Genomic DNA, 53423 nt, shown 5'->3' on the forward strand with positions numbered 1-53423 from the left:
GATGTCCAATCTGCTCCCAAACTTGCAGACTGGACGAGTTAATGTGACAACACCTGTAATAGGTGTCTTTGTTCTGCGTGATATGGCGGCTCAAATAGAGCACAGGAATGTCGAGCAACTCGGTTCTCGCCAGATATAGAACGTTCAGGATCCGCCCAAGCCTGCCGTTGCCGTCCGGAAATGGATGAATGCTCTCAAACTGGTGATGGATAAGCGCCATGCGGATAAGCGGGTCCAACCCATCGCCGTCCTCAGCATTGATGTAGCGCTCTAGGTCGGCCATCAAGTTGACGATCTCACGTGCATCCTGCGGCGGCACGAAGACGATTTCACCACTCGTCTCGTTCTTGAGCGCTGTTCCGGGCGTTTGACGAAACCCACCATCGTGTTGCTTCAATAGTTGGAACATCGCGATCAACGTGCTGTTGGTGATCAACCCCTTTGTCTCATTAAGTCGATTAAACCCAAGCTTCAGCGCATCGCGATAAAGCGCCACTTCCTTTGCGGCGGCACTTCCGGGACCTTCGGGGAAAAGGTCGGCCTGAAACAGATCATCCTGCGTGGTGACAATATTCTCGATTTCCGAACTTGCCTTGGCTTCTTGCAGAGCAAGCGTGTCAATCAGGATGCTCTGATTTGGGATGGTCGCTGCGCGCCCCTTCAGCTCAGCCAACGCCCGATTGGCGCGCGCAAGAGCCTTAAGTATAGGAACAGTGTCGAAACTAACACTGGGTGGCAGTGGTTGGATGTCGTAGGTGGGTTTTAACATGACTGGCTCTATATGTTAATTAATTATATTTTTCTTAACACGTGAAGTCGAACATGTCACCCAAACGAGCATTTTTAAACATGACGGTAAAATAGGTTGTTGCAGCCTCGCATGATTTTACTAACCATTCGAAAGTGATGGACGCAGCCTCTAGGTTGATTTTGGACATCATGGGTGAATCTGGTCGTCACATAAGAACGGCAGTAGGTGTTGCTAGTCTGCCAAATGGGGGAATGGTCGAGATCGAGATGGTCTTCAAACTTCGGATGTAAGGCCACAGGCAGAGCACATCAAATAAGAGTATTGATTTCAAAGGCAGCCATTTCCCGAGATATGATCTTGTACGCCATATTTTTCTACGTTCGCTAAGCCGTCTCCTATCGGAATCTGGAGGAGATATTGGCAAAACGCGGCGTTCAGATTGTCCATGCCACCATGAACAGACGGGTCGTAGACTATTCACCTGACATGGCCGCATAGCAGACCGCAAGAATGACCTTCGAACATGAAGCGGAATTTAGGAATCGCATCGACGGTCGAAAACTTGCCAGCCCGGCCAAATCATTGGTCAAATGTTCAGCTCATTCGTGCATTCTTGATCCATGACACAGAACCATTCCCAACCTCCAGTAGAGGAGGCGACACACTACGGCAAAACTAGATCATTTGAGACTCGTTAGAGTTGTTCCCGTTCATCCCGTAGCTTGAAGACCAGAAGCAATACCATTTATTGAGACTTTCAGCGCTTCGCTTAAAGTTTCATTGGCACCATCTTGTCGCAACCGCGCCAAGAGTTCTATCTGTCCAAAGTGAAGTGGTTCCAGATAGGGACGACGGGATGAGAAATCGGGATCGACATTGTAGGAATGAGCACCAGTGATCTGTTGAATTACTTTTGTTGTTACTTCCCACTCGTCTCTGATTTTTCCCAAAATTTCTTCGCGGATATGTTTGTCTTGAACAAGATCGGCATATGCAGCAGCGATCTCAATATCGGCTTTTACAACAGCCAGTGAAACCGAATTGACCAAAGTGCGAAACATTGACCAACTATGATACATTTCGCGCAATTGGGGAATTGAGCCGCCATTGACCCGCGCAGCGGATCCAAAGCCGTACCAACCCGGCAGATTGTGCCGAGACTGCGACCAGGAAAACACCCATGGGATGGCACGAAGATCGGCTAACGTGCTCAACGAAGATCGCGAAACCGGGCGTGAACCCATATTCAAGGAAGCAATGTAGTCAATGACTGTCGCTTGACGGAAATACGCCAGAAAACCTTTTGACTTTGTAAGGTTTCGATAGGCGTCAAACGCATGTCGCGACATGTCTTCCATGGTGGAGATGAACATTTTTGCCGGTTGACCATTGAACCGCGCGGTTTCGGCCTCTGCGAGGCCCTGGCCCAATTCACAGAACCGCATTGTTGCTTGCTCACGTGTTTCGTAGCGTTTCGAAATCACTTCGCCTTGCTCGGTTAGTCGAAAGCCTCTGGTCATTTGGCCGTGGGGTTGCGCTAGTATTGCGTCGCGCATTGCCCCCCCGCCACGACCAACCGATCCACCCCGACCATGAAAGAAGGACACACCAACCCCGAGTTCATCAAATAACAGGCCTAACGCGGTTTCAGCTTTCCATACTTCCCACCGAGCCGTCAGAATGCCCCCGTCTTTGTTGCTGTCCGAATATCCCAACATGATTTCCGCACCGGTATCGCGTATTGCATTCGCATAGGCTGGAACTTGATAGAGGTCTCGCATGATGGCAACGGACCTGCGAAGATCGTCTATTGTTTCAAAAAGAGGTACTGGAAGAACAGAACCTTCGACCCCGAAACAATTATTAAATTTCAAGAACACCGCGCTTTCAAGAATGTCCGAAGCGGATTCAGTGTTTGAAACGATAGAATAACGCACAAGATCGTGGCCCAAGCGTTTGCGTGCAAGTGCAACAGCACGGAATATCTCCATTTCGCGTGTTGTTTCTTCGCTGAATTCATATTCGGAAAGGTCTGGTAAGTCTTTTTCAAGCAATTCGGTCAGCAAGGCCGTACGACTAGTTTCGCAAAGCGATGCGTAATTTTTACTGACGCCGGTTTGTGAGAGTATCTCAGAAAGGCAGCGTTCATGAATATTCGAGTTCTGCCGCAAATCTATGGTAAAAAAATGGAAACCCGCCATTCGGACTGTTGCCCGAAGCGTCGCGAGACGCCCCGCTGCAATCACGCCTGCACCGGTATCTTGAAGGGCGGTTGCAATCGCCTTTAAGTCCGCTGCGAATGCTTTGGGTTCGTCATATCCGTATTCGGAAAATTGCTCCGTCGCGTCTAGGCGCGCGATGACATGACTGATTGCCCGACGGAAGGGTTCACCCGAACGGTGCGGGTCATCATTCTGAGGTTGGGATGTCGACAAACGCGCAAGGTCCGGTGACATCGCCACATAGCGGTCCGTCAATGGAAGTTCCAAGAAAAGAGCCCGCAATGACTGGCGGTAATGGGCGAAAATTGCACGTTGCTGTTCTGTGACCGCAGTTTCAAAAACATCGCGGGTCACATTTGGGTTCCCATCGCGATCACCGCCAATCCATGTACCAAGAGTAAACATCGGTTCGGGCGTCGCTGGATCATTTCCAAAGAATTCATCGACGGTGCCTTGTACGGCGATCATGGCCGGCAAAATAGAGCGCGACGCGATGGAAACGCCGTTTTTTATCTCGCTATGAACACGCAGTTTTTCACGGCGCGCTAAATCTGTAAGCCAGAGTGTGAGGATCTCGCGTCTAAGCGCACATTGGTCCGAAATTGTCCCATCTCTCGCCATGAGAACCGATATTCGCCCTTCAATGTCGATAATTGATTGACGACGGATTTCCGTTGGGTGTGCGGTCAAAACGATACCGACCGCAAGGCATTTGCATGAAGCTTGGTCCAGCTGAGATAAGGATGTTCTAAGCCGTCTTTGAGCGCCCGCGGAATCCGCATTTATAACGCTTTGAGCTAAGTTTGCGAGGTGGAGGTATAATGTGAAAGCACGCATCGCAGTCGCTAGATCTTGCGGGTTACTGTAGCAAATAAGGTTTCGAAGTTCTGAACGTAATTCAATCAGGTCGGAGCGGTAGAAACCTATCGCGCGACGGCGCAGCGTTTCAATAAGCGTGAAGACTTCGTCGCCCTCATGATCTCGAATGATCTCTCCCAATGCATCACCGAGATTGGTGATCAAACGGTGCAGGGCTTCGTCGCGTTTAGGAAGAGCGGATAACACATTCATCGGCAGTCTTTCTGGAGTCGGATATGAGATTTGCATTCGCACCATGGCTTTTATCGAGAGGATAATGGCGCATATTCTGACGCGTTCCTTGGACCGCTGTATACGTCGCGATCCGCGCGTTTGTTGCCTTGGGATGCTGCGTCAGCCTGGTGAGGTGGCGATAAGAATAGCCCTGAAATCATTGACGTTGGTTTGCGTCGGGCCGGTCACAAAAAGGTCCCCCGACGCAGAAAATGCGGTCCATGCATCATTGTTGGCGAGCGCGTTCTCGGGATCGACACCTGCGGACTGGATTCTGTAGATGGTGGTACCATCGCAAAACGCGCCTGCATTGTCCTGTGATCCATCGATACCGTCTGTATCCGCAGCCAACGCGTGAATATCTTTTTGGCCCTGAATCCCTTGGGCCAGGGACAAAAGAAATTCCGTGTTTCGGCCGCCTTTGCCTTTTTGTCGGAGCGTTACGGTTGTTTCACCCCCCGACAGCAAGACGCAGGGCGGTGTGAATGGTTGAGCATGCTTGTTGATCTGATTGATGATGCCGACATGTGCTTTTGCAATTTCGCGCGCCTCGCCTTCCATACTGTCGGATAGAATATGTGCTGTCACACCCAGCGCGGCAGCCCGATCTGCTGCGGCTTTCAGCGAAGTTTGAGCCGATCCGATCAGGATGACCTCGGCATTTTTAAATTCAGCTATCTCGGGTGTGGGCGCGACGCATTTTTGCGCCTGAATCCAATCTTTTGCGGATTGAGGAAGGTCGATGTCATACCGTTCAATAATTCGTAGAGCTTCTTTCTGGTCCGAGGGGTCTGGGATGGTGGGGCCTGACGCAACTTGATAAAGTTCGTCGCCCGGCACGTCTGAAAGCACCAATGATCTGACCTTCGCGGGCCATGCGGCGACAGTCAGCCTACCACCTTTGATTTGCGAGAAGTGCTTTCGAATACAATTCATCTCGCCGATTGACGCGCCCGACTTTAACAATTCGCGATTGATGTACTGCTTGGTCGCCAATCCGATTTCATCGGGAGGCAACGTCAAAAGCGAAGACCCACCCCCGGAAATCAAGGCGACCAGCTGATCGTCAGGGCCTAGGCTTTTGGCCAATTCGTATACGCGGCGGCCGGCCTGCAACCCGTTTTCGTCTGGAACTGGGTGTCGCGTTTCGACAATGGCAATGTGGTCGCAATGCGCTGCGTAGCCATATTGCGTTACAACCAAACCTTCCAATGCGCCGTGCCCAGCCGCAATCCATTCCTGCTCGAAAGCAGCAGCCAGTGCAGCCGAGGCTTTGCCTGCACCAACAACGACTGTTCGGCCTTTAACGGGGCGAGGGATGTGCCCCGAAAGTATTTTTTTAGGGTCGGCTGCCGAAACGGCTGTTTGAAAAAGCTGTTCTAGAAACGCACGCGGGTTAGCAATTTCTTCCATGGGGCTCAATTCACCCATGGATCGCGTTTGCCGATCTCTATGTGGATCGACTTCACCTCTGTGTATTCTTCCACACCGTAGACACCCGTTTCGCGCCCGGAACCAGATTGTTTGAAGCCACCTATGGGAAGTTCCGGACCACCGGCGATAGTTGTGTTGACCCAAGTCCTGCCGGCTTCGACACGCCGCATGGTCGCGACGGCTTTATCGATATTCTTCGTCCAGATGCTGGCCGCTAATCCAAAGATGTTATCATTTGCGATCTCCATCGCTTCATCCAGTGTCTCGAAGGTGATCATGGCCAGAACCGGTCCAAATATTTCTTCGCGCGCGACAACCATATCATTCGTCACCTTGGTCAGCAGGGTTGGACGAATGAAGCGCCCCCCAGCAATTTCAGCCACTTCGCCGCCGCAAGCCAGTTTAGCGCCTTCTTTGAGGCCAGTATCAACATAGCTAAGGATTTTTGCTTGATGTTCATCGGTCACAATCGCACCAAGCTGCGTGTCCGGTTCAAGCACATCGCCGAGGCGAACTTTGGCGAACTTTTCAACAAGAAGCTTTTCAAATTCTTCGGCGATGGAGCTTTCAACAATCAAGCGACTACCGCTTACGCAACATTGACCTGCGTTAAAGCAGGTTCCGAACACAACACCGTCCGCGGCGTCTTCAAGGTCAGCATCAGCAAAAACGATCTGCGGGTTTTTTCCACCCAATTCCAAACACGTTTTTTTGAAATTACCAGCGGAGGCCAAAAGAACACGCCTGCCGACATCGATGGAGCCGGTAAACGAAAGTACATCGATATTTTCGTGCTCGGCCATCGCTTGACCGATCACCGAACCAAGACCGGTCACTACATTGAAGACACCATTAGGAAGGCCGGCTTGGGTTAGGATTTCGGCCATGATCAACGTCGATGTTGGCGTCACCTCGGCGGGTTTTGCAACAATGGTACAGCCCGCAGCCAACATATATGGAATGCGTTCGGCCAAGATTATGAACGGGAAGTTCCAAGGTGTGATGAGGCCGATCACGCCGATAGGTTGGCGGGTGACCAAACCGATCATCTTGTCGCCTAGGTTGTTGAACGTTTCCCCGTGTAAGGTTCGCGCAACACCTGCCGCATATTCATAGTGACCTGCGGCACCACCGATTTCGTCGCGGCATTGGGATATTGGTTTACCTGTTTCCAGAGTTTCCCAATAGGCGATTTCTTCTAACCGATCGCGGATACCAGCCGCGGCCTTTAACAAGACGTCTGCCCTTTCAGCCCCAGAGATGTTGGACCAAACACCAGACTGAAAGGTGTTCTTTGCGACATTAACCGCGTTGTCCAAGTCTTCTTTTGTGCAGAGCGGCGCGCGCGTTACCGGGACGCCATGACCGGGGCTTTTTCGTTCCGACATCTCTCGATGGCCTTGGCCATGATTTTTTCCGTCGACGTAAAAGCCAAAAACTTTGGGTTGCGTCGGTAATTTTAACGCGTCTTTTCTATCGGTCATCGTCTGCTTCTTCCTGTATTTTTCGTGAACTGCCGCATGTCTAGGGGGCGGAGGTTGGTTTGGATAAAACGAGCCCGCGAAGCAGATCGGCACCCTTTTCGCCGATCATAATCGTGGGGGCGTTGGTGTTTCCGCTGATCAGAACGGGCATGACGGATGAGTCAATAACCCGTAACGCTTCAATGCCGTGGACGCGCAGTTTTGGATCAACAACAGCCTCATCATCGGTTCCCATTTTACAGGTTCCGACAGGATGGTAATCACAACATGCAAAGTCCCGAGCGTAGGCCAATATCTGTTCATCCGTTTGAGCATCCCCACCGGGAAGTCGTTCAAAATCTATCAACGGTGCAATGGCTGGTTGCGCCAATATTTCCCGGATTTTTCGCACAGAGGCGACAGCCATTGCTTGGTCATGGGGGTCATTCAGATAATTTGGATCGACCAAGGGCTCGTCAAACGGGTTGTCCGACCGAAGGGACACGGTGCCTTTTGAGCGAGGTCGAAGAAAAGTTGAATTTACGGTGAACCCGTAACCTTTGATTTGCGTTAGACCACCACGAACAACTGTTGCGGGGGCCACGTGTATTTGCAGATCAGGCCGGGTTTCTGCCTCAGACATGTGGAAACTTGCGCCCTCTACGATGACCGATGCCGCGGGGCCCTTGCGTCGTAGCAGCCAATTTACACCATGCAGCCACGCGCGCGGGAACTTGTCATGGCCATCATAGCTTATCCGTTTTTTGGTCTGTACATGGACATTGGTGTTCACATGGTCCTGAAGGTTTTTACCGACACCTGTTAGATCATGAATGGCTGTGATCCCGACCTTCTTCAGCTCGGTAGCGTCACCAATACCGGACAACATCAAAAGACGAGGGGAATTAATAGCGCCAGCGGAAATGATGACTTCGCGGTCAGCGCGCAAGAATTCCACTGCGTCGCCTTTGGCGATTTCAACACCGGTCGCACGCCGATTTTCCAACCTTATTTTGGTCACCTGTGATCCTGTTTGGATGGTCAGGTTGGCCCGGTTTCGGATCGGGTTAAGGTAAGAAACGGACGCGGATCGTCTACGCCCTTTGCGACACGTGACCTGATAGAAACCGGTACCGTGCATGGTTTCTCCATTGAAATCGTCGTTCGCTGGGAGGCCATTTTCGAGATTTGCCTTCACGAAAGCCCGACTTATTGGATGTGGGTCAATTTGATCGGATACCCAAAGTGGTCCAGCCTTGCCATGATAGGCGTCGTCAAAACGATCATTGTCTTCGGCCTTGATAAAATAAGGTAGGACATCGTTATACGACCAGCCATTATTGCCAAGGTCAGCCCAGTTATCGTAATCTTCTTTTTGGCCACGTATATAGATCATCGCATTGATCGAGCTGGATCCGCCCAAGGTTTTACCTTGCGGGTACCAGACTTCGCGGTTGTTCATGTATTCTTGCGGCACTGTGTGGAAGCGCCAGTTTACACCCGGTCCAAACAGTTTTCCCAAGCCACCCGGAATATGAATAAACGGGTTCCAATCCCGACTGCCTGCTTCCAACAGGAGGACTTTTACCTTCGGGTCTTCACTTAGGCGGTTGGCAAGCACACACCCAGCTGAGCCTGCCCCGACAATAATATAATCCCATGATTGAGCTCGCATTCCGAGTATTTCCCTATTTTCCCGTAAATTTCGGATCACGTTTTTCGACGAAAGCACGCAGGCCTTCCATTCGGTCTTGTGTTGAAAACGCTTCGACAGTCAGGGAGTGTTCAAACGCCAATCCTTCTCTCAAAGGAAATTCAAATGCTGCGTTCACCGCGCGTTTTGCATAAGGGGTGATGGCCACTGATTTGGTTGCGATGTCGGAGGCTATTTCGAGAGCACGTCCCAGCAATTGTTTGTCGGCCACGACTTCGCTGACCAGGCCTTTTCTTTCAGCGGTCTCTGCAGTGACCATCATGCCAGTCAAGATCATTTGCATGGCGAACGATTTACCTACAAGACGTGGTAGTCGCTGTGTTGCTCCGTCACCCGGGAATGAACCAATCTTGATTTCGGGCGTTCCAAATTTTGCCCGTTCTGCAGCGATAATGATGTCGCACAGAAGGCAGAGTTCGAGACCGCCGCCAAGCGCAAAGCCATTTACCGCCGCAATGATGGGTTTCTTGAAGTTTTGAATTCGTTCCCAGGTCTTAAGCCTTTCCGCGTCGGCGTATGATGCTACGCCGCGTTCCAGCATGTCGGAAATGTCCGCGCCGGCCGCAAATGCGCGTCCTTCGCCGGTTAGGATAACACAGCCGACGGATTTGGTTTTTTCAGCGGTTTTCAAGGCCTCCAAGAGTTGCGACAACAATTCCTTGGACAGCGCGTTGAGTTTGTCAGGCCTGTTCAGTTTGAGCAACAAGACGCCCTTGGCAGGCGTCTCGCTTGTCACGAGCTTGGCGTCTTCTATTTTGTTGGTTTTTTGCGACACGGCGCGCCCTTTTTTAGTGAATTTAGTTCGCTGACATTATCAAGGCGCATTGCGATAGACATTGGAAGCTGTAAGCCCAGCATCTGCCATCATCCGTCCAATTTTCTCGATCTCGGATGGTGTTGGCTTCATCAATGGGGGGCGGACATGGGCTTCGTTCATTTTACCCAAAATAACCAATGCCTCTTTCATACGATTGTGCATGTCCAAAAGAGGGGCATCATAAAATGCCCGAACAGTTGGATAGATTCGGTCATTAATTGCACTGGCTGCAGCAAGATCATTGGCCTGCATTGCGCGAAACAGCGCGACTTGTAGATCAGCAATTACACTGCCTGCGCCCGACAAAATCCCTTCAGCACCAAGGGCCAGCGACCCAATAAGCCAAGCACTATGCGTAGTGATCGTTTTGACCGGATTGTCCAACGCTTTGAGTTCGCGGATTTGTTGTTCATGTTGATTTCCATCACCGATCATATCTTTAATGGCGCGGATCTGAGGAAACCGTTCGCAAAGACTGATCAGCGTCGATAGCGGATACGATAGATTTGAAGGTATCGGGAACTGAAACAAGATAATCGGCAGATCGCAAGCGTCGGTGATCCGCTGCAAATGTTGCGTGATCATTTCAGGACGCATATGGCCCCCAAGGGTCATGAAGTTTGGCGGAAAGACAAGCAAACAATCAGCGCCTTCCTTTCGTGCGTAGGCGGCCAATTTTCCGGCTTCTAAGCTGGAATCGGTATGAATGCCTGTGACAGTTGCGACCTTGTCTTGCAGTTCTTCTTTGGTGACGACGACGGCGCGATGTTGTTCTTCAATGGTGAGAGCATGAACTTCGGCAGCATGTCCGTTGATCGCAATACCGGTGATACCCTTCACTGAAAGAAGGTCCTGCAGATGCGCGCGATAGGCAGCTTCATTGACTTTGAAGTCGGCATCAAAAGGCATAAGGCAGGCGGGAATTACGCCTTGCGGGGTATAGGGTTCAGTCTTGCTCATAGCGTCTCTCTATTGTTTGTGGGTTGAAAGCTACCGCGCGGATCAATCCGCGCGGTAACCTCGGGAGGTATGCTTAGAAACCGTGACCAAGCATTTCATCGATGTTGTTGGCATCGACCTGTTTGCCGGGCAGAACAATTTCTGCGTCGACAGCTTCACCAGTCGCAAGTTGATATGCGATCTGGATGCCTTCTGGTGCAACAAACGGATAGGTGAAAGTTGCGGCCAGTTTGCCGTCTCTGATGGCCTCAAACGCAGTTTCCTGTCCGTCGATACCCACGACCTTCACTTCGTCAAGACGACCAGCGGCATCAAGGGCTTGGATGGCACCCAATGCCATTTCATCGTTATGTGCGTAGACCGCCTGAATTTCACCTGGACCAAAGCGTTGCAATTGGTCTTCCATGAATTTCAACGCGTTTTCGCGCAGATAGTCTGCGTTTTGTGTTGCGATGATTTCAAGACCAGAACCCTCAAGCGCCTCGGCAAAACCTTCGTTGCGGTCAACCGTAGCAGATGCCCCAGCAGTGCCCTGAATTTCGATCACATTGCCTTCGCCACTAAGCAAATCAACAAGGAACGCACCTGCCTGTACGCCGATTGGCCTGTTCAGCGCGCCGACATGGACGGTGACCGGAACATTAACCTCGCGGTCCATGGTGACCACTTTGATTCCGGCATCAAGCGCGTCTTGTACTACAGGTGTCAAGGCGTCCGATGTCAAAGGGCTGATCATCAAAACGTCAACACCGCGTGCAATCAGCGATTCAACGTCCGTCACCTGTTTCCCTGAATCATTTTGACCATCCGTGATGAACAACTCGACATTGGGCAGGTTTTCTTCAGCGTAGGTGCGATTACCTTCAACCATGGCAACGCGCCATGGATGGTTCAGCGTACCTTGGCTAAATCCAATGACAACTTTGTCCTGAGCCATAGCGGCGCTGGATAGTGCCGTTAGTGCAACGGCACCAGCCATACCAAAGGCCAATTTTTTCATTTTACGTATCATTTGCGGGTTCCTCCATGTTGTGCAAACGTTTTCTCAAACAGCTGCAAGCATGCAGCGTCTTCGTAGTGACGAAGTTCTTTGTCAGGACGATTTTCTGCGTTTTCGCTGCATCTCGTAGAGCACTGCACCTACGATGATCGCACCTTTGACAATTTGTTGGGTAAATGGCGAAACGCCGACGAGGTTCATGATGTTGGCGAGAACTGCAAGGATGGCCGCACCGATCATGGTTCCGATGATACCGCCTTCCCCCCCAAAGAGACTTGTACCCCCAATGACGGTGATCGCGATGGCTTCAAGTTCGATACCAGTTCCAGCCGTTGGCTCGCCTACCGTTAGTCGGGACACAAAGATCAAAGCCGTCAAGCTCGCGAGCAACCCGCTGATGACATAGACGCTAAAAATGATCCTTTTGACATTGATGCCAGAAAGGCGTGCGGCCTCTTCGTTGGAACCTACAGCGTAAACTTGGCGACCGTAGGACGTGTAGCGCAGAACGAATATTGCAATCAAAGAGACGAGAATAAATATCCAAACCGGCACCGGTAAGCCAAGCCAGAAGCCCCGACCAAGCCACATAAATTCAGCAGATTTTTCTCGAAGGCCAATCGGTTGCCCGTTTGCAATTGTCATCGCAAGCCCGCGTCCCATAACCATCATTCCGAGTGTCATGATGAACGGGGGAACACCGCCAAGAGTAATCCCGAGACCATTAATGGCGCCCATCACCGCGCCGGCGATCAACACCGCAATTATCACAACCGGTATGGGCCAACCGGTGGTTAGCATCAGTGCAGTCGTCACGGCGCACACGCCGAGAATTGAGCCGATCGAAAGGTCAATGCCCTTGGTTAGAATTACGAAGGTCATCCCGACGCTAACAATTCCAAAAAGAGCCACCTGGCGCAGAACATTCGTGATATTGGCGGGATTGAGGAAGGCGCTGGACAGCAAAGCAGCAACAACACAAAGACCCGCCAGAACCCAAATCAAACCGGATCCTTTTGGTAAGAACGACAGCAATCCACGTTTCTTTTCTACAATTTTAGGCGCGACCGCGCTTTCCTTCGTCATCATGTTTTCCTTGATTTGTCTGTCGAAATATTGCTTGCGATGATCCGATCGATCGCATGTGCAACACCTGCATCGTTATTTGTTTTTGTCGTCCAGTCCGCAGCCTGAAGAACAGTTTCTTGAGCATTTCCAACGGCTATTCCAAGCCCTGACCATTTGATCATTTCGAGATCATTCTCTGAATCACCAATTGCAGCTATGTTGTTTCTCTGAACCCCAAGGCGTTCCGCCAACCGGCTGACCGCCGTTCGCTTGGACACACCTTTTTGCGTTATCTCGAACAGGAATGTGTCGGATCTGGTGAAGTCAAAATGCTCATCAAATCCGTCTCTAATACTGTTGATCGCGATGTTATTTAGTTCGTCCTCAAGACAAAGCAATTTCAGAACCGGCTCGTCGAGATGGCTTATTTGCGGCTTGATTATAGGTTTACCGCCCGTGGCACGAATTTCACGTTTTACCAGGGCTCCATCGGATAGGGCGTACCAGTTCGTCGCTGTGAACCAGCACGGATTTAGGCCCAAGGCTTCAGCATCGTCGATCAATTTTATGACATGGGCGGGGTCCATTTCGCTTTGATGGACATGACTTGTATCAGCGCACTCAATGGACCCTGTCCAAGCACCGTTCAGGCACACGCAGGGGGCATCGATACCAAGTTTTCGCACAATTGGAGCAAGTGCCTTCGGGGATCTTGCAGTCGCTGCAACGACGATGATACCAGCACGATTGGCGCGCGCGACAGCGTCTATTACTTCAGGCAACAAGCGATAGTCGTCCGTTAAAGTTGTCCGGTCGACATCGGTGACAATGAGTTTGATGGGAAAATTATACATCATCCCCCCTAATGAAACGTCGCGTGTTTCATGATTTCTTCTTCTGTGGCATCGGCCTTTGCGAGCTCTGCCGTGATTTCGCCCTCGCGCATGACCAGGATGCGATCACACATGCCGATCACCTCCGGAAGCTCGGACGACACCATTAAAATTGCGAGGCCGTTCTTTTCTGTGAGCTCGACGAGCAGCTCATAAATTTCGCGCTTTGCACCGACGTCGACGCCGCGAGTTGGCTCATCAACCAACAGGATGTCGCATTTCGCGTTCAATTGTTTAGCCAACACGCATTTCTGTTGATTGCCGCCAGACAGATTGCCCACTGGGCTGTCTACGGTTGGCGTCTTCACACCAAGTTTGGCTGCATAGTCTTTCACGGCCAGGCGCTCTTGGCGCAGATCAAGTTTAAAGCCCTTTATGTAATCACGGAGTCTTGAAATCGTAATGTTGAAGCTGACTGACTGATCGAGAAACAACCCCTCTGTTTTGCGGTCTTCAGGAGCAAAACCGAGCCCTAACGCAATTGCTTTGCGCGGCGAATTGATCGCTACAGTTTTACCATGGAGTTCAATTTCACATTCATCGTGGGGGTCTGCACCGACGATTGACCGCAAAAGTTCGGATCGCCCTGCCCCGGCTAAACCGCAAACCCCTAAGATTTCACCAGCTTTAAGCGAAAGCGATAGATTGTTAAGAACACCTTCTCGTTTCAAGTTCGAAACTCGAAGGACCTCATCCCCAAATTTTGGATTTCTAGGTGGAAAATAGTCGGTCAACGGTCGCCCGACCATCGATTGGATCAACGTATCTGTTGTCCAGTTTCCAATAGCGTCAGACTTCATAACTTCGCCGTCGCGTAGCACGGTGACACTCTGGCATATCTCAAATACCTCTTTGAGGCGATGTGAGATATAGATAAAGGACACGCCTTCAACTTGGAGCGACTTTATTGTTGAAAACAGTTTCTCAAGTTCTTGGTCGCCGAGAACCGCAGACGGTTCGTCTAGCACGATCAGTTTGGCATCACGCGAGATGGCCCGCGCAATCTCTACCATTTGTCGTTGTGCAACGCTGAGAGAGCTGACTTTTGCCTTCGGATCCATTACGAAACCAAGGCGCTCCATGTATCGAAGTGCCTCACTCGACATTCTTGCCCAGTCAACCATCCCGCCTGAAGTTTTCGGCAGACGGTTCATAAATATGTTTTCGGCGACAGTCAAATGCGGGGCTTGTGCAAATTCTTGATATATTACGGCTATGCCACGGTCGATCATGTAGGACGGTGAGGCATGGGCGGTAATCTTGCCATCGAACCAAATCGCACCATGATCAGACGTGTAAGCCCCTGACAAAATTTTCATCAACGTCGACTTACCAGCACCATTTTCGCCGACAAGCGCGTGGACTTCGCCCCGTTGCACCGAGAAGGTCACGCCTTGCAATGCCTTCACACCCGGAAACGACTTTTCGATTCCAACCATCTTCAGAAGAGTGTTCGGGGCTACTCCGAAATTCTCTGGTTCGAAGGCTGAATTTTTTACATTTTGTTGCATATTAAAGAAATCGTTTTCTCAGTTGTCCAAAAAAAGGGTTCAGGTGTTGGATCAAGGGTCTAAAGGCGGGGTATCTGCATTCCGCCCCCGATGTTGTAGATATCGCCTGTGCTGAACGGCATCGCGCCAATTGCAAGGGTAGCGATGCCGGTGGCTATATCTTCTGGTTGCCCCCAACGGCGCATGGGACAGATTGAACCAGTAGCTACATCGGGCGAATATTTTTCAAAAACATCAGCCGTCATATCGGTCTCTATCAAGCCCGGTCTGATTTCGTGAACTCTAATACCGTCGGCGGCCAGTCGAATTGCGAACTGTTGCGAGGCCATTGAAAGTCCAGCTTTGGAAATACAATAAGGGCCTTTTTCGGGGGACACTAACGCAGCGTTCGCAGATGTGATCGTGATGATAGAGCGCTCTTTATATCCACTCTTCGTACTCACCATCTTGCGCGCCACGGCCTGAGTAAGGAAGAATGTTCCTTTCAGATTGATATCCATCAGTTGGTCAAAAGTTTCTTCAGAAACATCAAGTATGTCGCCGCGCACGGGCACCTGAATTCCTGCATTGTTGACCAAGCAGGTTATTTCGCCGAGCTGGAATTGAACGTTTTCAACAATTTCGTCGTGTTTGTCGGTTTCGGAAATGTCGAGTTGCTGGAAAATGGCACTTTTGCCTGTGGCTTCCACTGCCGAAACCGTCTTCTCAACTTCTTGATCTTCGACAATATCAACCAAAGCGATATCAAAACCGCGCATCGCGAGAGTTGTACAGATAGCACGACCAATACCACGACGTCCGCCTGTGACCAACGCAACGCCGCGACCCACGCTCTTTGGCCCAGCATCCACCGGACCGATAGCTGTAGAATTTTCTGCCTTGTCCAGCATTGCGAAACCTTCCTAAAAAATTATGCCTGAGCTCTCGAAGCGGCCACGACCTTCTGGTCTACTAGGCCATCAATCTGATCTGCCGAGTACTCCAGTTCTCCAAGAATTTCGCGCGTGTGCTCACCGATTTCGAGAGCTAAAATCCGCACATCAGGCACTTGGCCGTCATATCTGTTTGGATGGTTTACCAGATGAATTTTCCTACCCCGGACTTCTACCTCCCTGAATACCTGGGCATGTTGCAGTTGCGGGTCCGCAAGTAGATCGTCGTAGTAATTGATCGGTGCCCACCAAATACCCCGTTCGTCAAATCGACTGGCAAGTTCGATAACACTGAATTTGGCGGTCGCTGTGTTCAGCATTCGTGCATAGGTATCGCGCTCCTTGTAGCGGTCCATTTCAATGTTGGCCTTCAACTCATCGCTATCTACCGCGTCGGCCATCGTTGCCGCATCACAAAGCGAAATGATGACGTGGCCATCGCTCGCCGGGTAAATGCCGTAGGGAGCCGCATGGAACCAAGTTGCCAGATTTCTCTCGCGTTCGAGCACGTTTTTCGTTTTGCCGCCGGCAAAATAATTCACCAGAGCTTCACCTTGAAGATCAATACCGGAGTTGATCAGGCTTGCCTCAACGCGCGTTCCAACGCCATCTCGCATCCGCCTGATGAGCGCCCCAAGAATACCCATCGCCATGAGCGCGCCGCCATGCTGGTCCACAATGGCTGCACCGACGGGGGTCGGACCGTGTTCAGGCGTACCTGTGGCGGCGATTAGACCAGAACGGGCTTGCATTAGAATGTCTTGGCCGGGCTGTAGCGCCATCGGGCCAGTCGAACCAAAACCGCTTGCTGATGCGAAAATCAAGTTTGGATTAATCGCTTTGAGAGTTTCATCGTCAAAGCCAAGCCTTGCAAACACACCCGGTCTGAAGTTTTCCATGACCACATCGGCTTCGGCAATGAGTTTACAAGCGACGTCTTTGCCGGATTGAGATTTAAGGTCGATTGCGATTGAGCGTTTGTTGCGGTTTGCACTTAGGTAAAAGCCGCTCACACCTTCGACGTAGACATCGGCCCCTGACCAATGACGCTCATGTGCGCCACAAACCGGTTCGACCTTAATAACATCTGCGCCCATATCAGCGAGATACTGGGCCGCAGCCGGGCCTTGCAAGAAGTGGCAAAAACTAACCACCTTTGTACCGTTAAGAAGCATGTCAAAATTCCTCCCAGAATTGAGAAAACGTTTTCTCTGATCTCCAGAAGAGAGTCAAGCAAAATAATAAATGACAATGTTTTCCCTTTATTGTAAGGATAGTACGTAGAAAACGATTTCTCAAAGATGGAACAGATTTAGGGTATGAGCGCATTAGAAAACCAACGCGGTGCGAAAATTGTCGATGTTGCAAAGCGGTCAGGTGTATCGATTTCAACGGTCTCTCGGGTATTGAATCAGAACCCAAAAGTTGGCGCAAAAGAGCGCGAGGCTGTCTTGCGAGCAGCAAGTGAATTGAACTACGTCCCAAATGGATCAGCGCGTGCGCTCAGATCAACGCGGTCCAGACTCGTCGGCGCAATAATTCCAACTTTGAACCATGCGATTTACGCAACCATGGCGGATGGTTTGGAAACCCGGCTTGCCGAGAACGGCGTATCGCTAATAATCAATACGTCCGCATATGATATTGAAACAGAATTCAAGCAGGCCCGATTGCTTGTTGAAAGAGGCGTAGAATCCATCATTTTGGTCGGGTCCATGCATAAACCCGAAACTCTGCGAATGCTTGAAGAAAAACGCGTTGGGTACGTCTACACATACACAAATGACCCATCTGAAAAAGGCGCGGCAATCGGGTTTGACAATGAAAAGGCTGGCGGAACCGCGGCGCAGTTCCTAAGCGATCTTGGCCACACTCGATTTGCAATGATTGCTGGAATCACCCAAGATAACGACCGCGCCAAAGGGCGCATCGATGGATATTTGAACAAGCTTAGAATGCTAGGACATGACCCGAAGAACGTCCAAATTGTAGAAGCAGCATATGATGTAGAAAGTGGCAGACAAGCCATGGAATCACTTCTGACAGCGGAAGTGCGTCCCACAGCAGTGTTTTGCGGCAGTGACATTTTAGCTGCTGGTGCGGTCAAGCAATGCCAGAATAACGGAATAAATGTGCCCAAAGACGTTTCGGTGATGGGTTTTGATAATCTTGAGATTGCTGAACTTACAACACCGGATCTGACGACCCTAGAGGTTCCCGCACGCGCCATGGGCGTTCATGCGGCCGACTACGCGCTCGAGTCACTGGTACAACGCAAGTCAATGCGGCAACGAGAACTTCCAATTCGATTGATCGTTCGCGGCAGTACGAGCTCTGCGCCGAAGTAGTTGAGGCAAGACAAACCTCATTCCGCCAGCCCCGCATCAACCAACCCTTCGCGATCTGGCAAATCCCTCAGGCTCTCCATCCCGAACACGACCAAAAACTCCGGCGTCGTCACATAGGTATAGGGCGCCCCTGCCCGCGGACTACGCGGCCCGGTGGTGATCAGCTCCCGCATCCGCAACCGCCCAATCAAATCGCGACTGACGTCCTTGCCAAAGATGTCTTTCAACCCGTCGCGGGTCAGCGGCTGGTGATAGGCCACCGCCGCCAGCACCGCGACCTCAAATTCGTTCAGGTCCACGAGCTGCTCGTTAACATCCGCCGCTACGCGTATCGCTTGAGCAAACTGTACCCGCGTCCGCATCAGCCATCCGTCGGCGACCGCCATCAATTCATAAGGCCGCGCCTTCAGCTCGGCCTTCAAATCCTCAACCAGCAAATCAACAGACACCCCCTGCCCCACAACTCGCGCCAGATCTTCTCGTGACACAGGAGACCCAGACGCAAAGATCACCGCCTCGATCCGACCCATCCATTCCCGCCAGCGTAATTCCGGCGGGAGGTCTTCCAATTCAGTGTCTAACGGTGGGGTTTCCCTGGCCATCTTCACACCCCGTACAGACGGAACGTCGGTCGTCCCGTCAATTCACGCACAACGCCCAGCTCCACCAAACGATCACAAAAGCGCCGCGCGGCCCGATCTGTCATCGGCATCGATGTGCCTACGATCATAGGGCTTAACATCCCCGATGGCGACACAGCATCATGGCTCAAAAACAAGTCTAGGGCTTCATTCGATCCTTTCGCGCGCAGCTTCGGTGCGACGGCACGGAGCTTTTTGGCACGGCGGCTCAAATCGGCCGCACTGCGGATTGCCCCGTCACAGGCAACAACCATCGCTCGATGCGCGCACTGCGCCGGATCAGTCTCATCTTCCGCAATCCCTCGTATATCTTTCCGTGGTAGATGCGCCGCCAACAACGGTATCACCCGATCCCAGCCGATAGCGCGCGCGAGAACCACATCTGCCAACATCAGCGCCGCCGCTTCTTGTCGCAGGAACTGCTGTAGGACGTCCGCCAAAACTTGAGCGGCCTGCGCAACTGGTGTTCCTTCGAGAGAGCCTAACTCTGGCATTGCCTCGGCCACCGGGCCTGGCAGTAATTTCGTTACCCGCTCTTTCCACCCCGATGCGGTCAGATTGATCTGTGCCAGCTTGCGCCAGGCCAAGAATATGTCGCCAGCAGGCCCCAACGCGTCCCCTGCCCGCGCCAAACAGACCGCATCTCGGATATCGGACGTTGTTTCACGCCGGTTTTCTAACTTTAAGCATGCGATAGACGCCTCTACCGCCATGCGGTCCCTCAGCAAAACACTCGGTAATGTGCCGCGGCGATCACGCAACACCACATCAAGCTTTGCGAGCGCCGCGCCGGACGTAAATGCAACAGTATCAGTGTCTTGCCCCTGTGCAGAGGTGACCCACCGCGGTAACAGGTGTATGGTCTGAGTATCGTCTGAGACTGGTTTTTTGGCGGGTTTCATATCGGAACCTTAAACCAACGCGGCGCTTATTCCCAGCACATAGCGTACAAACCGCCCCACCTTACAGCTCTCCACTATGTCCAATAATTTGCATTATCGGACGTAAAAAGATATGCTCTGCGACATGTCAGAAAACCATAAGAAATCGCCCTCAAACCCATCTATCGCGCCCTACCCCAACGAGGACAGCGAGGGAAGAGCGTCCGCGGGCGAGGCTCTAAGCCTCCCCTCTCACGTTGCTGGTTCCGGCACGCTTGATCGATTGGTTGAGACTGCCCGCGACTATGCGAAGCGGGCTGCATCTGAGAACACGCTCAAGGCTTATGCGAGGGATTGGGCGCATTTTTCTCGCTGGTGTCGGTTAAAGGGGACGGACCCCCTGCCCCCCTCGCCCGAGATGATCGGTCTATATCTTGCGGATTTGGCAACACCCACTGGCAAGGCCCCTTCGAAGTCGGCGCCCCGACCCCTGTCTGTCAGCACGATAGATCGTCGCTTGTCTGGCCTCAGCTGGAACTACACCCAACGCGGCTTCACCCTTGATCGCAAGAACCGACACATTGCCACTGTCTTGGCCGGGATTAAACGCAAACACGCCCGACCGCCGGTGCAGAAAGAGGCCATTCTTGCCGAAGAGCTCCTCGAGATGGTTGCGACCCTTGGGTTTGGGCTGAGAGACCTCCGGGATCGGGCCATTCTGCTGATTGGATATGCAGGAGGTCTTCGTCGGTCTGAAATCGTCAGCCTAGATGTTCACAAGGACGACACGCCCGATAGCGACGGCTGGATCGAAATTGAAGAACAAGGCGCCCTGCTCACGCTCAATGCCAAGACCGGCTGGCGCGAAGTTGAAATCGGCCGTGGATCCTCTGATCAGACCTGCCCCGTCCACGCATTGGAGCAATGGCTGCATTTCTCCAAAATCGACTTTGGGCCAGTGTTTCAACGCACAACACGAGACGACATGAGAACGACAGGCGCACGTCTGTCTGACAAACATGTTGCCCGCTTGATCAAACGCACGGTGTTGGACGCGGGGATCCGTGGTGATTTGCCCGAGGCTGAGTGTTCGGCGCTGTTTTCTGGACACTCCTTGCGTGCGGGCCTTGCCAGCTCGGCTGAGGTGGATGAGCGGTATGTGCAGAAACATCTCGGCCACGCCTCGGCCGAGATGACCCGCCGTTACCAGCGCCGCCGTGACCGGTTTCGGATTAATCTGACCAAGGCTGCCGGACTTTAGCTATGAATAAGCCGCTCAAGCGAAGAGATCTGGTTCGAAATTGAAATCCACCATTTGGTCTAGCTAACTTCTTGATGTTCTTTCCACGACCTGACCAAGATTTTCTAACTTTCGCGCACTTGAGATACGAGAAAGTTAGAATCTAGTCTCAAAGACGACTGCCGTTGGAACCTGTTGCGAGTCATTTCCGTCCACAATTTAGCGCTCGTCATAGAAATACCCCGAAGAATCATAACCGAAGGAAAAAATTGCCAGTTGCAGCCGTAGCCTATCCAAAGAGACGCATCTTCGATGGGAAATTCGAGCAAAAGATAATAATACTCATATTTATCAATATATTAAGGATATGCTTATGCGCAGGCTTGATTGGCGCTGTGGATAACTATTGCACTACATATAGATTTTTCTTGCCGGACTCACTCTTTCATGGCATTCCCATTTTGACGACAAAGTGCGTCAGACGTACCTATGGGCGTCAGAAGAGCGAAGAGCCTTAGCAAAGGCCATGACAGGCGGCAGTAGATGAATGAACAGAACACAGGTTATGCGCAAGGGATAGGTTCTTCTGATATCGGAGCCTTTGCAGACAACCTTGCTGAGTCTCTTGACCGGCAGATGAAGATAGCTTTCCAACCCGAAGAGCGAAAGTTCCTCAGGCGCTTTAGCTCAACGGAAGTTGCTGGTTTGCTCCGCGTCAGCACATCCAATCTGCGTAATCGTCACAAAGACGGTAGCTTTCCGGAGGTCTTTACTGATGGTCGTGGCCACAGGTTCTATACCGCCGAAGAAGTCGATGAACTGCGAAATATCTTGGCTCGAACTGGGAAAAATGCCGATTCTTACCTGCCGGGCCGACGCGAAGGTGACCGCCTCCAAGTGATATCAGTCGTGAATTTCAAAGGTGGATCGTCCAAGACAACCGCTACTATCCATCTTGCGCAGCGCTACGCCTTACGTGGCTACCGCGTGCTCGTACTAGATCTGGATCCACAGGCCAGTCTGACAACCTTTTTTGGCTTTCGGCCCGAGCTTGAATTTGCCGAAGGCGGCACGATATACGACGCTTTGCGTTATGAAGATCAGATTCCCCTCAGCCAGGTCATTCAGAAAACTTATTTTCACAAGCTAGACATGGTTCCAGCGGGTCTGATGCTGTCTGAGTACGAAACCGAAACTGCGAATGCACTCGCTCGACGAGTACAGCCGATTTTTGCAGAACGCCTTTCTGCGGCTCTAGAAGAAGTGGAAGCCGACTACGACATCGTACTAATCGATTGCCCTCCGCAATTGGGGTTTCTCACTTTGACGGCCTTAGCCGCATCGACAGGCCTGCTCGTCACTGTTGTCCCAGGTATGCTTGACATCGCATCCATGTCGCAGTTCCTCAAGCTAGCGTCAGAAACAATCAAGGCCGTCGAAGAAGCGATTGGACGAAAAGTCACTTGGGATTTCGTCAAGTTCCTTATCACGCGGTATGAGCCCTCGGACGGGCCACAAACCCAGATGGCCGGATATTTGAGGTCAATTCTTGCAGGGCAAGTCATGACAGAACCGATGTTAAAGTCGACTGCCGTATCAGATGCAGGCATGACCCAGCAAACCGTCTATGAAGTGGACCCCGGTCAGTTCATTCGAAAGACAATCGACCGTGCGCTATCCAGCATCGACAGCGTTAGTGACGAGCTTGAACAGACTATCCAGCTGGCATGGGGGCGCCGCTAATGGCACGCAATATTTTCAACCAACCCCCGGCAGATGATAAAGTCGCAGCCCCTTCCCCTACCCCGGCAAAACCTTCAAAGCTGCCCGGTTCTGTCGGTGGTCTTCGTGACTCTTTGCGTGAAATCACAGCCAATTCCATTCGTGACATTGAGCCTGATCAGATCGACATGGATGGATTGCGTGACCGACTAGTTTTGGAAGACAGCAGCATTGACGAACTCGCCGAGAGCATACGAAAACATGGTCAACAGGTACCAATCATGGTCCGTCCCTCGGATCAACATGATCGCTACCGCATCGTTTATGGTCGGCGTAGGCTTGCGGCAATTCGAAAAATAGGCGGATCAGTGAAGGCAATTGTCCGTACACTGGACGACGATGCCTCATTGATCGCACAAGGCCAAGAGAACAACCTTCGTCTTGACCCTTCGTTTATCGAAAAATCTCTTTTTATCAAAGAGATGCACGAGGCCGGTTACAAACCCAGCATTATTCAGGACGCATTGGGACTGACTCGACAAGGAGTTTCGAACCATCGCGTTGTCATCGAGCAGTTACCTGACGAGCTTGTTCGCATGGTTGGGCCCGCTCACGGAGTTGGTAGGCGACAGTGGGGAGAGTTGGCTGCACTCGCCAATCAGGTGCAACTTATTGATATCGCAAAGGAAACGATCAACGAACTGCCCATCGAGACACCGAGTTCAGAGAAGTTTCAAGCGGTGTACGCTGCCTGCGCCAAAAAGATAAAACCTGCTGTAAAGCCAACTCCTAAGGGTCTGACGACCGTCGTAAAAGATGAGAACGGCAGCCCTCTAGCGACGCTTGCAGTTGATGGCAAATCGATTGCCATCAAAATTGCCCGCAAGGACAACCCGGAATTCGGCCAGTGGCTAGAAGATCGTGCAGAGACAACGCTTCTGCAGCTTTTCGACCAGTGGCAGAGTGAGAGAGACTCGGGATCCTGATCCCAGTCAAAATTAGAAACACGAGCAGAGGAGAAATACGAAGACCAGAAAGAAAAGAGCCCCCCAAAGTTTCCCTCGGAGAGCCCTCATCAGTAGATTTGCACCTTTGATGTAGCAACCTCCAATACAACGGTCAAGAGTCACCGATTCGGTGGACGTCTTTTTATTGCCTTGTTGCGCTTTGAAACGCGGGACAAGACGGGGAAATTGTGGGCCAAACGGTCGTCGTTCATAAATCATGGCATTCACAAAACTCTCAATCAAAAGCACCCCCGCTGGTCCAGCGTCCAGTTTGCAAACACCTCAAGAGACTGATATCTGGGCGATCTTCAGGGCCCTCAGAGACTCTCGTAGCATGTTTGAACTACGCCCCGGACATATCCAAACACTTCAAGCAATGCTCAGTTTCCTTAGACCAGGTCACGGAGATACCGTGTTCGCTTCCAACAACGAAATCTGCCGGCGTGTCGGTGGCATCGATGAAAGAACGCTTCGCAGGCATATCGATCGCTTTGTCGAACTCGGCTTTATGAAGCGCCACGACAGTCCAAACCGGAAACGCTACCGTGTCAGGTCATCAGATGGTCATTCCATCAGTTATGGCCTTTCTCTCACTCCGTTAGTGGAACGCGCCAGCGAGCTGTTGTCCGTCGCTAACGAAATGGAAAACAACCGTCGAGATCGTATTTTCGTTCGCAAGCAAATACTGACAAAACTGGCCTCCTTGGAAGAACACGATCCTAGTAACAGCTTGCTTTTCGAAGCTCGTAAAACACTTCGGAGAAAGCTCACGATTGTAGAATATCGCAATCTATTGACCGAAGTTGACGCCGAATATATCGGTATGTCCACCGCGGTGGACGCTCCGGAAACGATCAAACTGCCCGCCAATGACGGTCAAATTGTCCGGCATCATTCTAGGTCTATAAAAGAACAAAAAGATTTAGAAGGCAAACAAGCTAACGAGCCACTGGCGATTCAAAAACTAATATCGATATGTGATCAGGCAATATCATTCACAACGAACAGGCTCCATAGCTGGGTCGACATCGAAAACCATGCGCGCACCCTTGCTCCAATGATGGGTATTCACTCTAACACATTCGACAAAGCCAAGACCGCCGTAGGCGCAGAAAAAGCATCATGCGCCATCTTCATCATACTTCAGCTAGGAAAACAGATCAGAGACTTCGGGGCCTATTTCCATAGCATAACGCTTGGCAAAAGAGTTCAGCAGTTCAACCCAGCTGTCTTGCTCGACAGGTTGTCCAAAACTGATAGCATAACTGCATAACGTCCACCGCGGTGGACACTTAGAAGGAATGGCGAGATTGAAGTTTTACGTACTCTTTAGTTTCGGACAGTTGTTCAAAATCATTCGCACCATTGGTGAACGGAACAAATCACGTACCGGTGAAAAAGTTTGAGGCCTCCCAAGAATATTGTTTACGCAGAAAGGGCGTGCATTTCTATGACTCCATCTAATTGGGCGTTTCACCGCTGTGCTCTCAATCATCGCGACCTCATAGACCTGCTTGCTGTACGTAGCGTTTGCATGGTCTACGAGACGATCCGGAGGTGGGTAGAGAAATTCGGGGTTCAGGCCGCGAAACAAACGAGAGCGGCCCCCCAGAGACGTTCGGCTAAATGGCGTCTCGACCAAGCCGTGATCAAGATCCGCGGCGTGAAGCACTGGCCACGGCGCAGCTCTGCGCAAATTCATACCGGATGTGGATCTCCGTGCTCTCAAGGACTTGAACAACCGGATCGAAAGTTCGCACAGGCCAACCCGAAAACACTAATCGGGCATACCGAGAACTAGCAGCTCTTTCGCAAAGGCGAGCTGATCAAGCAACATCTTCAAGAACCATTCGGCTGACTACATCCGTGACAGACGATCCTCGTCATCCACAACGGCAAGGCTGCAATCGTCGCTGGCCCAGTTCCACAACACAATGTTGAAGTCTGATATAGACGTGCCCTTCGCAAAACTCCTGATCAGGAGTCCTGCAAATCCATCGGCAATGAGACTTTGAGCGAAATCCTGCGTTGGCACGGGTTGGCCATCAAGCATCCTCAAACGCCACGCAGGGTCAGCAAGCAGGGCTGCGGTCATGCTGTATTGCTTTAGCCCGTCCTCGTCGCGTGTGTCGAAAATCGGGCCAAGGTCAGCGGCGTAGGACACCAAAATTGTGGGCTGCAAGTTTCCGACCTGGTTGGCTTCCCGAAGCGCCGTGGCTGGATCCAGCGCGGTGTAGATGGCAGGGATGCCCTTCGCGTTGAACCTGCCACCATAGAGTTCAGCGCCATGTCCCGAGAGTGGTGCGCGCGCGTAAACGGGGTTTAGGGCGCGATAGAGTGGCCCAGTGTAGCGCCCAGCCTTTAAAGGCATCAGGCGAACACACCAGCATCAACCGCGTCAATGTATTCCAACACCTGCTGCGCTTTGCCTTCCTGCACGAGCTGCATCGCGGTTCGACCATCAAAGCCGGGCAGAGGCTCCGATCGGTACCAAGCATAGGCCATCAGTTCCGACCCAAAGCGGGGTTCAACCTTGTTGAGCACCTCGACCAGTTCGCGCAAGCGCCGCTGTGTTTTGTCTGAACCGATACGGGTTCGCCGTTGCAACGCGTCCTTGCCAAGACCAACCGTCAAGGCGATTTCCTCAGCTGATGTGCGCAACGCCGCAGCAATCTTGCGTGGTTCAAACTGCCCAGCTTCAGCGAAGTTTGTTATATGCATGGCTTACTCTCCAACGGTGATTATGACGGTATATAGCGACATTATCACTGAATTTCAAGTAAGCAGGAAGGTTATCTCGCGTTTTCCATTGATACCCGGGTCTTGGCATCCCGCGTAAGTGTTGATTCCTGGCTCTCAACGTTCTTGGAACCACATGTTTTGCCGATCTCTAAGTAGATTTAAGTGCCTGAAATACCTCCTAAATTATTGACCGCCGCGATGAGTTTGCCGATATGCTCTGCCGATCTGGAGCGGCGGATGGATTTCGGGGCTTGGAAAGCTTTGTAGAGGCCAGAGTAACTACACATGTGTCCATGTGCAGTTTAAAAGTAAAAGTTTCCTTCTTGTTTTGGGACTGCCGGAAGGGGCCTTTGTGAAGTTCCCTTCCGGGTCCGGGTTGGTTTCCAACCTGACTGTTCGGACAGGAACATCCCATGCAAACAGAAGTATTACGCGAGCTGCGCGCGGAAGCTCGGTCGTGGTGGCGACATCGAGAGCTAAGGAAATCCGGTAAGCTTGAGGAGGCACGCCGGCTCGAGCGAATAACCATCCGCCGGGATATTGGATATCTTCGCAAAGCGCTCAGCAACCCAAATGCCTATGTCAGTTGCAGTGGGGGAGGGACGATCCTCCATCTCGGTCTGACGTGGGTATCGCGCTACGCACCGATTGAGCGGTTTCCGTTGGCTAACTTGGCCGTCGAACTTGGAACGCCTCTGATCGACAGTCGACACGTCCACGATGTCATCGCCTTCGCAAACTTGCCGAAGGTCACGATGGAAGGCGCGGTTGATCCAGAACCTTGGACGTCCTCCAGCCGAGTATCGCTCCTGACATATCTCGATGCGGCCGAACGCCTCGGCGCTCGTATCCTCAACGATCCGCGTATCGACCGCGCGACCTAACCCAACTCCCCTATTCAAACCCAACCGAAAGGAAGCCAGCCATGGCCCGTACCCGCACGTCCAAATTCGATGCGTCAGAATCTATCACCAACGAACTTACCCGCATCATCGAGCGCGGGGTTCTACCCTGGCGCAAACCATGGACCGCTGGCGGCAGCGCGCGTCCGTTGCGCCACAACAGCGAGCCCTATCAGGGCGTAAACAACTTCTTGCTGACCATGCGCACGGTGATGGCCGGGTACACCTCACCGTTCTGGATGACCGTGCCGCAAGCGAATTCACTCGATGCCAAGATCCGCAAAGGCGAGAGGTCGTCCGTCGTGGTCTACTATGGACAGAGCAGGTCGCAGGCCGATGATGCCGAAGACACCAGTGCCGGTGATCCCGACGAAGCCCGTGTCTTTCGGTTCCAAAAGTCCTATCGTGTGTTCAATGCGGATCAAATCGACGGGCTGCCAGAGGCATTCCATCCAGCTCCTTGTCCGCCGCCAGATCATCCGCCTGCAGAGCCAATCCCAGATATGCAGGCGTTCTTTGATGCCATCGATATCACTACCGTCTTTTCCGGAACGGAGGCGCGCTACAATCCGCCCATCGACAAGGTGTTCATGCCAAGTATTGAGCGCTTCAAGAACCCGCTGAACTTCTATGGGGTCTGGGCCCATGAACTGGCCCATGCCACCAAGGCGCCCCATCGCTTGAACCGTGATTACGGTCTCAGCCGGTTCGGCAACACGGCCTATTCCCGCGAAGAAATCGTAGCCGAACTGACATCGTGTTTCTTGGGCCAAGAGCTTGGGTTCACTGCACATACGATAGAGCTGAACGCATCATATTTGTATCACTGGCTGCGCGTGCTGCGCTCGGACAAGACGGCGATCTTCAAACACGCAGCGGATGCCCAGAAAGCCTGCGATTACTTGATCGCACGCTCAGAGGCGGGCAGGGCAGGGGCCACAGATCAGGCAGCCTGAGAGGTTTGTCGCTGCCGCTGATGGCGGCTCCCAGAAAAGGGAAAGCAAGCTTTATGTTTTGTGTTTTCAACTTCCTTGAAAGGACAGACCCATGACCACTTCTGCAGCTTCCACAACACACGGTCCTGATCCCACCGTCGTCGCCGCTCACAACGATGCGTTTCGTAAACTCGCATGCCTGGGCGAAACCCCATCCCAGCCCATTCAGGGCCGGATGCACCTCACCAGTTCCTTTGCGATGGCTGAAGACGGCTTGGCCCTTGAGGCCGTGCAAGCCGTCGGCGCGTTCGAGATATTCGAACCGGAGAACGATCCGAGCGGTTGGCACGACTTTGGTGAGGTGGATATCCGTGGCGAGAAGATCTTCTGGAAGATTGACCTGTATGAGGCGGACAGTGATTTCCGCTACGGCGCCGAAGCACCCGACAACCCTGCAACCACCATGCGCGTGCTGACCATCATGATGGCATCTGATTGGTAGGGCAGGGGGGCTTAACCAAACAAACGAAACACAACCTGAAGGCCCGCTGACCCCTCCAAAGGGAAAGCGGGCCTTTTGTCATTTGATCCTCAAAATCGGGGATTGGTCAGGCCGTTTCCGCATGTCGGGACGGCGCAACATCTCAAAAGGATATCACATGACACATGCTCTCAAATCCATCTCCGTTGCCATCGGCGATCTTGTCGCTCATCCCGCCAATGTGCGCAGCAACTCGCCGGAAGAATATGCTTCTGAAAATATCGCCAACCTCAAAGCCAGTATTGGCGTGCTCGGTATTATCCAGCCGCTGCTTGTTCAAAAGATCGATGGCAAGTTCGGCGTGCTGGCCGGCGGTCGACGTCGTGCAGCTCTGATTGAGTTGGTCGCTGACAAGACCGCGAAAGGCTTCACCAACAAAACCAAGATCGAATGCCGCTTGGTGCCCGCCAATTGCGACGTCACCACGGCACTCTCGCTTGCAGAGAACATCACGCAGGCCCCGATGAACGCTATTGACGAGTTTGAGGCCTTTGCGCGCATGATGGAGGTTGACGGTCAATCGCCAGACACCATCGCCAAGACCTTCGGGACAACGATTGCGGTGGTCAAAGGCCGCCTACGCTACGGCCTGATCCATCCTGAGATCCGTGCGGCGGCCCGCGCCAAGACGATCACGCTCGATACGATGAAGGCCTTTGCGGATCATCCAAGCCAAGACGTGCAGCGTGAGGTGTTCGAGGCGCTGACGAAAGACGGCGACAGTTACGTCCAAGCCTATACCGTGCGCCAAGCGCTTAAGACGCGCGGTGTGCAGGTCAGCGATGATATAGGGGCCTTTGTGCGCGAAGACTACGAGGCGCGGGGCGGTCCCATCGCGGCCGATCTGCTCGAAGAGCATTCTGTGCTGGAAGACATCACTTTGGTTGAAACGATCATGGTGGAAAAACTCACTGCCGCGGCTGAAGAGGCGCGTGTGCAGGCGGGGTTTGCATGGGCGGACGCGATGGTGCGCTACGACTACGCCACCATGGCGGAATATGGGCGCGTCTACCCTGGGCTGATTGAACCCGATGCTGCAGGTCAAAAGCGTGTTGATGCGATCACCGAGGAACTGGAGAAACTCCAGCTCGAGATGGAGGACGAAAACCTCGAGACGGATGCCTACAATGCCCTCTACGACCGCGTGGATGCGCTTGAGGAAGAGGCGCGTGATCTTCAAGAAGCTTACAGCGCCGAAGACCTTGAACAGGGGGGGGTCATTGCATCCTGGTCAAACGGCAAGATTACACTGCATGTCGGTTTGGTGCGGCCAGAGGACAGGCCTGAGACCTCTTCTCAGGCTGCTGGTGGGGGCAACGGTACATCAGCCGATGCAACAACGGGCTCTGAAACGGATGGCGTCGTCTATCCCGCCTCGCTGACCCAAGACCTTAAGACTGAGCGTGCCATGGCGCTCGGGGCGGCGATGACATTGCATCCTGAAGCCACGCTTGATCTGACCCTGTTCAAGCTGGTCACGGACGTCTTGGTCGGCATGAGCGCGACCCACGGCATCAAGGTCGAGGCCCGCAAGGAATACCGCAGCCATGCCAAGATGGACGAGATCGACGGCACCTCACTGGAGCAGGTGGCCGAAGCGCATGACGCGCTCGATCTGTCTTGGGCGAATGAGGCCAAATCCCCCGCTGATCAGTTTGCGGCGTTTCGATCGCTTGATGCGGGCGAGAAGGCCAAGCTGGTCACCTATGCCACGGCCAGCACCACGCAATCATGTTTTGCGCGCAGCCGCCAAAGCGACAGCCTGATGCATGACTTCGAGATTGAGGTGATGCCGGACATCCGCGCCCATTGGACGCCGAACGCGGCGCTGTTCAATCGCTTCAAAAAGGCATGGCTGCTCAAGATCCTTGGCGAGGAGTTGGGCCTCGCGCAGGAGGCGGTGACACTGGCTTCCATGAGCAAGAAGGAGATCGTTGCCTTCTGCGACAAGCTCTTTGCCGAGCCGTTTGCGACCCTCACGGAAGCACAGCATGCGGCCGTTGCGGCCTGGTGCCCGCCGATGATGCAAACGACCGGTGGCGCCAGCCTGGTTGTCGAGACGCAAGATGACGCCCTCGGGACCGAGACGGTTCAAGCGAAAGCTGCCTGATCCAGATGGCGACCCGCGCTTGGTTGTTCCCAAGCGCGGGTCCATCCCACTCCCCAACAACTCCCAGAAACATGCGGCTCAGACCGCCGTTTATGAAAGACATCCCCATGGCTATTCTAAAGTTCTCCGCGTCCGCTGTTGCGGCGCAAATCACGCATGCCCGCTCCTGTGAAACTTTCCTTCCCAATTGGAATGGGCCAATCGACAAGCCCGCCCTGATCGTCATCGTCGGTAACGGTGTGCATCTGCGCTCCAACGGCATTGACGGAACAACCACCCGCATTGTGACCACCGAGCACTCCGATCCCAGCTTTGCCTTCGCAAACGGCATCAACCCGTTTCGAGACAGCGATTGGATGGCACAACGTCAAATGGCATTCCGCGATCTGACGGGGCAGTTTTACACCGACATTTTGGATGACGTGCAAACACTCATTGATCGCGGGCAGGGGGCGATCAGGTTGGCGACCGATGGGCATTCCATCCGCGTCTTCGTGCGCCGCGCGTCGGACTTCCTGATTGGCGGGACCTATGAGGTTCCATCCGGTCTCGGTGGGCGATTTCGGGTGATCCTCAAGGACGCCTGCGACACCTTCGCGATCGTTCAGAACTGCGGCAATTGCGAAGATTTTGATGCGATGCAGCCTTACCGTGTCTCGCTCGATGCGCTTATGGAGCTCGAAGACCGGAGGGTGGCATAATGGGCTGGCTCTTCTACACAGACCGGCGGGTTCAGACCTATGCCGATGAGAAGGCGGAGATTACACGTCTTTGCACCTTTGAGACGGATACACGCCGCACCACACTGGTCAAAGCCAGCAAGGTTGGCTCGACATGGTATGCGGCAGCGAAGGTTGGAAGCCTCGATGGCACGTCTTTGGAAGACCGCACCTATATGATAGACGATGATGGCTCTTTCACCTTCGGGGCGGTGTTTCTGACGCGCATGGACGACGGGTGCTGGGGCTACAAGGACATGGAGGAAAGCGCCGGTCCCTGCGAGTCCCGTGCGCCGATGAGCATTCTCAATCTTCTGTCCGCATTGAAAGACCCCGACAGCTACGCCCATGCTTGGCGCCAGCGGTGCCGGGACTGGGCCGCGATCCCCGACTACGCGGAGGGCGACAAGATCAAGCTCGCTTCTCCTGTGACCCTCAGCGATGGCAGCACCTGCCAGATCGTCACAGCGACGCATTACAAGCGCGGGCGGCAAAAACGGCGCTGCTACCGTATTGAGGAAACTGGCTGCCTTGTCCGGCTCTCAAAGGTGTCATTGGCAGGGTCGGAGCTGATCAGTCGCGAAATTGCTGAGGGGAGTGCGGTGCTCGCGGAGTTTTTTGCGGGGCGGGGCAGCTGACAGCGAAGGAAACTCTTGTCCAGCTTTCAGATTACTCAGAATATCTGTATGTTCTTATTAAGCTAGGAATTGCGTGGACCCTAAAATGAAGAAAACTGAAGACGAACTTCCAAATCGCAGCACGGGTAATCCAGCCAAGGCAAGTCGCGCAGAACACTGCACGCAAGTTGCGCTGGACGTTGCAGATATGCCTGAAAACTTGGGCAGGCTTTTGGACAAGGGTTTCGAGGATCATTTCCATGGCCGCTGATCATGACACTTATCTCGTCTGGTTCCGCGCATCGGTGCGCGAAGCGCAGGATGATCCCCGGCCTGCAATACCACATGCTCAGGTGATGGAAGCCGCTCAAATGTTAATCGACGAGAAGCGGCGTTCCCGATCGTCATAAGTAGCTCCGCCGTGCGTCCTGCGGTTTTGCATGATCCTCAGTTCGGGCCTCACCTTGACAAATTCGACAACTTGCGTATATACATTCGTATAACCCATGAGGCTCACCATGATTGAAGCTAAAATCCGTAAAGTCGGCAATTCCGCTGTTATGACACTCTGCACCGAGATGCTTGCCCTGCTCGATGTCAAAGAGGGTGATACGCTTTACGCTGTGCGCACGGATGATGGCGGATTGAAACTGATGACAGAGAACCCGGATCTGCTGGCGGCACTTGAAGCGGCTGAAATCGTCATGGATGAGAACCGCGACCTGCTTCAAGCGCTTGCATGAGCACATGGATCTGGGTGCCGTTGGCGGCATTACACGTCATACATGACCGTCAAATCTCGCGCCATGGCGGTGCGTCTGGAACCCGTGATGCGGCTCTTCTGGAGATGGGCTGTACGCGCCCGATGAACTTGGCGGCATATGGTGATCCCGATGTGTTTGAGATCGCTGCAGCCTATGCTTACGGCATTGCCAAGGCGCATGCCTTTGTCGATGGCAACAAGCGCACGGCTTTTGTGGCAGCGTTCGCGTTCTTGCGGCTCAATGGGGTGTTTGTTCGTCCCGACCCTGCGTTCGGCGTCCGAAATATGGAAGATCTAGCATCAGATAAAGTAAGTGAAGCAGAGTTTGCAGCTTGGTTACGCAAGCTCAGCTCTGGTGATATTTGACCGCGAAAGCAGCTGACAACCTTCCTTTGAATTCCCCCAATCAGTTCCATTCTTAGCGGCCAGCCTCCGTCATCCTTAAAAAGGGAAAGGGGGCTTTTTGTCCTGTGAACCTCAAACCGGATCACAAAGGACAGACACCATGGCTCATCCCAACCCGCAGCACTCCAATCAAACACCAACCAATGTGCAGCTCAAATCCGCCTTGTCGCTGATCGCCGCCGAGATCACCCGCGCTCCTCTGCGCAGCTCCTTCCTCTCAAAGATCATGCGCGACACCTTTGGCGGTAGTGACGCAAGCGGAGCATGGAATTGGCGCATGGCCTACGACATGATGCAAGCCGCCGCGGGTCTAGCGCTTCAAAACGACAGAGACGGGCCTGATCCGCTTGCTGCCGCCAAGCCTCTCGCCATGCGCCTTTTGACCGAGACGCGGCGGTCCGAGCAACAGATCCGCCTGCAACAATTCTCGACCCCGCTGCCCTACGCCGCCCTCGCCGTGCGCGCGGGAGCGATCCGCAGTGGTGAGATTGTGCTGGAACCCTCTGCGGGAACCGGCTCATTGGCGGGTTTTGCCAAGCGGGCAGGGGCCAAGCTCATACTCAACGAAGTCGATCCGTTTCGCCAGCATCTGCTCGATGTGGTGTTCGACACGCAAGCGACCGGACATGACGCGGAGCACATTGACGATCTGCTGACCTCAACAACAGTCCCCAGCGTCGTCATAATGAATCCGCCGTTTGCATCTTCGGTCGATCGCTCGCGTGACAAGCATATCGCAGCAAAACACCTCATCGGGGCGGCGAAACGACTGGCGCCCGGCGGACGTCTTGTTGCGATCATGCCGATGGGCTTCACCTTCGAGAGAGATGCAGCACATTGGGCGCGCACGATGGGAATTCTCACGCCGCGCCTGGCCCTGACCGGCCATGTTTATCGCAAGCTTGGTACCAGCGTGGATACCCAGCTGATGGTCTTCGACAAGGTCCAGGACGATCATGAGATGATCCGCTTGTCGGTTGATGATCTGGACGCTGCAGTCAGCATCGTGGAGCAGATCGCCGCAACGCGCCTGATTACAGCCCCCGCAACGGCGTCGCGCTCAGTGCGTCTTTATAGCCCCGAGAGGAGTTTGACGCCCGTTTTAAATCGTAAGCCTGCAGCATCAACCGCATCTGCCGCCAAAACACCAAAACACGCAGCGACACCACTGTCGTTTACCGCGCTCAAGACACCGCGCGAAAACATCCCCATCTCGGACATCTACGCCCGCTATCGCTCCCAGCGGATCGACATCGCGGGCGCACAGGAGCACCCAACGCCGCTGGTCGAGAGCATCGCCATGGCGTCTGTCGCGCCGCCTGTGCCGTCGCTTCAGGCCGCTGAGGGGCTCCGCCTGCCCAACCGTTTGATTGCCGAGGGTCACCTCTCCGAGGCCCAGTTGGAAACCATCATCATGGCCAACGATGCCCACGCGCGTGATCTGCCGGGCAAGTTCACTATTGATGACGACCAGACCAAGATGATGCGCAATGACGAGGAAGCGGAAGCCCATGCCTATCGATTGGGGTATTTCTTAGGTGACGGCACCGGCTGCGGTAAGGGACGCGAGTGCGCGGGGCTTATTCTGGTCAATTGGCTCTCTGGTCGGCGGAAGGCCGTCTGGATATCGAAGTCTGCAACTCTCATTGAGGATGCGGTGCGTGATTGGACTGATCTCGGCGGCTCGCCCGCAGATATTCAGCCCCTCTCGAAATGGAAACCTGACCAGCCTGTCACGATGGGCGATGGTATTCTGTTTGTGACCTACGCAACGCTTCGATCCGCAGGCAAATGCGGCACTACGCGATTGAACCAATTACTCGCATGGATGGGCGATGATTTCGACGGCGTCCTCGCTTTCGACGAAGCCCACGCGATGCAAAACGCAGCAGGATCAGAGCAGGGCAGGGGTGCCAAGCCGTCCCAGCAAGGTCTTGCGGGGCTGCGCCTGCAGCTCGCCACACCACGCGCCCGCGTCTTCTATGTCTCTGCGACAGGCGCCACATCCGTCCACAATCTCGCCTATGCCTCACGCTTGGGTCTCTGGGGCCAAGGACCCGAATATCCGTTCCCGAGCCGCGAGAGTTTCGTCTCGGCGATGGAGGCGGGTGGTGTGGCCGCCATGGAGGTGGTAGCCCGCGATCTCAAAACGCTCGGGTACTACACGGCGCGGGCGCTGAGCTTTGACGGGGTCGAATATGATGTTCTGGAACACGCGCTGACACCTGCCCAAACCGAGATCTATGACGCCTACGCAGGCGCGTTCCGCACCATCCATCACAACCTTGAAGCGGCGCTGACCGCGACGGGCGTCAACGATGCATCGGGCGAGACCAATGCTTCTGCTGCAAAAGCATCCGCCAAGTCGCGGTTTGAAAGCACAAAGCAGCGCTTCTTCAATCATCTGCTGATGGGGATGAAAGCGCCGTCTATTGTGAGTGCTATTCAGCAAGACCTATCTGATGGATATGCTTGCGTCATCCAAGTGGTCTCGACAGGCGAAAGCCTCCTGAAACGTCGCTTGGAGGTGATGGATACTGACGATGAACTGGTCGAAGGCGCGCTGACGCCGCGCGACTACGTGCTCGGCTATCTCGAGCAGGCCTTTCCAATCCACACCCAGAGACTTGTCGAGATCGATGGCAATGTGGTTGCAGAGCCACTGCGGGATGAGACAGGCGCGTTGGTCGTTTCTCGCGAAGCCTTAGCGCTGCGGGACGAGGCGATGATGGATCTGATGGCGCTGGCCCCGATTCCTGCTGCATTGGATCAAATCCTTTGGGCATTTGGCGACGAGGCGGTGGCTGAAGTAACCGGGCGGTCCATCCGCCCGCTCAAATCGTGTGATGGCGCACTCTTCATCGAGAAACGCGCCGCGAGCAGCAATTCGTCCGAAACCCAGGCCTTTATGGATGGCGAAAAGAACATCCTGATCTTTTCCGACGCGGGTGGCACAGGGCGATCCTATCACGCGGCGCAAACGGCCAAAAACCAGAAGCGGCGTCGGCATTACTTGCTGGAACCCGGCTGGCGTGCGGATGCGGCCATTCAGGGGCTTGGGCGCACGCATCGCTCGGCGCAGGTCAGCGCGCCGTTTTTTCGGGTGTGCACCTCAGATGTGCATGGCGAAAAACGCTTCACATCGACGATCAGCAAGCGCCTCGATCAGCTTGGCGCGCTTACCAAGGGCCAACGCGAGACCGGATCACAAGGCATGTTCCGAGAGGAGGATAATCTTGAAAGCCCGATCGCACGGTCTGCGCTGCGGGGATACTACGCCGATCTTGCCGCAGGGCGTGCAGAGGCGATGGGTTATGAGGTCTTCACCGATTGGACAGCACTGCGGTTGATCGACAAGGACGGTGTGCTGCTTGAGGAACTGCCGCCGATCCAACGGTTCCTCAACCGGGTGCTGGCGCTTCCGATCCACATGCAAAACGCGCTCTTTGCGGAGTTTATGCAGCGCATCGCGGATCAGACCGAACGCGCGCGGGACGCGGGCACGCTGGATCTTGGGGTGGAAACGCTGCGAGGCGAGACAATCAAACAGGTCTCGGCGGAGGATCTTTGGACCTGCCCGCAATCGGGGGCAGTGACGCGGATTATCGGATTGGAAGTCACAGATCCGGTTCACATTGCCTCCGCAGATGCGGCTCTTGGCAACAACTTCGACAAATTCCCGATGGTCAATCGGGCGTCGGGGCGGGTCGGGCTGATCTCTAAACGCCCGATGCAGATGTATGACGAAGACATTGTTACCCTGATGCGCAAAGTGGTGCGACCAACTGGCAAATCCTATCTCGAGGAGAGCAAGTTCGAGTCCTCGGCGTGGGAGGCCATCGATCAACCCGAGTTTATCCACCTTTGGGATGAAGAAGCCGATTGCCTGCCCAAAACCACCACGACGAAGCTCTACCTGCTCACCGGTTTGTTGTTGCCGATCTGGAAGACCATCCCGACAAGCAACGAGCGCATCTATCGCGTCACGCCTGAAGGCTGCGCCAGTATGATTGGTCGCACGCTCAGCGAGGAGGGAGCCGCAGCCCTGCGGGCGCGGTTCATGACGGGGACGCCGGAAACACCGAGTGAGATGCTGACGGCCGCCCTTGGCACGACAGCGCCCGTCGACCTGGGCCGCGGCCTGACGCTAACGCGCCGCCGTGTTGCAGGGGATGTGCGACTTGAGATCAACGGTGCCGACAAAGGCGCGATCGACGGCCTGAAGGTCTTGGGGTGCTTTACTGAAATTATCGCCTTCCAGCTGCGGGTGTTTGTCCCTCATGGGGAGGGTGTGGATGCGGAAGCGATCCTGACCCGGATCGTCGGGAACGGAGCGGCGCAGCCGAGCGATCGGGCAGCCTAAAGGGAAAGCCAGCTTTTGGTCGGGTGTGCGGGTTTGGGGTCGATCAGGTGCCGTTTCACAGCGGCGCCGCGCGCCCCGATCTCGTTTTCGGTCCAACAAAATTCTTGGTGAGCCTCGCTCCGTTTCAGGGCCGGGGATCTTTGAGCAACCTCCATCAAAAGGAACAGACCATGACAGATACAAACACTGACTTCGCCAGCACAATGGAAAAATGGGCTGCCGAGCGCGATGCCGAAAACAAAGAGGTCCGCGCCGTGCTGCTTGCGCAGTTGCGCGCCTTTGGAGTCACCGAGGTGACCGCAGAATATGAAGGATATGGCGATTCCGGCAATGTCGAAGACATCACGCTGCAGCCGGCCGATTTTGCGCTGCCAACCGAGCTTTACAGTCAGCTAAACGACTTCGCTTGGGACTTTGCTTATCAGCAGCATCCGGGCTTCGAGAACAACGAAGGCGGATATGGCACGCTGACGTGGGATATTGCCAAGGACAGCATCGACCTCGATCATGCAGACCGTTTTGTCGACAGCACCCACAGCTATCACGAGGGGCTGTGATATGGCGCATCCCCTGCATCACGCCGAAAGCTCCGCACAGAAATTCGGTGGTGATCCCTCGGATTACCAAGCCATTCACGATTGGTTCGATGCGTCCAAGGCGCATATGGCGTTCTTCACGCACCGCGCCTTGCGGCACCATACCCACGGTATCTTCGAGGCGGAGCGAGAGTTTGGTCTAACGATCACAAATTCTGCGGGACGCATCATTCCTGTCCGTTGGATCGGCGAGCAGCATGTGAAGGAAGACTGTCAGGGTCGTATCCCGAGCATGGTCGACTGGTTCCGGCGCATCCAGCCTGAAGGCTGGATGGCCAATGGGCATATTGATCTGGTGCAAAATGAACATGGCAGTGATCCGCGCGCTGATTGGATGACCGAAGTGTCGGCCGGCAAAACGATCCTTGGGTTCAAGGATTGGATGGACGCGCGCACAGTCATTTGCTGAACCAAAGCCATTTCGGGCCATCGTCCCATCTGACGGCCTCCGCGACATTGCTGTCTCGAAGGCTTTTTTGCGCCACCCCAGGAGAACCTCATGAACATCGAAGACATCAAAACCGCAGTAAATGCAGGTAAAACCGTGCATTGGGCGAACACTGGCTACGTCGTGCACAAAGACCGGCTTGACCAGTATCTGATTGTCTATTTGCCAAATGGCAGCGCGATCGGTTTGACCAATCGCGCTGGAACACGGCTCAATGGTGCGGAAGGTAACTTCTATATCGCGGATCGTGGGGCCCCCTTGCGGGGCATCACCGGGACGGCCCGTCAGAAGAAAAGACAGGGTGATCTATGCGGCACTGTCTCAACCCGCAAATAGCGCGCGTTCTGGGCGGAAAGGTCGGGTGAAAGTGGAAAGCAGGCTTTCTGTTTTGTGATCCCACAAGGGGTCGAAAAGCAATCTCGGATGGTCTGGCAAGACGTCGGGCACCGATAACTCAAGAAGGATAAGTCTCATGTTCGCAGGAACCCTTACCAAAAACGCCGACACCGCAGCCGCAGTCTTCACCGGCAGCATTCACAACACCAAGTTCGATATCGCGATCCAGTTGGAAACCCGCGCAAAGATGTCAGAGCGCAGCCCGGACTATGATGTCACGGCCGTTAACAAATCCGGCCGCAAGGTACGGATCGGTACGGCTTGGAACGAGACCGGCAATACCAGCGGCAATCCCTACATCTCGATGCAGCTGGACGTTGGTCTCGGGCCGTTCCGCGTCAACGCGGTGCAAACGCAGGAAGCGCGCAAAGCCAAAAGCGAAGACTTCGAAATCATTCCGCTGGTCTCAAACGGCACGATGAAGTCGGGCTCGATCTCGGGTGAATTGACCGCAATGGATGCTGACAACGCATTCGCAGGTTACATCGCCAACATGATGTTCGATTTGGATTTCATGCTGATCGAGAACGACTACAAGACCGAAGCCACCCACCCAGATTACCGGATTGAGGTCAGCTCTCCGAAAGGCAAGCCGATCCGCGTTGGCTCCGCTTGGATGGCCAAGAGCAACCGGACAGGGCACGACTATGTTTCGTTGCTGATCAACACGCCCGATGGCGATCTGCGCGTCAACGCCGTGCAGAACGAAAAGCAGCGGGGAGGTCAGACGTTCTCGATCATTCCGTTCGTGCAGAGCGAGGATCAGCAGCCGGACTCAAGCGGTGGGTTGTCGTTGGTTGCATAACGGAAATTGTCAGCACATAGTTTAGACTGACTAGGGGAGCCACGGTAACGTGGCTCCCCTTTTCTTGTTGGTTTGGCTGAAAGAACTCATAGAGGCTGCAAGATAAGCCGCCATTCGCTGCGGACGGTACGAACAGGCAAGATGCGGACGAAGTTGCCCTTGCAATGAATAAAATGAATGGGCGCTTTCAATTCTACTCAATGAAAATCCCGCGACTTTGGAATGACCCTTACATTGCGTGGATGGCCCCTGATCCCAACCTGACCGGGGATCGGATGTGTTGGATGATCACCGCGTGTTGTGATTTCCGGCATAGACGCATCTGACAATCCTGCAAGCCGTTTACTGCGATCTTGCAGGTCATCAGCGACAACATGGATCACACGGCCATCTGTTTGCACACGTCCATGCACAACCATCAAGCGGGCGGACATGATTGTGGGGCGGTAAGATTTGAACATCTTGGGCCAGATGACGAGGTTCGCCACACCGCTTTCATCCTCAAGGGTAATGAAACATACCCCCTTGGCGCTGCCCGGTTTTTGACGCACCAAGACAAGCCCGGCCAAGGAAACAAGTTGTCCGTGTCGCATGGATGCCAAGTCAGATGCGGCGTGATACCCTTGGTCGCGTAGGCTGGCACGGTAGAATGACATGGGATGCGCCTTTAGGGACAGACGCAGGGTTTGATAATCCGCGACCACGTGTTCAGCCTTTGGCATCTTTGGCAGTACGACTTCTGGATCATGTCCATCGCTTGTTATTTGTGCATGATCAAAAATCGGCAATGCAGGCGCGTCTTTTAACGCCTTCGATTGCCAAAGCGCCTGTCTTCGGTCGATGCCCATACTACGCATTGTGTCCGCAGCAGCCAGATTGCGTATTGCTTTCACATCCAAAGATGCGCGGGATTTGAGGTCATCCACATCTGCATAAGGTGCATCGCGGCGGTTCATGATTCGTTGTGCTGCCGTTTCTTGCAGGCCGTCCACCAACCGCATACCCAACCGCAATGCGAACCCGTCCCCACAAGGTTCTAACGTACAGTTCCAATCAGAATAATTCACATCGACCGCGCGCACCTCGACGCTATGATCACGGGCATCGCGCACGATTTGCGCAGGGGCGTAGAACCCCATGGGCTGGGAATTGAGCAATGCGCAGGCGAACGCTGCGGGATAATGGCATTTCATCCAGCTTGAGACATAGACCAGCTTGGCAAAGCTGGCGGCGTGGCTTTCGGGAAATCCGTATTCTCCAAAACCTTTGATCTGGTCAAAGCAGCGCTGTGCAAACACCGGATCGTAGCCACGCTTGGTCATACGCCCGACCATCTTGTCTTGTAGCTTTTCAATTGTGCCGCGTGACCGGAATGTCGCCATCGCCTTGCGCAATTCATTGGCCTCAAGCGGGGAAAACCTTGCTGCATCAATGGAGATTTTCATTGCTTGCTCTTGAAAGATGGGAACGCCCAAAGTGCGGCTTAGGATATTAAACAATTCGTCTTGTGGATACTGTGGGCCGGGTGCGGGATAGGCCACGCTTTCCATACCCTGACGGCGGCGAAGGTACGGATGCACCATGTCACCTTGAATTGGACCGGGGCGCACGATGGCAACCTCAATCACCAAATCATAAAACACGCGGGGGCGTAGCTTGGGTAACATTGCCATCTGGGCGCGGCTTTCGACTTGGAAAACCCCTAGACTGTCACCACGGCACAGCATGTCATAGGTCGGGCGTCCAGTGTCGTCATCCTCATGGTCCTCAACAGGAACTGTCGCTAGTTCCAACCGCCTGTCATAGTGGGCCTCAAGCAGATCAAAGCATTTGGCGATACAAGTGAGCATTCCCAGCGCCAGAATATCGACCTTGAAGATTTGCAGCGCGTCGATGTCGTCTTTGTCCCATTCGATGAAACTACGCTCTGGCATCGCGCCATTCCCAATTGGGACGATTTCGATCAGGGGTCGTTCGGTCAGGATAAACCCGCCCACGTGCTGAGACAGGTGACGCGGCATCCCGATCATTTGTTTTGCCAGTGTAAGAACTATGCGCAGATAGGGGTCGGACAGGTCCAGCCCAGCTTCCTTGGCACGGTCATCATCCATCTGCCCCTCGAAACTGCCCCAAATTGTGCCAGCCAATTTTGAGGTCACATCTTCTGATAATCCCATCGCCTTGCCGACTTCGCGGATGGCGGAACGCGGGCGATAGTGGATGACCGTGGCGCACAGGCCCGCGCGGTGACGGCCATATTTGCGGTACATGTACTGAATGACTTCTTCGCGCCGCTCATGTTCAAAATCCACATCAATATCGGGTGGTTCGTCCCGTTCCTCGGATAGAAAGCGTTCAAACAGGACATCATGTTCGTTAGGATCAACGGATGTGATACCAAGGCAGAAACAAACGGCAGAATTGGCAGCGGACCCGCGCCCTTGGCACAGGATGGGTGGGTTAGCCTCATGGCGGGCAAACCGCACGATGTCGTTGATAGTCAGGAAATAACGTGCGATTTTTTTGCTTTGTATTAGGGCGAATTCCTTATGAATAATCTGGACCACATGGTCCGGCACACCCTCGGGATAGCGCCCATTGGCCCCGTTCCATGTGAGGCGTTCAAGTTCCTGCATCGGCGTCTGACCATGCGGCACAATTTCGTGCGGGTATTCATAGTGCAGGTCGGTGAGTTTGAATTTGATCATGTCAGCCAGATACCGTGTCGCTGCAATTGCATGGGGCCACGGGGCAAACAGGCGGCACATTTCAGCAGGTGGTTTCAGGTGACGTTCGGCGTTTGCCTCAAGCAAGAAACCTGCCTTTGACACGATCACGCTTTCACGGATAGCGACCATCACATCTTGCAAGGGGCGGCGGTCAGGTGCGTGATATAGCACATCATTGGTCGCGAAAATTGACATGCCGTGTTGCCCCGCCAAGCCATCCAACCGATTGATCCGCGCACGATCATCGCCGCGATAGAGGAACGTGGCACCGATATAGCGCATCTGGGGCAAGGCTTTGACCAGACGGGGCAATCCTGCCTCAAACAGATCAAGGTTTTCGGATGGCATTACGATAAGGTGCAGACCGTTCGCGTGTGCCGACAACATCTCAAGCGTCAGATGTGTTTCGCCTTTTTCCTGCCATTCACCATCCGCTGTTTGCATCTTGCCCTTGGACAACAGCGTGGACAGGCGGGCATAGCCATCGCGGTCGTGCGGGTATGCCAGCACTTCCGTGCCACACAGCAACACCAAGCGCGAACCGATCAAGGGCGACACACACGCTTTTGCCGCTTCGGTGTGGATGCGCACGACACCCGCCAGCGTGTTGCGGTCTGCGATGCCGATGCGATCATACCCTAATAGGTTGGCCGTGGCTGTAAGATCAACGGCATCAGACGCCGCCCGCAAAAAGCTAAAGCAACTCGCCATGCCAAACTCGACATATTGGCTGGGCGGATGCCAGACAAAACCGTTTCCCTCGTCCAAGGTGCGGCGCTTATGACCTTCCTGCTGGGGCATCAGGCAAAGAACCCGTGCAGAAACCACCTCGGATCATCGCCCCGCCCGTCGTGGATCACCCCTTCGCGGTACAGCCAGAACCGCCGTCCATCTTGCACTTCGACCTTGTAGTAATCGCGCAGCCGGGTGCCGGGGCGGTCGCGCCACCATTCAGGCGCGATACGTTCGGGTCCAGCCTGACGCACAGTTCTATACAGTACACGCCGCCAGTGAAATTGCGCAGGCGGGCCTTCGGGTACGGCATAGATCACCCGGATTTCTTCGGCAGGTTTGAGGATGCGCAGTGGGCGTTCACGCAGCAGCACAAGCGCGGTGGATGGCGCACCTTGCAATGCAGGTACATGGCCCTCGACACGTTCTGGTTTGTGCGTCTCATGCCAAGTAGACCACGTTACCTTGTCGCGGCCCAATCGTGCGGTCAGACGGTCCAGTAATCCCGCCACATCAGCCTGCGCATCCCGCTTACCATCAAGACGGTCCTGCACCAGTGAAACAGGTTCCACCCGTGATGCCTCAAGCGTCAAAAGGTCAAAGCCAAAGCCGGGGTCGATATTGTCCAGCTTGCCATCAAACAGCCGCAGAATATGTGCCGGATCACGGCTGGCTTTCGACAGTGACAGTGACACCGTCCTGCACTCGCTATCAATCCGGTAGATTGTCAGATGCAGCTGACGCGCACCTTGTTCTGCCTTGGCAAGTATCACGCACAGATTTTCTACCAAGCCTTTTAAGTGGGGTATGGGATCAATCACAGGCTCCGGCAAATGGGCACGGGCCATAAAGCGCAGATGGTCCGGCGGTGCGTTCAACGGGTCAGGCGCATAGCCCATTGCCTTGTCCAGCAGGATCAGTGGATTGCGCTCTGCGGCCACATTCGCAAAGCGACGCATTAAAGCAACGCGCGGCACGTCGGCCAATGCTCCAATGGTCTTCAAACCCAACCGTGACAGCAATTGGCTTGTAGCCCCATCCAAGCGCAAGGCCGCAACTGGCAAGGGAGCGAGCTGCATAGCCACGTCTCTTGCTGTGCAAATTGGATGCCTTGCGCCATATCTCGCTAAGGCCTGCGCGGCACCGCGTGTCGGAGCAAGGGCCACTTTGGCTGTCAGCCCCTGCATCGCAAACCGCTGAACCATATCGCGCAGCAACGCAGCTTCACCACCAAAAAGATGCGCAACGCCTGCGACGTCCAACAACAACCCGTCAGTGCCGTCTTGGGCTGTCCAAGGGCACCAACGTCGCGCCCAATGCACGAGCCGTTGCATCAACGCTTGATCGCCTTCCAGATCAGCCGCTTCGATATGCAGATCAGGGTGGATCGCTTGCGCATCTACAACTCGGCTGCCGACCTTGATCCCGCGACTTTGGGCCGTCTGGTTCACGCAATGGACCACAAGCCCATGTGACCCGACACGGGACAGAACGACAGGCACATCATCCCCCGGCGCGGTCCGATACTGGCTTATCACTCGTATCCATCTTTCCAATGTCAGCGCGGGAAACCAGATTGAGACGATCTGCGGTTCTTTTGGTGTCTGGGTCATATTGCGCTACCCACCGACCCGGTTCGCGTCCGCGCGCACGAAAAAGGTTTACATCCCACTGCGGCAACCCCGGTGCTTGGCTGTCTTGAGGCAACCGCGCGGACGGCAGCGACGTCACACGCCAGCGCATCCGGGCAGCGCTCAGAACGCCAGGATCGCCGCTGCGGATCAGATATATGGGCACACCAGAGGCATCGCCCCGCATCGCTAGCCGTTTGGTTGCTGTGAAATCGAGAACCGCAGGTGCGCCATGAATTTCGCCTATGACAGCAGATAATCCAGCGCAAGCTGCACCTTCTTCCATCGCCCAAAGCACATCGCGGGGGTGGCTTACGTGGACCTGTAGGAAAGGGCGATTGATACCATATGCAGTTAAGCTGGGTGTGTATAAATGCCCGTTCTCGCGGCGTGAGGAATGGTCTTGCACCCAGAGGATAGGGCCACTGGTATCGGGTAGCGATGCGATTAAAAAGCCGGTGGCAGATGGATCGGCAGGCTTCTCGCAAAGCACGTCCGTGAGTGAGGGGGGCACAGACCTTCTGTCTGTATCCCGACCACGCGACACCTCGCGTTTTGGCAAGCGGATAACCTGCCCATATGTAGAATCGACATCCATACACGTTAGCTATTGTTCATGTTTTGTTCTAAATAGGCCAGCGATTGTTTGAAATCAAGAATTGGGTTCGATTGTTCTCTGTTTAGTCTGTGCAGAGTCCTCTTTTCACGATCACAAATAACGGCCCTTTGGTCCGTCGCGCATGCGGCCATGCGGCCTTACCGCGGTGGCGCACTGTGTGTCCCGGTTTGCCCGTCTCGCGAGCACGGCGGGTCTCGGCCACGCCTGCGGCCTTCGCTTTGGTCTGTTTTGCTAAAGCAAAACGATCCCGCCGCTGCACCCGCCTGCGTGTCCGGCCCACCGCTTGCCTGCTCGCGTCGGGCAAACCTGGCGTCAAAACACACACACATGAGTATGGAAGCATATCCTCCGGATGGCCACAGAATCAGCCCGCCTCAAGGATCGCAAAACTTTTCAGCGAGGGCAGTGCGGGTTGTCAGGTCCGTCCCGCGCGTGAGGGTGGGCTTGTTGCGAGCGTGGCGCTTCGAAAACTTTTGCGCCCAGCAAGCTGGCGGCTGCGCCGTCCCTGACCCGGACAGATTCGGTGAACCAGAAATCGGCCATGCCCCCACAATCACGTGGTGGTCATCAAACTCAAACATCTGGAGATGAACACATGGCCTACGATCAAGCGACAACATACGAGACAATCGAACTCTTCGGCCTGACAGAGAAAGACGCACACCTGCCAATCCCGGACGATGACATCCTGAAAGACAGCATCATCCGCGAAACCTTCGAGACTCTGCTCGGACAGCTTCGTAATACCGGGCTTGAAGGAGAGATCGAACCTCTCGCGCATGGGTTGGCGACAATCCTGCAGCGTCGCAAGGTGGCCCTCGGCAAAGAAGTTGATCGCACAGCCGACAAGATCGGCGCATTGGCAAAATGCCACGACGGATCTGAAATCGCTGAGACAGCACTCGAAGAGGCCCAAGCGCGCTTCGTGCAATTGCGCGAGATCGTGGACGCCATCGAGACGATGGGGGAAGCGGCAGCGGAATGCTACGAGGCCGAGACCGGGAACGCCTTTATCCCTGCAGCGGGATCGCGGGCCAGCGTTCGGGCGCAAGAGACGGGAGCGGTCTTCGAGGCCAAGCAGCTTCTGGAGCAGCATGATCGCGAGACAGCTGCCAAGTCAAAAGTCGAGGGGGTGCCGCTCATCGTCTCAGGGGCAACCGATTGGACCGACATCGACGTCATCTTCCGCACACTCGACAAGGTTCGGGATCGCATCAAGCAAAACCGCAATCAGGATATCTTCATCTGCCACAAAGGCGGCAAGCATGGAGCGGAAATGATTGCGGCCCGGTGGGCACGCGCGCGGTGCATCAACCAAGCGCGCTTCGATCCGCGTTGGTCTGCACACGGACGTGCCGCACCGTTCAAGTGCAATGACGAGATGCTGGACGATAAGTTTGCCGCAACTGGAGTTGTCCTCTTCGGGGGCAACGGGGTCGCACTGAACCTCGGACAGAAAGCCGAAGCGAAAGGTCTGACGGTGATGCGGGTCGCTGATCCGGCAAAGACACCGGGCGAGGCGTAAGCCAGAGAGGGTCACCTTCGGGTGGCCCTTTCTTCGTTCTCAAGGGTGGCGTGCAAAATAAGGTGCGTTTGGGTGGGCACCTGTTCGTCAACCTCGGGCCGCCTGACAGTAACCCATCTCGGCAGGATGGCGTGGAGCTCAAAGGCCGGAACATCACCAACTCGTGACCGCAGATTCCAGACACGCATTCATCATCGAACACGCAATCACCCGCCTAGGGCAACAGACCAAACCCCAACATATTGCATCAAAGCGATCCTGACCTTCGTTCCAAACGAGATCAACGAGACCTGTGGCGACTGCGATATGGGCGCACACATTTGGGTCTCTTCTTTTTGCTCATTGATGTGGATCGCACGGGGTCGGACCGGCCGTGCCCTACGCTGCGCTTCGGCAAGCACAAATACGGTTTCCACGCCTATGGCGCGGACCCTCCGCATTTGCGCTTGCGACCGGTCCTTAGCCCCCGTGCCAAAAAATTCCCATCGCAAAAAGGAGAGACCCAAATGACCAACCATTACGTCGCAACAGTTCCCGTCAAATACACCGATGGCGAAGGCGCGGAGCGCACCCGTTTCCAACGTGTCGGGGCTATGTTCCGCAACACCCGCAACGGGGACGGCTCGGAGTTCTTCAGCCTCAAGCTCGACTTCCCCGTCGGTGTCCAGGAGCTGGTGATGTTCCCACCAAGTTCAAAGGAACCCCAAGAGTAAATTTTCTTCGAGGATGGGCCGCCGTCAGGCGGCCCGTTCTTACGTTCCAGAGATCGCTGTGCGTGCCGTTGAGACCTTTGCCTTTGGCCGCGGTCACGGTTGCGGATGACAGGACTGTAGGGCAGTCCTGATGATTTCCATTGGAGTTGGAAGTGTGCTGTGACAGAGCCGCCAAACAGCCTCAAGGGGGCCATCCCCAAAAACCTATCGGCTTTGCCTTCCCGGTTTTTGCGGCAGAGAATTGGCGAGGCAATTCTGGCCTCCCTTGACCCTGCCTGTCAGCCCCGTCGGTTGAGACCTGTCCCGCCCCTTCGTATCTGTCCGAACATTGCAAGTTCAGACAGAACCTCAGGCGCGGGTACTGTTGAGAGCAGCCCATGTTGATGGTTCGCCGTGAGCCGGCGGCGGCGTTCCCACCTGTTGCATCTTCTCTTGGAACAAGCTGCGGCACGGACTCGAGGGGCAGCCCGAGAACCGCGCCTAGTGCTGTGTCTTCATTCACTGGAAAAGCACAATGATAAAACATACAGAGAAACAAATTGCGCAATATGATGTATTGATATATGAAGGAAAGGGAAGAGAAGGACGTTGGCAGGATATGCCACTTGTCTGCGACATTTGTCCGAGGGGTCTAGAGAGCGTGCCACGCAACAATGAATCCGCCTGCACATGGATGCGCGCTTGCAAGCAAACGCTGCCTCGCACGCGCCGTCGGATGCTTGATTTTGGATGTAGCGAGGTACGTTTGTGATGAAGACAGGAAGACCAAAACGCCTCAAACTGGAGCAGCGCATTGAACTGGCGCGGCGTTACAAAGCAGGTGAAACCCCTAAAGTCTTGGCGGAAGCCTACGGCGTCTCTCGCAGGCATGTGACGCGTCTTGCCAAGGAAGAGCAGGGTGAAGGGCTGGCGGTGCGTGATCCCTCGGAACGGGTCAGCTTTCGCGCCTCGGCATCAGAGCTCGCAGCCTTTGATGCGGAATGGCGCGCGCGGGGCTTTGCCAATCGATCGCAGGCGCTGAATGCGGTGCTGCGCGGGCGATGCGGGTTCCTTGATGTGCCGCGCGATCTGGTCGCAGAATTCTGCACGGCGTGGCGTCAGGCAAAAGATGTACGCGACGCTGGGCTGGCTCTTGCGAAGGCGGTGCATCGCGGCAGGCTGGCGGTCTCGGAGACAGATCGCGCAGTGCTGATCGACCTTCTCGATCTGACGCAAAGCATGAGCCGCACGCTCGGTCAGATGAAGGATGCGGCGCAGGCTCAGCGCCATCAGGCGTGGCCGAAAAAGGCAGAAACCGGAGAGCCGGAACCGGCGGTTCTGGAGGGCAGGCCGCGCGAAGCTGGCGAGCTGAGGCTGGTCCTTGATAGTTCCAGTTCAAACGCGGATCGCTGCCTTTCGGCAAACATGAGGCGCGAGCCATGAGGCATGATCCTTCCTTGGCGAACCGGAACTCTCGTAATGGCTGATCCGCTCGCCCTCTATACCACGGTCATGGGAAGGCTCTGGGAGGATGAGCGCATCCGCGGCCAGGCTGCGGCGCGGATCGACGCGCGGCTGGCCGGCCGACGGCAGGGGCGGAGTTTTGCACGCGTCGGATCGATGTCGGCGCGCAATGTCGCGAAGGCCGCGACGGGTCAAAGCCGGGCAGCGGTCTTTAAACGGATCAGGGCAGGGGGGTGTAAGACACAGGCATCTCTTGGCAACCAGCTCAGCTACATCAACGACAAGGCGGTCTATACATACTCGACGATGACCAATGCGCTGACCGATGCTGCGGTGCTGACCGAGGATCAAAAGTCGGACATCATCGAGGCCTGGGCGGAGACCTGGCGCGGGTCGACCAAGCTTGGCTTCACATCGCACATGCTGCTGTCTTTTCCGACCGACGTGACAGTCGATCAGGTGCGCGAGATCGCGATGGACTGGACCGAGCATTTTTTCGAGAGCGGTGAATATGGCGACCAGTGGGATTACGTTCTCGCGGTCCATGACGACCGGGCGCACAAGCACGCCCATATCATCCTGAACAATCGTGGGCTCGAACAGGGCACATGGTTTTCCTGCTGGGCCGAAGGCGTGATGTCGCCACAGCTGATGCGCGAGAAGCAGGCCGAAATCGCCGAAGGCTATGGCGTCATGCTCGATGCCACCACGCGGCTTGAACGGGGTATCTTCGAGAAGCCTGCGGGACTTGAAGAGATCTACCGCGCCAAGGAAGAGGCGCGTCTTCCCCGCGAAATTGTCATGACGACAGAGGAGTCTGCTATCGCGCAGGCGCAGGTGGTGGGCTTCGCCAAAGACTACAAAGCCCTCGCCAACCAATTGGACCGCATGGATCAGGGTCATATGGCCCGGGCTGTGCGCGGCATGGCGGCAAACCTTGGCACAGGCACGCCATGGAAATTTACCGAAGGAGAGATTGATATGAAGGATATTGTAACCGTCGGTGATGCCATCGATTACTCGGAGCGTACGATTGAAGCGCTGCGGTTGAAAGCAGAAGAGCTTGACGTATCCGAGCGCGCGGCATTCGAGGCGAAAGCGGCACCAGTCATTGCGGACCTGTCGCAAATGGTCCCCGACCCAGACCTGCGCACGCGCTTTGGCAAGCAGCTGGAAGAACCCTATCCGCCTGGCGCTGGCAACGATGTGCTGATCGCCGCCCTGCAGTCAGGCAATGACAACGGTTTGCGAGACGTACTGGAACAGGCGGACGAGGCCGGAATGGACGGAGAGGATTTGGTGGCGCGGATCACGTCTGGCGGCACCAAAAACTACGGGATGGCGCAGGATTGGGTCGAACGCGACATGAACGCCGTTCTGGGCAAAGATGGGCTGACCGTCGATAGCGCCAACGAGGATCAACTCGATGCCGCGCTGGAAAAAGTCGATGGCGTGATGGATGCGCTGATGGAGCGGGCAAAGGAGTTGGGAGTCGCAATTGGTGCGAGCCTTGCCGAGGAAGAAGCGGCCGATCTGCCCCTGATCGATGAGGACGACCGGACACCAAATACATACCTGCAAGAACTGGCGGACATGCTGCGGGATGGCCAGCTTTCCGAGACGCAGGAAGAAACCGTTGAGCGCACGCTGCAGGCGGAGCTGTTCAAGGAGTTGGGTGAGGAAGGGCTCGCCGAGCTGCGGCGCGGTAACTACCAGGTGCTGGATGATGTGCTGCCCAACAAGATCGACCAGATCACTGTTACGCAAGAATTCCTCGAGATGACATTTGAGGAGACCGGCGATCAAGTCTTCACGGACCGCGCATCAGGTCTGCAGCAGGACAAAGCCATCGAGGTGGCGCGCATGCGGGGTCAGGAACACGAGCACTCGCTGGGCAAAGACCTCGGCCGAGATCGTGGGCTTGATGACGAGATGGAATTCTAAGGGGAGGATGGAAAAATGAACAAGGCACTTCCTCTCTGGGCCGCCCTTCCGTTCGGTGCCATCTGCGGCGCGGTTCTTGGCACGATCATCGCCAGCTTTTACCTGACGCTGGCGCTCAAGACTGGGTTCACCAGTTTTGATATGTTGGCCGTCTGGAAGGCGAGTGCGGCAACTCGGGCCGCGCACCCGGAAGCGTTCAAGGTGGCATTCGGTGCGGTTGGGTTTGGCGCGCTTGGCTTGGGCGGTCTGGCGCTGGCCTGGACCTGGAAAAAGGAACGGGACGATTACGGTTCGGCTCATTGGCAGACGAAACCCGAGCTTAAGAAAAACGACATGCTGCAGAGCCCTGGCCAGGGCTTCGTCTGCGGCAAGCTCGGGGCACCAAAATCAAAAGGAGAATTCATTTCCTCAACCACAATTCCGCATGTGATGATGGTGGCGCCAACCCGCGCAGGTAAGGGGGTCGGTTTCGTGATCCCGAACCTCTTAAGTTTTGCAGGGTCTGTCGTGGTGCTCGACGTCAAAGGCGAGAACTTTGAGAAGACATCTCGCTTGCGCGCCATCAACGGGGATGAGGTCTATCGCTTCAGCCCCTTTGACTGGGCCAATGCGACGCATCGCTACAATCCGCTGGCGCGGATCGCCAAGGCACCTACTTTCGCGCAGCGCTTCACCGAAGTGAGCATTCTGGCCGATCTGTTCCTCGACAAGGACAACAAGACACTCGACACCTTCTCTGAGGCAGGCAAGTCGATCTTCGTCGCCGCCTGTCTGCTGGCGATCCAGCGCGGCACGCCGAACCTGGGCGAGGTGAACAAGATCGTTGCGGGCGGCGAGTATAAGAACGCGCAATACAAGATCTATGCTGACGAGTCCGAAGAGACCGTTCTGCGTGAGCTTTGGACGAATGCGGCCAGCGCGTCTTCCCGGCTCCTGACATCAAACATCCAGGCGCTGATGACAGCGGGCCTTAAGCAATGGGATAATCCGGCAGTGCGTTCGGCAACGCAAGACAGCGACTTTGATTTCTCGACATTCAGAAAGACACCCCAGTCGCTCTACATTGCGGTCTCCGAAGATCACATTGCGACGCTGGCCCCGCTCCTGCGCCTGATGTTCGCTGACCTCATCGCCTCGATCCGGCTTAACGAACCTGGCACGGATGAGCCCTGGCCCGTGATGATGATGATCGATGAGTTTCAACAGATGGGGGCGATGCCCTATCTTGAGCGGGCAATCCATTCACTGGCGGGCTATGGCGGCAGGGTGGCAATGATCGCACAATCGCTGGCATCCTTGGATCGGATATATGGACCCGAGGGGCGCGAGAGTCTCGAGAACGGGGCAGGGCTGAAGCTCTACATCACACCGCGGGACCAGCGCACCGTGAAGGAAGTCTCGGCGGCTGTCGGCAGCACGACGCGGGAGGCGGTTACCCGGATGTATGGGCGCAACAAGGGAATTCTCGGGGCGACGTCGACTTCAGCGCGGCTTGAAGAGAGGCCGCTGTTGTCGGAGACAGAAGCGCGTTTAATGGACCCGGATGAGGTTATTATTCTTGCGTCGCCGCAGCATCCGATTAAAGCGCAGCGCATCAAGTATTATGATGATCCGTTGTTCAAACAAATGGTTGAGCGGCAGGATGGCAAACCGTTTCCGTATCCCCCAAGCGTCGAAGGTGTCGGGCCGTGGAGTTCAGATGATCGTTCCGACCCAGCTGAAGCGCCGGAGCTGATCGAGACTGCGGAAAACGCACCTGTGCGGGACAGATCGCGGCGACGACAGTCACGGGGGATGCGCGTAATGGCGGTGGACTCTGAAAAAAGGTTGATTGAACCCGAGACAGTTGAACGCTCGGCACATGTGCCAAAGGACTGGGAAGAGATGCTGGATCGTCAGGAAGATTTCATTGAAGAGCTATTGGGTGAGTAAACCACAATACTGAGAAACTAGAACCGGCCGTTCGAACATGGCGCGGCGAAGGTCAGAAAAGAGCCGATTTTGTTGAAAAACTCTTCCTTGATCGGCAGGTGAACTGCTGATTCAATT

General features: G+C 54.6%; 44 protein-coding genes and 1 pseudogene. 26 read left to right on the forward strand and 19 right to left on the reverse strand.

Features of this window, described 5'->3' with window-relative positions; genetic code table 11:
* Positions 1-769 (reverse strand): Fic/DOC family N-terminal domain-containing protein (locus AADJ11_RS19120; protein ID WP_341236006.1); only part of this gene is annotated, 769 nt, incomplete at its 3' end.
* A 302-nt stretch (positions 770-1071) separates the two neighbouring features.
* Here AADJ11_RS19120 and AADJ11_RS19125 point away from each other — a divergent pair.
* Positions 1072-1246, forward strand: a pseudogene (locus AADJ11_RS19125) (IS6 family transposase); the annotation flags it as partial.
* 215 nt (positions 1247-1461) lie between these two features.
* On the opposite strand, the gene AADJ11_RS19130 reads toward AADJ11_RS19125, so the two are convergent.
* The 12 genes from AADJ11_RS19130 to AADJ11_RS19185 all read right to left on the reverse strand — a co-directional run bounded on the left by AADJ11_RS19130 (position 1462) and on the right by AADJ11_RS19185 (position 17032).
* The gene (locus tag AADJ11_RS19130) at positions 1462-4044 is read right to left on the reverse strand and encodes a phosphoenolpyruvate carboxylase (protein WP_341236007.1); all 2583 of its coding nucleotides are present in this window, start codon (positions 4042-4044) and stop codon (positions 1462-1464) included.
* Between the two features lie 141 nt (positions 4045-4185).
* The gene (locus AADJ11_RS19135) at positions 4186-5496 is read right to left on the reverse strand and encodes a glycerate kinase (protein ID WP_341236048.1); all 1311 of its coding nucleotides are present in this window, start codon (positions 5494-5496) and stop codon (positions 4186-4188) included.
* Positions 5484-6983, reverse strand: a complete 1500-nt coding sequence (locus AADJ11_RS19140; RefSeq protein WP_341236008.1) for an aldehyde dehydrogenase family protein — start codon at positions 6981-6983, stop codon at positions 5484-5486. The genes AADJ11_RS19135 and AADJ11_RS19140 overlap by 13 nt, the downstream gene beginning before the upstream one ends.
* A 40-nt stretch (positions 6984-7023) precedes the next feature.
* On the reverse strand, positions 7024-8694 hold the full coding sequence (locus AADJ11_RS19145; protein WP_341236009.1) for a GMC family oxidoreductase N-terminal domain-containing protein: 1671 nt from the start codon (positions 8692-8694) through the stop codon (positions 7024-7026).
* On the reverse strand, positions 8651-9451 hold the full coding sequence (locus AADJ11_RS19150) for an enoyl-CoA hydratase-related protein (protein ID WP_341236010.1): 801 nt from the start codon (positions 9449-9451) through the stop codon (positions 8651-8653). Before AADJ11_RS19150 ends, AADJ11_RS19145 begins: the two co-directional genes overlap by 44 nt.
* A 39-nt stretch (positions 9452-9490) precedes the next feature.
* Complete coding sequence (locus AADJ11_RS19155) at positions 9491-10453, reverse strand: dihydrodipicolinate synthase family protein (protein WP_341236011.1); 963 nt, start codon at positions 10451-10453, stop codon at positions 9491-9493.
* A gap of 73 nt (positions 10454-10526) precedes the next feature.
* Entirely contained in the window at positions 10527-11465 is a 939-nt protein-coding gene (locus tag AADJ11_RS19160) for a substrate-binding domain-containing protein (RefSeq protein WP_341236012.1), read from the reverse strand.
* Between the two features lie 81 nt (positions 11466-11546).
* On the reverse strand, positions 11547-12539 hold the full coding sequence (locus AADJ11_RS19165; RefSeq protein WP_341236013.1) for an ABC transporter permease: 993 nt from the start codon (positions 12537-12539) through the stop codon (positions 11547-11549).
* Positions 12539-13375 carry a Cof-type HAD-IIB family hydrolase gene (locus AADJ11_RS19170; protein WP_341236014.1) on the reverse strand — a complete coding sequence of 279 codons (837 nt, stop codon included), beginning with the start codon at positions 13373-13375 and terminating at the stop codon, positions 12539-12541. The genes AADJ11_RS19165 and AADJ11_RS19170 overlap by 1 nt, the downstream gene beginning before the upstream one ends.
* A gap of 8 nt (positions 13376-13383) precedes the next feature.
* Positions 13384-14925 (reverse strand): sugar ABC transporter ATP-binding protein, encoded by a 1542-nt coding sequence (locus AADJ11_RS19175; protein WP_341236015.1) that lies wholly within the window; start codon positions 14923-14925, stop codon positions 13384-13386.
* A gap of 59 nt (positions 14926-14984) precedes the next feature.
* On the reverse strand, positions 14985-15815 hold the full coding sequence (locus AADJ11_RS19180) for a 3-ketoacyl-ACP reductase (protein WP_341236016.1): 831 nt from the start codon (positions 15813-15815) through the stop codon (positions 14985-14987).
* A 20-nt stretch (positions 15816-15835) separates the two neighbouring features.
* On the reverse strand, positions 15836-17032 hold the full coding sequence (locus AADJ11_RS19185; RefSeq protein ID WP_341236017.1) for a CaiB/BaiF CoA-transferase family protein: 1197 nt from the start codon (positions 17030-17032) through the stop codon (positions 15836-15838).
* A 144-nt stretch (positions 17033-17176) separates the two neighbouring features.
* On the opposite strand from AADJ11_RS19185, the gene AADJ11_RS19190 reads away from it, so the two are divergent.
* Positions 17177-18205 carry a LacI family DNA-binding transcriptional regulator gene (locus AADJ11_RS19190; protein WP_341236018.1) on the forward strand — a complete coding sequence of 343 codons (1029 nt, stop codon included), beginning with the start codon at positions 17177-17179 and terminating at the stop codon, positions 18203-18205.
* 17 nt (positions 18206-18222) lie between these two features.
* Here AADJ11_RS19190 and AADJ11_RS19195 read toward each other — a convergent pair whose 3' ends face one another.
* Both AADJ11_RS19195 and AADJ11_RS19200 read right to left on the reverse strand, forming a co-directional pair.
* A complete protein-coding gene (locus AADJ11_RS19195; protein WP_341236019.1) occupies positions 18223-18807 on the reverse strand; it encodes an SMC-Scp complex subunit ScpB in 585 nt (194 codons plus the stop codon).
* A 2-nt stretch (positions 18808-18809) separates the two neighbouring features.
* Positions 18810-19748, reverse strand: a complete 939-nt coding sequence (locus AADJ11_RS19200; RefSeq protein WP_341236020.1) for a DUF1403 family protein — start codon at positions 19746-19748, stop codon at positions 18810-18812.
* Positions 19749-19872: 124 nt separating this feature from the next.
* Between AADJ11_RS19200 and AADJ11_RS19205 the strand changes: the two genes are divergently transcribed.
* The 4 genes from AADJ11_RS19205 (at position 19873) to repC (ending at position 24969) form a co-directional block, all read left to right on the forward strand.
* A complete protein-coding gene (locus AADJ11_RS19205; protein WP_341236021.1) occupies positions 19873-20988 on the forward strand; it encodes a tyrosine-type recombinase/integrase in 1116 nt (371 codons plus the stop codon).
* A 522-nt stretch (positions 20989-21510) separates the two neighbouring features.
* Complete coding sequence (repA, locus tag AADJ11_RS19210; RefSeq protein WP_341236022.1) at positions 21511-22710, forward strand: plasmid partitioning protein RepA; 1200 nt, start codon at positions 21511-21513, stop codon at positions 22708-22710.
* Positions 22710-23675: a plasmid partitioning protein RepB gene (repB, locus tag AADJ11_RS19215; protein WP_341236023.1), complete on the forward strand. Its 966-nt coding sequence runs from the start codon at positions 22710-22712 to the stop codon at positions 23673-23675. Before repA ends, repB begins: the two co-directional genes overlap by 1 nt.
* Before the next feature lie 238 nt (positions 23676-23913).
* Entirely contained in the window at positions 23914-24969 is a 1056-nt protein-coding gene (gene repC / locus AADJ11_RS19220; RefSeq protein ID WP_341236024.1) for a plasmid replication protein RepC, read from the forward strand.
* Positions 24970-25554: 585 nt separating this feature from the next.
* Here the strand turns inward: repC and AADJ11_RS19225 are convergent.
* On the reverse strand, positions 25555-26067 hold the full coding sequence (locus tag AADJ11_RS19225) for an RES family NAD+ phosphorylase (protein WP_341236025.1): 513 nt from the start codon (positions 26065-26067) through the stop codon (positions 25555-25557).
* Positions 26067-26417 (reverse strand): MbcA/ParS/Xre antitoxin family protein, encoded by a 351-nt coding sequence (locus AADJ11_RS19230; protein WP_152467386.1) that lies wholly within the window; start codon positions 26415-26417, stop codon positions 26067-26069. The genes AADJ11_RS19225 and AADJ11_RS19230 overlap by 1 nt, the downstream gene beginning before the upstream one ends.
* Before the next feature lie 434 nt (positions 26418-26851).
* On the opposite strand from AADJ11_RS19230, the gene AADJ11_RS19235 reads away from it, so the two are divergent.
* The 15 genes from AADJ11_RS19235 (at position 26852) to AADJ11_RS19305 (ending at position 40038) form a co-directional block, all read left to right on the forward strand.
* Positions 26852-27322, forward strand: coding sequence for a hypothetical protein (locus AADJ11_RS19235; protein ID WP_341236026.1), 471 nt, complete (start codon positions 26852-26854; stop codon positions 27320-27322).
* Positions 27323-27363: 41 nt separating this feature from the next.
* A complete protein-coding gene (locus AADJ11_RS19240; protein WP_341236027.1) occupies positions 27364-28296 on the forward strand; it encodes a zincin-like metallopeptidase domain-containing protein in 933 nt (310 codons plus the stop codon).
* 91 nt (positions 28297-28387) lie between these two features.
* Positions 28388-28777, forward strand: a complete 390-nt coding sequence (locus AADJ11_RS19245) for a DUF3768 domain-containing protein (protein ID WP_341236028.1) — start codon at positions 28388-28390, stop codon at positions 28775-28777.
* Positions 28778-28934: 157 nt separating this feature from the next.
* Positions 28935-30926 (forward strand): ParB N-terminal domain-containing protein, encoded by a 1992-nt coding sequence (locus AADJ11_RS19250; protein WP_341236029.1) that lies wholly within the window; start codon positions 28935-28937, stop codon positions 30924-30926.
* Between the two features lie 107 nt (positions 30927-31033).
* Positions 31034-31627, forward strand: coding sequence for a regulator (locus AADJ11_RS19255; protein WP_341236030.1), 594 nt, complete (start codon positions 31034-31036; stop codon positions 31625-31627).
* Positions 31627-32283 (forward strand): hypothetical protein, encoded by a 657-nt coding sequence (locus AADJ11_RS19260; RefSeq protein ID WP_341236031.1) that lies wholly within the window; start codon positions 31627-31629, stop codon positions 32281-32283. Before AADJ11_RS19255 ends, AADJ11_RS19260 begins: the two co-directional genes overlap by 1 nt.
* A gap of 85 nt (positions 32284-32368) precedes the next feature.
* Positions 32369-32533, forward strand: a complete 165-nt coding sequence (locus tag AADJ11_RS19265; protein ID WP_341236032.1) for a hypothetical protein — start codon at positions 32369-32371, stop codon at positions 32531-32533.
* Positions 32523-32672: a StaA gene (locus tag AADJ11_RS19270; protein WP_341236033.1), complete on the forward strand. Its 150-nt coding sequence runs from the start codon at positions 32523-32525 to the stop codon at positions 32670-32672. The genes AADJ11_RS19265 and AADJ11_RS19270 overlap by 11 nt, the downstream gene beginning before the upstream one ends.
* Positions 32673-32780: 108 nt before the next feature.
* Entirely contained in the window at positions 32781-33005 is a 225-nt protein-coding gene (locus AADJ11_RS19275) for a transcriptional regulator/antitoxin MazE (RefSeq protein ID WP_341236034.1), read from the forward strand.
* On the forward strand, positions 33002-33391 hold the full coding sequence (locus tag AADJ11_RS19280) for a type II toxin-antitoxin system death-on-curing family toxin (RefSeq protein ID WP_341236035.1): 390 nt from the start codon (positions 33002-33004) through the stop codon (positions 33389-33391). The genes AADJ11_RS19275 and AADJ11_RS19280 overlap by 4 nt, the downstream gene beginning before the upstream one ends.
* Before the next feature lie 139 nt (positions 33392-33530).
* Complete coding sequence (locus AADJ11_RS19285) at positions 33531-37793, forward strand: strawberry notch family protein (protein WP_341236036.1); 4263 nt, start codon at positions 33531-33533, stop codon at positions 37791-37793.
* Positions 37794-37963: 170 nt separating this feature from the next.
* Positions 37964-38350 (forward strand): DUF6878 family protein, encoded by a 387-nt coding sequence (locus AADJ11_RS19290; RefSeq protein WP_341236037.1) that lies wholly within the window; start codon positions 37964-37966, stop codon positions 38348-38350.
* Position 38351: 1 nt separating this feature from the next.
* Positions 38352-38798: a hypothetical protein gene (locus AADJ11_RS19295; RefSeq protein ID WP_341236038.1), complete on the forward strand. Its 447-nt coding sequence runs from the start codon at positions 38352-38354 to the stop codon at positions 38796-38798.
* A 90-nt stretch (positions 38799-38888) separates the two neighbouring features.
* Complete coding sequence (locus AADJ11_RS19300) at positions 38889-39173, forward strand: hypothetical protein (RefSeq protein WP_341236039.1); 285 nt, start codon at positions 38889-38891, stop codon at positions 39171-39173.
* Between the two features lie 136 nt (positions 39174-39309).
* Positions 39310-40038 carry a DUF736 family protein gene (locus AADJ11_RS19305; protein WP_341236040.1) on the forward strand — a complete coding sequence of 243 codons (729 nt, stop codon included), beginning with the start codon at positions 39310-39312 and terminating at the stop codon, positions 40036-40038.
* A gap of 197 nt (positions 40039-40235) precedes the next feature.
* Here AADJ11_RS19305 and AADJ11_RS19310 read toward each other — a convergent pair whose 3' ends face one another.
* On the reverse strand, positions 40236-43568 hold the full coding sequence (locus tag AADJ11_RS19310; RefSeq protein WP_341236041.1) for an error-prone DNA polymerase: 3333 nt from the start codon (positions 43566-43568) through the stop codon (positions 40236-40238).
* A complete protein-coding gene (locus tag AADJ11_RS19315; protein ID WP_341236042.1) occupies positions 43568-45112 on the reverse strand; it encodes a DNA polymerase Y family protein in 1545 nt (514 codons plus the stop codon). Before AADJ11_RS19315 ends, AADJ11_RS19310 begins: the two co-directional genes overlap by 1 nt.
* Positions 45113-46344: 1232 nt before the next feature.
* On the opposite strand from AADJ11_RS19315, the gene AADJ11_RS19320 reads away from it, so the two are divergent.
* The 5 genes from AADJ11_RS19320 to AADJ11_RS19340 all read left to right on the forward strand — a co-directional run bounded on the left by AADJ11_RS19320 (position 46345) and on the right by AADJ11_RS19340 (position 53306).
* Positions 46345-47274: a DUF2493 domain-containing protein gene (locus AADJ11_RS19320; protein WP_341236043.1), complete on the forward strand. Its 930-nt coding sequence runs from the start codon at positions 46345-46347 to the stop codon at positions 47272-47274.
* A gap of 506 nt (positions 47275-47780) precedes the next feature.
* Complete coding sequence (locus tag AADJ11_RS19325; RefSeq protein WP_341236044.1) at positions 47781-47987, forward strand: hypothetical protein; 207 nt, start codon at positions 47781-47783, stop codon at positions 47985-47987.
* A 750-nt stretch (positions 47988-48737) separates the two neighbouring features.
* Positions 48738-49409: a helix-turn-helix domain-containing protein gene (locus AADJ11_RS19330; protein ID WP_341236045.1), complete on the forward strand. Its 672-nt coding sequence runs from the start codon at positions 48738-48740 to the stop codon at positions 49407-49409.
* Positions 49410-49445: 36 nt separating this feature from the next.
* Positions 49446-51374, forward strand: coding sequence for a relaxase/mobilization nuclease domain-containing protein (locus AADJ11_RS19335; protein WP_341236046.1), 1929 nt, complete (start codon positions 49446-49448; stop codon positions 51372-51374).
* Positions 51375-51389: 15 nt separating this feature from the next.
* A complete protein-coding gene (locus AADJ11_RS19340; RefSeq protein ID WP_341236047.1) occupies positions 51390-53306 on the forward strand; it encodes a type IV secretory system conjugative DNA transfer family protein in 1917 nt (638 codons plus the stop codon).
* The last annotated feature ends 117 nt before the right edge of the window (positions 53307-53423 follow it).

The sequence above is a fragment of the uncultured Sulfitobacter sp. genome (genome assembly GCF_964021855.1).
GTDB lineage: Bacteria > Pseudomonadota > Alphaproteobacteria > Rhodobacterales > Rhodobacteraceae > Sulfitobacter.

Excerpts from the sequence above, each read along its gene's own strand:
- AADJ11_RS19255 (WP_341236030.1), top strand. The coding sequence starts at position 31,034 with ATGGCTATTCTAAAGTTCTCCGCGTCCGCTGTTGCGGCGCAAATCACG.
- AADJ11_RS19260 (WP_341236031.1), top strand. The coding sequence starts at position 31,627 with ATGGGCTGGCTCTTCTACACAGACCGGCGGGTTCAGACCTATGCCGAT.
- AADJ11_RS19310 (WP_341236041.1), bottom strand. The coding sequence starts at position 43,568 with ATGCCCCAGCAGGAAGGTCATAAGCGCCGCACCTTGGACGAGGGAAAC.
- AADJ11_RS19130 (WP_341236007.1), bottom strand. The coding sequence starts at position 4,044 with ATGAATGTGTTATCCGCTCTTCCTAAACGCGACGAAGCCCTGCACCGT.
- AADJ11_RS19335 (WP_341236046.1), top strand. The coding sequence starts at position 49,446 with ATGGCTGATCCGCTCGCCCTCTATACCACGGTCATGGGAAGGCTCTGG.
- AADJ11_RS19165 (WP_341236013.1), bottom strand. The coding sequence starts at position 12,539 with ATGACGAAGGAAAGCGCGGTCGCGCCTAAAATTGTAGAAAAGAAACGT.
- AADJ11_RS19230 (WP_152467386.1), bottom strand. The coding sequence starts at position 26,417 with ATGCATATAACAAACTTCGCTGAAGCTGGGCAGTTTGAACCACGCAAG.
- AADJ11_RS19180 (WP_341236016.1), bottom strand. The coding sequence starts at position 15,815 with ATGCTGGACAAGGCAGAAAATTCTACAGCTATCGGTCCGGTGGATGCT.
- repA (WP_341236022.1), top strand. The coding sequence starts at position 21,511 with ATGAATGAACAGAACACAGGTTATGCGCAAGGGATAGGTTCTTCTGAT.
- AADJ11_RS19250 (WP_341236029.1), top strand. The coding sequence starts at position 28,935 with ATGACACATGCTCTCAAATCCATCTCCGTTGCCATCGGCGATCTTGTC.
- AADJ11_RS19195 (WP_341236019.1), bottom strand. The coding sequence starts at position 18,807 with ATGGCCAGGGAAACCCCACCGTTAGACACTGAATTGGAAGACCTCCCG.
- AADJ11_RS19235 (WP_341236026.1), top strand. The coding sequence starts at position 26,852 with ATGCAAACAGAAGTATTACGCGAGCTGCGCGCGGAAGCTCGGTCGTGG.
- AADJ11_RS19275 (WP_341236034.1), top strand. The coding sequence starts at position 32,781 with ATGATTGAAGCTAAAATCCGTAAAGTCGGCAATTCCGCTGTTATGACA.
- repB (WP_341236023.1), top strand. The coding sequence starts at position 22,710 with ATGGCACGCAATATTTTCAACCAACCCCCGGCAGATGATAAAGTCGCA.
- AADJ11_RS19200 (WP_341236020.1), bottom strand. The coding sequence starts at position 19,748 with ATGAAACCCGCCAAAAAACCAGTCTCAGACGATACTCAGACCATACAC.
- AADJ11_RS19175 (WP_341236015.1), bottom strand. The coding sequence starts at position 14,925 with ATGCAACAAAATGTAAAAAATTCAGCCTTCGAACCAGAGAATTTCGGA.
- AADJ11_RS19300 (WP_341236039.1), top strand. The coding sequence starts at position 38,889 with ATGAACATCGAAGACATCAAAACCGCAGTAAATGCAGGTAAAACCGTG.
- AADJ11_RS19205 (WP_341236021.1), top strand. The coding sequence starts at position 19,873 with ATGTCAGAAAACCATAAGAAATCGCCCTCAAACCCATCTATCGCGCCC.
- AADJ11_RS19170 (WP_341236014.1), bottom strand. The coding sequence starts at position 13,375 with ATGTATAATTTTCCCATCAAACTCATTGTCACCGATGTCGACCGGACA.
- AADJ11_RS19330 (WP_341236045.1), top strand. The coding sequence starts at position 48,738 with ATGAAGACAGGAAGACCAAAACGCCTCAAACTGGAGCAGCGCATTGAA.
- AADJ11_RS19155 (WP_341236011.1), bottom strand. The coding sequence starts at position 10,453 with ATGAGCAAGACTGAACCCTATACCCCGCAAGGCGTAATTCCCGCCTGC.
- AADJ11_RS19160 (WP_341236012.1), bottom strand. The coding sequence starts at position 11,465 with ATGATACGTAAAATGAAAAAATTGGCCTTTGGTATGGCTGGTGCCGTT.
- AADJ11_RS19245 (WP_341236028.1), top strand. The coding sequence starts at position 28,388 with ATGACCACTTCTGCAGCTTCCACAACACACGGTCCTGATCCCACCGTC.
- AADJ11_RS19225 (WP_341236025.1), bottom strand. The coding sequence starts at position 26,067 with ATGCCTTTAAAGGCTGGGCGCTACACTGGGCCACTCTATCGCGCCCTA.
- AADJ11_RS19240 (WP_341236027.1), top strand. The coding sequence starts at position 27,364 with ATGGCCCGTACCCGCACGTCCAAATTCGATGCGTCAGAATCTATCACC.
- AADJ11_RS19295 (WP_341236038.1), top strand. The coding sequence starts at position 38,352 with ATGGCGCATCCCCTGCATCACGCCGAAAGCTCCGCACAGAAATTCGGT.
- AADJ11_RS19185 (WP_341236017.1), bottom strand. The coding sequence starts at position 17,032 with ATGCTTCTTAACGGTACAAAGGTGGTTAGTTTTTGCCACTTCTTGCAA.
- AADJ11_RS19270 (WP_341236033.1), top strand. The coding sequence starts at position 32,523 with ATGGCCGCTGATCATGACACTTATCTCGTCTGGTTCCGCGCATCGGTG.
- AADJ11_RS19280 (WP_341236035.1), top strand. The coding sequence starts at position 33,002 with ATGAGCACATGGATCTGGGTGCCGTTGGCGGCATTACACGTCATACAT.
- AADJ11_RS19320 (WP_341236043.1), top strand. The coding sequence starts at position 46,345 with ATGGCCTACGATCAAGCGACAACATACGAGACAATCGAACTCTTCGGC.
- repC (WP_341236024.1), top strand. The coding sequence starts at position 23,914 with ATGGCATTCACAAAACTCTCAATCAAAAGCACCCCCGCTGGTCCAGCG.
- AADJ11_RS19135 (WP_341236048.1), bottom strand. The coding sequence starts at position 5,496 with ATGGGTGAATTGAGCCCCATGGAAGAAATTGCTAACCCGCGTGCGTTT.
- AADJ11_RS19140 (WP_341236008.1), bottom strand. The coding sequence starts at position 6,983 with ATGACCGATAGAAAAGACGCGTTAAAATTACCGACGCAACCCAAAGTT.
- AADJ11_RS19285 (WP_341236036.1), top strand. The coding sequence starts at position 33,531 with ATGGCTCATCCCAACCCGCAGCACTCCAATCAAACACCAACCAATGTG.
- AADJ11_RS19265 (WP_341236032.1), top strand. The coding sequence starts at position 32,369 with ATGAAGAAAACTGAAGACGAACTTCCAAATCGCAGCACGGGTAATCCA.
- AADJ11_RS19340 (WP_341236047.1), top strand. The coding sequence starts at position 51,390 with ATGAACAAGGCACTTCCTCTCTGGGCCGCCCTTCCGTTCGGTGCCATC.
- AADJ11_RS19315 (WP_341236042.1), bottom strand. The coding sequence starts at position 45,112 with ATGACCCAGACACCAAAAGAACCGCAGATCGTCTCAATCTGGTTTCCC.
- AADJ11_RS19325 (WP_341236044.1), top strand. The coding sequence starts at position 47,781 with ATGACCAACCATTACGTCGCAACAGTTCCCGTCAAATACACCGATGGC.
- AADJ11_RS19305 (WP_341236040.1), top strand. The coding sequence starts at position 39,310 with ATGTTCGCAGGAACCCTTACCAAAAACGCCGACACCGCAGCCGCAGTC.
- AADJ11_RS19190 (WP_341236018.1), top strand. The coding sequence starts at position 17,177 with ATGAGCGCATTAGAAAACCAACGCGGTGCGAAAATTGTCGATGTTGCA.
- AADJ11_RS19290 (WP_341236037.1), top strand. The coding sequence starts at position 37,964 with ATGACAGATACAAACACTGACTTCGCCAGCACAATGGAAAAATGGGCT.